This is a genomic window from Sphingobium sp. PNB (assembly GCF_019873065.1).
GTDB classification, from domain to species: Bacteria; Pseudomonadota; Alphaproteobacteria; order Sphingomonadales; family Sphingomonadaceae; genus Sphingobium; species Sphingobium fuliginis.
Map to the genome: position 1 here is coordinate 57,672 of NZ_JAINEZ010000005.1, position 54,969 is coordinate 112,640.

57 protein-coding genes and 1 tRNA gene (2 of these 58 running past the window's edge) are annotated in these 54,969 nt (G+C 65.8%); 33 read left to right on the forward strand and 25 right to left on the reverse strand.

Going from position 1 to position 54,969, the window contains the following annotated elements:
• Positions 1 to 45, forward strand: the 3' portion of a protein-coding gene (locus K7W03_RS03240) for an acyl-CoA dehydrogenase C-terminal domain-containing protein (RefSeq protein ID WP_222885552.1). 1,758 nt of this gene lie to the left of the window's left edge; only the last 45 of its 1,803 coding nucleotides appear in the window; its start codon lies beyond the left edge, outside the window; the stop codon is at positions 43 to 45.
• A 58-nt stretch (positions 46 to 103) separates the two neighbouring features.
• On the opposite strand, the gene K7W03_RS03245 is transcribed toward K7W03_RS03240, so the two are convergent.
• Positions 104 to 250: a hypothetical protein gene (locus tag K7W03_RS03245; protein ID WP_165363328.1), complete on the reverse strand. Its 147-nt coding sequence runs from the start codon at positions 248 to 250 to the stop codon at positions 104 to 106.
• A 367-nt stretch (positions 251 to 617) separates the two neighbouring features.
• Between K7W03_RS03245 and K7W03_RS03250 the strand changes: the two genes are divergently transcribed.
• Positions 618 to 1,913 (forward strand): amino acid permease, encoded by a 1,296-nt coding sequence (locus tag K7W03_RS03250; protein ID WP_103000220.1) that lies wholly within the window; start codon positions 618 to 620, stop codon positions 1,911 to 1,913.
• A 101-nt stretch (positions 1,914 to 2,014) separates the two neighbouring features.
• On the opposite strand, the gene dnaJ is transcribed toward K7W03_RS03250, so the two are convergent.
• On the reverse strand, positions 2,015 to 3,142 hold the full coding sequence (dnaJ, locus tag K7W03_RS03255) for a molecular chaperone DnaJ (protein WP_061936458.1): 1,128 nt from the start codon (positions 3,140 to 3,142) through the stop codon (positions 2,015 to 2,017).
• 63 nt (positions 3,143 to 3,205) lie between these two features.
• Positions 3,206 to 5,104: a molecular chaperone DnaK gene (gene dnaK / locus K7W03_RS03260; protein WP_048577023.1), complete on the reverse strand. Its 1,899-nt coding sequence runs from the start codon at positions 5,102 to 5,104 to the stop codon at positions 3,206 to 3,208.
• Positions 5,105 to 5,281: 177 nt separating this feature from the next.
• On the opposite strand from dnaK, the gene K7W03_RS03265 reads away from it, so the two are divergent.
• Positions 5,282 to 5,752, forward strand: a complete 471-nt coding sequence (locus K7W03_RS03265) for a copper chaperone PCu(A)C (RefSeq protein ID WP_025551915.1) — start codon at positions 5,282 to 5,284, stop codon at positions 5,750 to 5,752.
• Positions 5,749 to 6,234 carry a hypothetical protein gene (locus K7W03_RS03270; RefSeq protein WP_061936462.1) on the forward strand — a complete coding sequence of 162 codons (486 nt, stop codon included), beginning with the start codon at positions 5,749 to 5,751 and terminating at the stop codon, positions 6,232 to 6,234. The genes K7W03_RS03265 and K7W03_RS03270 overlap by 4 nt, the downstream gene beginning before the upstream one ends.
• A gap of 153 nt (positions 6,235 to 6,387) precedes the next feature.
• Here K7W03_RS03270 and K7W03_RS03275 read toward each other — a convergent pair whose 3' ends face one another.
• The 4 genes from K7W03_RS03275 to secB all read right to left on the reverse strand — a co-directional run bounded on the left by K7W03_RS03275 (position 6,388) and on the right by secB (position 10,486).
• Positions 6,388 to 7,038: a DUF4136 domain-containing protein gene (locus K7W03_RS03275; protein WP_025551911.1), complete on the reverse strand. Its 651-nt coding sequence runs from the start codon at positions 7,036 to 7,038 to the stop codon at positions 6,388 to 6,390.
• Between the two features lie 198 nt (positions 7,039 to 7,236).
• Positions 7,237 to 8,241 (reverse strand): tryptophan--tRNA ligase, encoded by a 1,005-nt coding sequence (trpS, locus tag K7W03_RS03280; RefSeq protein ID WP_222885553.1) that lies wholly within the window; start codon positions 8,239 to 8,241, stop codon positions 7,237 to 7,239.
• 4 nt (positions 8,242 to 8,245) lie between these two features.
• Positions 8,246 to 9,835, reverse strand: a complete 1,590-nt coding sequence (murJ, locus tag K7W03_RS03285; protein ID WP_222885554.1) for a murein biosynthesis integral membrane protein MurJ — start codon at positions 9,833 to 9,835, stop codon at positions 8,246 to 8,248.
• 153 nt (positions 9,836 to 9,988) lie between these two features.
• Positions 9,989 to 10,486 (reverse strand): protein-export chaperone SecB, encoded by a 498-nt coding sequence (gene secB, locus K7W03_RS03290; RefSeq protein ID WP_025551907.1) that lies wholly within the window; start codon positions 10,484 to 10,486, stop codon positions 9,989 to 9,991.
• Positions 10,487 to 10,674: 188 nt separating this feature from the next.
• Between secB and K7W03_RS03295 the strand changes: the two genes are divergently transcribed.
• The 4 genes from K7W03_RS03295 to K7W03_RS03310 all read left to right on the forward strand — a co-directional run bounded on the left by K7W03_RS03295 (position 10,675) and on the right by K7W03_RS03310 (position 14,905).
• Positions 10,675 to 11,331, forward strand: a complete 657-nt coding sequence (locus K7W03_RS03295) for a Tim44/TimA family putative adaptor protein (RefSeq protein WP_044661622.1) — start codon at positions 10,675 to 10,677, stop codon at positions 11,329 to 11,331.
• Positions 11,328 to 12,584 (forward strand): murein transglycosylase A, encoded by a 1,257-nt coding sequence (locus K7W03_RS03300; protein ID WP_222885555.1) that lies wholly within the window; start codon positions 11,328 to 11,330, stop codon positions 12,582 to 12,584. Before K7W03_RS03295 ends, K7W03_RS03300 begins: the two co-directional genes overlap by 4 nt.
• Positions 12,585 to 12,596: 12 nt before the next feature.
• Complete coding sequence (locus K7W03_RS03305; RefSeq protein ID WP_222885556.1) at positions 12,597 to 13,130, forward strand: Smr/MutS family protein; 534 nt, start codon at positions 12,597 to 12,599, stop codon at positions 13,128 to 13,130.
• Between the two features lie 95 nt (positions 13,131 to 13,225).
• Positions 13,226 to 14,905 carry a putative bifunctional diguanylate cyclase/phosphodiesterase gene (locus K7W03_RS03310; RefSeq protein WP_044661619.1) on the forward strand — a complete coding sequence of 560 codons (1,680 nt, stop codon included), beginning with the start codon at positions 13,226 to 13,228 and terminating at the stop codon, positions 14,903 to 14,905.
• A 175-nt stretch (positions 14,906 to 15,080) separates the two neighbouring features.
• Here K7W03_RS03310 and dapE read toward each other — a convergent pair whose 3' ends face one another.
• A complete protein-coding gene (dapE, locus tag K7W03_RS03315; RefSeq protein WP_025552008.1) occupies positions 15,081 to 16,223 on the reverse strand; it encodes a succinyl-diaminopimelate desuccinylase in 1,143 nt (380 codons plus the stop codon).
• Positions 16,224 to 16,404: 181 nt separating this feature from the next.
• Between dapE and K7W03_RS03320 the strand changes: the two genes are divergently transcribed.
• Positions 16,405 to 16,848 (forward strand): cupin domain-containing protein, encoded by a 444-nt coding sequence (locus K7W03_RS03320; protein ID WP_061936472.1) that lies wholly within the window; start codon positions 16,405 to 16,407, stop codon positions 16,846 to 16,848.
• A gap of 20 nt (positions 16,849 to 16,868) precedes the next feature.
• Complete coding sequence (locus tag K7W03_RS03325; RefSeq protein WP_167706730.1) at positions 16,869 to 17,876, forward strand: S66 peptidase family protein; 1,008 nt, start codon at positions 16,869 to 16,871, stop codon at positions 17,874 to 17,876.
• Positions 17,877 to 18,026: 150 nt separating this feature from the next.
• Here K7W03_RS03325 and K7W03_RS03330 read toward each other — a convergent pair whose 3' ends face one another.
• From K7W03_RS03330 to mutM, 6 genes are all read right to left on the reverse strand, one after another.
• Positions 18,027 to 18,380, reverse strand: a complete 354-nt coding sequence (locus K7W03_RS03330) for a hypothetical protein (RefSeq protein WP_222885557.1) — start codon at positions 18,378 to 18,380, stop codon at positions 18,027 to 18,029.
• Positions 18,381 to 18,418: 38 nt separating this feature from the next.
• Positions 18,419 to 18,595: a hypothetical protein gene (locus K7W03_RS03335; protein WP_165363329.1), complete on the reverse strand. Its 177-nt coding sequence runs from the start codon at positions 18,593 to 18,595 to the stop codon at positions 18,419 to 18,421.
• A 181-nt stretch (positions 18,596 to 18,776) separates the two neighbouring features.
• Entirely contained in the window at positions 18,777 to 19,385 is a 609-nt protein-coding gene (locus tag K7W03_RS03340; protein ID WP_222885558.1) for a peptidylprolyl isomerase, read from the reverse strand.
• Positions 19,386 to 19,561: 176 nt separating this feature from the next.
• On the reverse strand, positions 19,562 to 20,977 hold the full coding sequence (gene dnaA / locus K7W03_RS03345; protein ID WP_222885559.1) for a chromosomal replication initiator protein DnaA: 1,416 nt from the start codon (positions 20,975 to 20,977) through the stop codon (positions 19,562 to 19,564).
• A 442-nt stretch (positions 20,978 to 21,419) separates the two neighbouring features.
• Positions 21,420 to 21,683, reverse strand: a complete 264-nt coding sequence (rpsT, locus tag K7W03_RS03350; protein ID WP_007687699.1) for a 30S ribosomal protein S20 — start codon at positions 21,681 to 21,683, stop codon at positions 21,420 to 21,422.
• A gap of 119 nt (positions 21,684 to 21,802) precedes the next feature.
• Positions 21,803 to 22,615: a bifunctional DNA-formamidopyrimidine glycosylase/DNA-(apurinic or apyrimidinic site) lyase gene (gene mutM, locus K7W03_RS03355; protein WP_025551635.1), complete on the reverse strand. Its 813-nt coding sequence runs from the start codon at positions 22,613 to 22,615 to the stop codon at positions 21,803 to 21,805.
• Between the two features lie 125 nt (positions 22,616 to 22,740).
• Between mutM and K7W03_RS03360 the strand changes: the two genes are divergently transcribed.
• On the forward strand, positions 22,741 to 23,472 hold the full coding sequence (locus K7W03_RS03360) for a class I SAM-dependent methyltransferase (RefSeq protein ID WP_025551633.1): 732 nt from the start codon (positions 22,741 to 22,743) through the stop codon (positions 23,470 to 23,472).
• Between the two features lie 49 nt (positions 23,473 to 23,521).
• Positions 23,522 to 25,063, forward strand: coding sequence for a 2-polyprenylphenol 6-hydroxylase (gene ubiB / locus K7W03_RS03365; RefSeq protein ID WP_044661614.1), 1,542 nt, complete (start codon positions 23,522 to 23,524; stop codon positions 25,061 to 25,063).
• A gap of 73 nt (positions 25,064 to 25,136) precedes the next feature.
• Here the strand turns inward: ubiB and K7W03_RS03370 are convergent, their stop codons facing one another.
• Complete coding sequence (locus K7W03_RS03370) at positions 25,137 to 25,886, reverse strand: hypothetical protein (protein ID WP_103000229.1); 750 nt, start codon at positions 25,884 to 25,886, stop codon at positions 25,137 to 25,139.
• Positions 25,887 to 25,919: 33 nt separating this feature from the next.
• On the reverse strand, positions 25,920 to 26,660 hold the full coding sequence (rlmB, locus tag K7W03_RS03375) for a 23S rRNA (guanosine(2251)-2'-O)-methyltransferase RlmB (RefSeq protein WP_061936478.1): 741 nt from the start codon (positions 26,658 to 26,660) through the stop codon (positions 25,920 to 25,922).
• A 104-nt stretch (positions 26,661 to 26,764) separates the two neighbouring features.
• On the opposite strand from rlmB, the gene K7W03_RS03380 reads away from it, so the two are divergent.
• The 3 genes from K7W03_RS03380 (at position 26,765) to K7W03_RS03390 (ending at position 31,640) form a co-directional block, all read left to right on the forward strand.
• Positions 26,765 to 26,851, forward strand: a tRNA-Tyr gene (locus tag K7W03_RS03380).
• 133 nt (positions 26,852 to 26,984) lie between these two features.
• Positions 26,985 to 29,276 carry a glycoside hydrolase family 3 N-terminal domain-containing protein gene (locus tag K7W03_RS03385; RefSeq protein WP_222885560.1) on the forward strand — a complete coding sequence of 764 codons (2,292 nt, stop codon included), beginning with the start codon at positions 26,985 to 26,987 and terminating at the stop codon, positions 29,274 to 29,276.
• Positions 29,277 to 29,759: 483 nt separating this feature from the next.
• Entirely contained in the window at positions 29,760 to 31,640 is a 1,881-nt protein-coding gene (locus tag K7W03_RS03390) for an ABC-F family ATP-binding cassette domain-containing protein (RefSeq protein ID WP_222885561.1), read from the forward strand.
• A 95-nt stretch (positions 31,641 to 31,735) separates the two neighbouring features.
• Here K7W03_RS03390 and K7W03_RS03395 read toward each other — a convergent pair whose 3' ends face one another.
• On the reverse strand, positions 31,736 to 32,833 hold the full coding sequence (locus K7W03_RS03395) for an AI-2E family transporter (protein WP_222885562.1): 1,098 nt from the start codon (positions 32,831 to 32,833) through the stop codon (positions 31,736 to 31,738).
• A 42-nt stretch (positions 32,834 to 32,875) separates the two neighbouring features.
• Positions 32,876 to 34,114 (reverse strand): YceI family protein, encoded by a 1,239-nt coding sequence (locus tag K7W03_RS03400; RefSeq protein WP_222885563.1) that lies wholly within the window; start codon positions 34,112 to 34,114, stop codon positions 32,876 to 32,878.
• 215 nt (positions 34,115 to 34,329) lie between these two features.
• Between K7W03_RS03400 and K7W03_RS03405 the strand changes: the two genes are divergently transcribed.
• Entirely contained in the window at positions 34,330 to 34,767 is a 438-nt protein-coding gene (locus tag K7W03_RS03405) for an acyl-CoA thioesterase (protein WP_025552022.1), read from the forward strand.
• Positions 34,768 to 34,804: 37 nt separating this feature from the next.
• On the opposite strand, the gene K7W03_RS03410 is transcribed toward K7W03_RS03405, so the two are convergent.
• Entirely contained in the window at positions 34,805 to 35,188 is a 384-nt protein-coding gene (locus K7W03_RS03410; protein ID WP_044663034.1) for a DUF983 domain-containing protein, read from the reverse strand.
• A gap of 94 nt (positions 35,189 to 35,282) precedes the next feature.
• Here K7W03_RS03410 and pabB point away from each other — a divergent pair, with 94 nt between their 5' ends.
• From pabB to K7W03_RS03440, 6 genes are all read left to right on the forward strand, one after another.
• Complete coding sequence (gene pabB, locus K7W03_RS03415) at positions 35,283 to 36,458, forward strand: aminodeoxychorismate synthase component I (protein ID WP_048577251.1); 1,176 nt, start codon at positions 35,283 to 35,285, stop codon at positions 36,456 to 36,458.
• Positions 36,459 to 36,503: 45 nt separating this feature from the next.
• Positions 36,504 to 37,127 carry an aminotransferase class IV gene (locus K7W03_RS03420; RefSeq protein ID WP_044661549.1) on the forward strand — a complete coding sequence of 208 codons (624 nt, stop codon included), beginning with the start codon at positions 36,504 to 36,506 and terminating at the stop codon, positions 37,125 to 37,127.
• A 282-nt stretch (positions 37,128 to 37,409) separates the two neighbouring features.
• The gene (locus tag K7W03_RS03425; protein WP_044661548.1) at positions 37,410 to 38,612 is read left to right on the forward strand and encodes a pyridoxal phosphate-dependent aminotransferase; all 1,203 of its coding nucleotides are present in this window, start codon (positions 37,410 to 37,412) and stop codon (positions 38,610 to 38,612) included.
• A 318-nt stretch (positions 38,613 to 38,930) separates the two neighbouring features.
• On the forward strand, positions 38,931 to 39,092 hold the full coding sequence (locus K7W03_RS03430; protein WP_222885564.1) for a hypothetical protein: 162 nt from the start codon (positions 38,931 to 38,933) through the stop codon (positions 39,090 to 39,092).
• Positions 39,079 to 39,750 (forward strand): peptide-methionine (S)-S-oxide reductase MsrA, encoded by a 672-nt coding sequence (gene msrA / locus K7W03_RS03435; protein WP_061936493.1) that lies wholly within the window; start codon positions 39,079 to 39,081, stop codon positions 39,748 to 39,750. Before K7W03_RS03430 ends, msrA begins: the two co-directional genes overlap by 14 nt.
• A 13-nt stretch (positions 39,751 to 39,763) precedes the next feature.
• On the forward strand, positions 39,764 to 40,879 hold the full coding sequence (locus K7W03_RS03440; protein ID WP_222885565.1) for a zinc-binding dehydrogenase: 1,116 nt from the start codon (positions 39,764 to 39,766) through the stop codon (positions 40,877 to 40,879).
• 292 nt (positions 40,880 to 41,171) lie between these two features.
• On the opposite strand, the gene K7W03_RS03445 is transcribed toward K7W03_RS03440, so the two are convergent.
• Positions 41,172 to 41,489 carry a 2Fe-2S iron-sulfur cluster-binding protein gene (locus K7W03_RS03445; RefSeq protein WP_222885566.1) on the reverse strand — a complete coding sequence of 106 codons (318 nt, stop codon included), beginning with the start codon at positions 41,487 to 41,489 and terminating at the stop codon, positions 41,172 to 41,174.
• Between the two features lie 76 nt (positions 41,490 to 41,565).
• On the opposite strand from K7W03_RS03445, the gene K7W03_RS03450 reads away from it, so the two are divergent.
• The 3 genes from K7W03_RS03450 (at position 41,566) to K7W03_RS03460 (ending at position 42,922) form a co-directional block, all read left to right on the forward strand.
• Positions 41,566 to 42,183 carry a DNA-3-methyladenine glycosylase family protein gene (locus K7W03_RS03450; RefSeq protein WP_222885567.1) on the forward strand — a complete coding sequence of 206 codons (618 nt, stop codon included), beginning with the start codon at positions 41,566 to 41,568 and terminating at the stop codon, positions 42,181 to 42,183.
• Entirely contained in the window at positions 42,184 to 42,411 is a 228-nt protein-coding gene (locus tag K7W03_RS03455; RefSeq protein ID WP_061936502.1) for a hypothetical protein, read from the forward strand.
• A gap of 73 nt (positions 42,412 to 42,484) precedes the next feature.
• On the forward strand, positions 42,485 to 42,922 hold the full coding sequence (locus tag K7W03_RS03460; protein WP_044661542.1) for a response regulator: 438 nt from the start codon (positions 42,485 to 42,487) through the stop codon (positions 42,920 to 42,922).
• Here the strand turns inward: K7W03_RS03460 and K7W03_RS03465 are convergent.
• Both K7W03_RS03465 and murA read right to left on the reverse strand, forming a co-directional pair.
• Positions 42,867 to 44,390, reverse strand: a complete 1,524-nt coding sequence (locus K7W03_RS03465) for a sensor histidine kinase (protein WP_137709380.1) — start codon at positions 44,388 to 44,390, stop codon at positions 42,867 to 42,869. The genes K7W03_RS03460 and K7W03_RS03465 overlap by 56 nt on opposite strands.
• On the reverse strand, positions 44,383 to 45,666 hold the full coding sequence (murA, locus tag K7W03_RS03470; protein WP_048577258.1) for a UDP-N-acetylglucosamine 1-carboxyvinyltransferase: 1,284 nt from the start codon (positions 45,664 to 45,666) through the stop codon (positions 44,383 to 44,385). The genes K7W03_RS03465 and murA overlap by 8 nt, the downstream gene beginning before the upstream one ends.
• A 205-nt stretch (positions 45,667 to 45,871) precedes the next feature.
• Here murA and K7W03_RS03475 point away from each other — a divergent pair, with 205 nt between their 5' ends.
• Complete coding sequence (locus K7W03_RS03475) at positions 45,872 to 46,609, forward strand: Crp/Fnr family transcriptional regulator (protein ID WP_044661539.1); 738 nt, start codon at positions 45,872 to 45,874, stop codon at positions 46,607 to 46,609.
• A gap of 103 nt (positions 46,610 to 46,712) precedes the next feature.
• On the opposite strand, the gene K7W03_RS03480 is transcribed toward K7W03_RS03475, so the two are convergent.
• Positions 46,713 to 47,279, reverse strand: a complete 567-nt coding sequence (locus K7W03_RS03480; RefSeq protein WP_025549923.1) for an HNH endonuclease — start codon at positions 47,277 to 47,279, stop codon at positions 46,713 to 46,715.
• A gap of 124 nt (positions 47,280 to 47,403) precedes the next feature.
• Here K7W03_RS03480 and gluQRS point away from each other — a divergent pair, with 124 nt between their 5' ends.
• The 4 genes from gluQRS (at position 47,404) to K7W03_RS03500 (ending at position 50,099) form a co-directional block, all read left to right on the forward strand.
• Positions 47,404 to 48,279: a tRNA glutamyl-Q(34) synthetase GluQRS gene (gene gluQRS, locus K7W03_RS03485; protein WP_222885568.1), complete on the forward strand. Its 876-nt coding sequence runs from the start codon at positions 47,404 to 47,406 to the stop codon at positions 48,277 to 48,279.
• A 9-nt stretch (positions 48,280 to 48,288) separates the two neighbouring features.
• On the forward strand, positions 48,289 to 48,522 hold the full coding sequence (locus K7W03_RS03490; RefSeq protein ID WP_222885569.1) for a twin transmembrane helix small protein: 234 nt from the start codon (positions 48,289 to 48,291) through the stop codon (positions 48,520 to 48,522).
• Between the two features lie 14 nt (positions 48,523 to 48,536).
• Positions 48,537 to 49,106, forward strand: a complete 570-nt coding sequence (locus K7W03_RS03495; RefSeq protein WP_222885570.1) for a cob(I)yrinic acid a,c-diamide adenosyltransferase — start codon at positions 48,537 to 48,539, stop codon at positions 49,104 to 49,106.
• Between the two features lie 117 nt (positions 49,107 to 49,223).
• Positions 49,224 to 50,099, forward strand: coding sequence for a GGDEF domain-containing protein (locus K7W03_RS03500; RefSeq protein ID WP_222885571.1), 876 nt, complete (start codon positions 49,224 to 49,226; stop codon positions 50,097 to 50,099).
• Between the two features lie 214 nt (positions 50,100 to 50,313).
• Here K7W03_RS03500 and infC read toward each other — a convergent pair whose 3' ends face one another.
• The gene (gene infC / locus K7W03_RS03505; RefSeq protein WP_013039295.1) at positions 50,314 to 50,847 is read right to left on the reverse strand and encodes a translation initiation factor IF-3; all 534 of its coding nucleotides are present in this window, start codon (positions 50,845 to 50,847) and stop codon (positions 50,314 to 50,316) included.
• A 127-nt stretch (positions 50,848 to 50,974) separates the two neighbouring features.
• The gene (gene thrS, locus K7W03_RS03510; RefSeq protein ID WP_061936515.1) at positions 50,975 to 52,972 is read right to left on the reverse strand and encodes a threonine--tRNA ligase; all 1,998 of its coding nucleotides are present in this window, start codon (positions 52,970 to 52,972) and stop codon (positions 50,975 to 50,977) included.
• A 173-nt stretch (positions 52,973 to 53,145) separates the two neighbouring features.
• On the opposite strand from thrS, the gene K7W03_RS03515 reads away from it, so the two are divergent.
• The 3 genes from K7W03_RS03515 to K7W03_RS03525 all read left to right on the forward strand — a co-directional run.
• The gene (locus K7W03_RS03515; protein ID WP_222885572.1) at positions 53,146 to 53,583 is read left to right on the forward strand and encodes an ExbD/TolR family protein; all 438 of its coding nucleotides are present in this window, start codon (positions 53,146 to 53,148) and stop codon (positions 53,581 to 53,583) included.
• A gap of 121 nt (positions 53,584 to 53,704) precedes the next feature.
• Complete coding sequence (locus K7W03_RS03520; protein ID WP_025549930.1) at positions 53,705 to 54,781, forward strand: YjgN family protein; 1,077 nt, start codon at positions 53,705 to 53,707, stop codon at positions 54,779 to 54,781.
• A gap of 5 nt (positions 54,782 to 54,786) precedes the next feature.
• Positions 54,787 to 54,969 carry the 5' portion of a M48 family metallopeptidase gene (locus tag K7W03_RS03525; RefSeq protein WP_222885573.1) on the forward strand. The gene runs 891 nt beyond the window's last position, so the window shows 183 of its 1,074 coding nt (coding positions 1-183); it begins with the start codon at positions 54,787 to 54,789; its stop codon lies off the right edge, out of view.

Genomic DNA, 54,969 nt, shown 5'->3' on the forward strand with positions numbered 1-54,969 from the left:
GACAGCCTGATGGCGCTCGACCCGGATATGTTCCTGGCGGCCTGACCGCCGGGGCAGGCAAGGCGCTCCACCCGGCCCAAGCCGGGCGGAGCGCCCCTGCGTTTCAGGCGGCGAGGGGCAGTCGTTCGGCCGGACGCCGCGCCGCCGGGGCGGCAGGGCGGGCTTCGGCCCTGGCCAGTCCGGCGACATAGCGCTCGGCAACGACGACATCGCGGCGATAGGCAAAATATAGCGACAACAGGGAGAACATGGCGACCTCTTGATAAAAGGATTGCTGCGTTGCAGCATCGACGCCCATCTGAGGTCGGCTGGAAAAATCCGCAAATGCAATGGCTTCGAACGCGATTGCAGAAAGCTCATCCTCATGACCGCGCGCATCATGGCTGGATTTTGAGCGGCGCGATCCCGCTTGCAGCCCGAAGCTCCCGCGTTCGGCAAACCGCCTCAGTCAATCCAGCGAAGGCGGAAAAGCCGCGCCCTGCCTTCGCAGGCGCCCGTCGCGCATGGCGCCCGCAACGGACCGTCCACCGCTGCCCGTCATCGCCACCGACCATTGACCCATTGCGCGCGGCGCGGCATGGGCCCATCAAACGGGACATGATGCAGCGAGCCGCTTCGTGAACGGGCCAGTGCCGGCAAGCCGCACGCTCGGCCTGCCCGCCTGCATTGCGCTGGTGATGGGCAACATGATCGGGTCCGGCGTGTTCCTGCTGCCCGCCTCGCTCGCGCCGTTCGGCTGGGATGCGGTGGCGGGCTGGATATTCACCATCGCCGGCTCCCTCCTCCTTGCCTATGTCATCGCCCGGCTGACGGTGCGGATGCCCGACGCCGGCGGCACGGCGCAGTTCATCACCCGCGCCTATGGCCCGTCCGCCGGCTTCGCGATCGGGTGGATATACTGGATTTCGGTGATCTTCACCAATGTCACCATCGCCGTCGCCGCCACCGCCAATCTCAGCAGCATCCTGCCCGCGCTGCACCGGCCCGGAATGGGGGCGCTCCTTTCCATCGGTTTCCTCTGGGCGACGACCGGCATCAACCTGGTCGGCGCACGCGCCGCGGGCGCGACCCAGCTCGCCACCACCGCGATCAAGCTGATCCCGATCGCTGTCGTCTTCGTCCTGCTCGCCCTGACCTTGGGCCATGGCCGGGCGCAGGTCGCGCCATTCCCCGCGCAAGGCTTCACCAGCGCCGGCATCACCGCCTCGGCCGCGCTGACGCTCTGGGCGCTGCTCGGCTTCGAATCGGCCAGCGTCGCCGCCGACAAGGTGCGCGATCCCGCCCGGACAATCCCGCGCGCCACGCTGATCGGCACGGCAGTCACCGGCCTCATCTACCTGCTGGTCTGCTCCGGCATCGCTCTCACCCTGCCGGCGGAGGAAAGCCGGTCCGGCTCCCCCTTCGCCGCCTTCGTCGCGCATTACTGGTCGCCCGGCCCGGCGGGACTCATCGCGGTCTTCGCCACGATCAGTTGCCTCGGGGCGCTCAATGGCTGGACATTGTTGCAGGGTGAAGTGCCGCTTGCCATGGCGCGGGGCGGCGAATTGCCGCGCTGGCTGGCCGGGACCAACGGTCGCGGCACGCCGGTCCGCGCGCTGCTGCTGTCCTGCCTGCTCGGAACGCTGATGCTGATCGCCAACAGCCTGCAGGGGCTGGTGGCGCTGTTCACGGCGATGGCGCTGCTGTCGACCTCGGCCACGCTCTGGCTCTATGTCGGCTGCGCGCTGGCGGCGCTCAGGTTCCGGCTGGCGATGCCCGCAGCTCTGCTGGGGCTGTGCTATGCGCTCTGGACATTATGGGGCGCGGGGCTGGTGCCCAGCGGAGCAAGCTTCCTGCTGATGGCGGGGGGATTTCCCTTTTACGCCTGGGCGCGGCGGGACCGAAAGTCCCTGCCCTGTCGCCATTCAGGCTGAGCCCGTCGAAGCCCTTCCCTTCTCCTCGAAGAAAGAAAAGCCCCTCCACCAGCTCGGGGCGAACGGAGGCAGGGAAGACCATCCGAAGGGTGGAGGGAAAATCAGTCCCCCCACAATTCCTTGAGCTTGCTGAAAAAGCCGGTCGATTGCGGGCACTCCTCGCCGGTTTCCGTCTCGCGAAAGGCTTCCAGCAGTTCGCGCTGCTTGGCGCTCAGCTTGGTCGGCGTCTCGACGTCGACCTGGATCACCAGATCGCCCTGCCCACGCCCGTTCAGCACAGGCATGCCCGCGCCGCGCTGGCGGATCTGCTTGCCCGACTGGATGCCGCTCGGAATCTTGATCTCATGCCGCCGGCCATCCAGCCCCGGCACCTCGATGACCCCACCCAGCGCGGCGGTCGTGAAGCTGACCGGCGCGCGCGCGAACAGGGTCGTCCCGTCCCGCTCGAAGATCGAGTGCCGCTTCACATGCAGGAAGATATAGAGGTCGCCCGCAGGAGCCCCCCGCGCCCCCGCCTCGCCCTCACCCGACAGGCGGATGCGCGTGCCTTCGTCGACGCCGGCGGGGATGTTGACGGAAAGCGTCTTGGGCTTGTCCACCCGCCCCTCGCCCCGGCAGCTACGGCAGGGGCTTTCGATCACCTGACCCGCGCCATGGCAGGACGGACAGGTCCGCTCGACCACGAAAAAGCCCTGCTGCGCCCGCACCTGGCCATGGCCATGGCAGGTGCCGCAACTCTTGACCCCGGTGCCCGGCTGCGCGCCCGAGCCGTCGCAGCTTTCGCAAGGGGCCGAAACCTCGATCTCGATCTCGGTCTTCTTGCCATGATAGGCGTCGTCCAGCGTGATTTCCATATCGTAGCGCAGGTCCGCCCCGCGCCGCTGCGCCTGCCGCCCGCCGCCGAAGCCGCCCGCCGCCTGACCGAAGATCGTCTCGAAAATATCGCCCAGATCGGAAAAGCCGCCCGCGCCGCCGCGCCCGCCGCCGAAACCGCCGCCATTCTGGAACGCCGCATGGCCGAACCGGTCATAGGCCGCGCGCTTCTGCGGGTCCTTCAAACATTCATAGGCTTCCGAAACGGCCTTGAACTTGGCCTCGCTGTCGGTGCAGCCCCCGGTCTTGTCCGGGTGATATTTCATCGCCAGCTTGCGATAGGCGCTTTTGATCGTGGCGGCGTCCGCCGTGCGCTCGACTTCGAGCAGTTCGTAATAGTCGATTTCGGTGCTCATCTCGCCCCCGGCGTCCCTGCCCCGTCAAGGCCATAACAGTCCTGACGGGGCAAGCACATCAGCTTACGCCTTGTTATCGTCCACTTCGGAGAATTCGGCATCGACGACATCGTCATCCGCCTTCGGCGCGTCCGCGCCCGGAGCAGCCGCAGCCGCCTGCTCCTTCTCGTAAATGGCCTGCCCCAGCTTCATCGCGACCGTGGCGAGTTCCTGCGCCTTCGCCTTCATGGCTTCCGCATCGCCGCCCTCGACCGCAGACCTTGTGGCCGCGATCGCGGTCTCGATCTCCGACTTCAGGCCAGCGTCGACCTTGTCGCCATGCTCGGAAAGCTGCTGTTCGGTGGTGTGGATCAGGCTTTCGGCATTGTTCTTCGCCTCGGCCGCCTCGCGCTTCTTCTTGTCTTCCTCGGCAAAGCGCTCGGCATCCTTGACCATCTGGTCGATATCGGCGTCCGACAGACCGCCCGAAGCCTGGATGCGGATCTGCTGTTCCTTGCCCGTGCCCTTGTCCTTGGCATGGACGTTGACCAGACCGTTGGCGTCGATGTCGAACGTCACCTCGATCTGCGGCACGCCGCGCGGCGCGGGCGGGATGCCGACCAGGTCGAACTGGCCGAGCAGCTTGTTGTCCGCCGCCATCTCACGCTCGCCCTGGAACACGCGGATCGTCACCGCCTGCTGATTGTCGTCGGCGGTCGAATAGACCTGGCTCTTCTTGGCAGGGATGGTGGTGTTGCGGTCGATCATGCGGGTGAACACGCCGCCCAGCGTCTCGATGCCCAGCGACAGCGGAGTGACATCCAGCAGCAGCACGTCCTTGACGTCGCCCTGCAACACGCCCGCCTGAATGGCGGCGCCCATGGCGACCACTTCGTCGGGGTTCACGCCGGTATGCGGTTCCTTGCCGAAGAACTCCTTCACGGCCTCGCGCACCTTGGGCATGCGGGTCATGCCGCCGACCAGCACCACTTCGCTGATCTCGCTCGCGGAAACGCCGGCGTCGGCCAGCGCCTTCTTGCAAGGCTCCATCGTCCGCTTGATGAGGTCGGCCACCAGCCGCTCCAGATCGGCGCGAGTGATGGTCTTGACCAGATGCTTCGGCCCATTCTGGTCAGCGGTGATGAAGGGCAGGTTGACTTCGGTCGACTGGGCCGAGGACAGTTCGATCTTCGCCTTTTCCGCCGCTTCCTTCAGGCGCTGCAAAGCCAGCTTGTCCTTGGTGAGGTCGATGCCTTCATCCTTCTGGAAGCCCGAAGCCAGGAACTCCACCAGCTTGGCGTCGAAATCCTCGCCGCCCAGGAAGGTGTCGCCATTGGTCGACTTCACCTCGAACACGCCGTCGCCGATCTCCAGGATCGAGATGTCGAACGTGCCGCCGCCAAGATCATAGACCGCGATGGTCTTGCCGTCCTGCTTCTCCAGCCCGTAGGCGAGCGCGGCCGCGGTCGGCTCGTTGATGATGCGCAGCACTTCCAGACCGGCGATCTGGCCGGCGTCCTTGGTCGCCTGACGCTGGGCGTCGTTGAAATAGGCGGGCACGGTGATGACCGCCTGCGTCACCGTCTCGCCCAGATAGCTCTCGGCGGTTTCCTTCATCTTCTGCAGGATGAAGGCGGAAATCTGCGAAGGCGAATAATCCTTGCCGCCGGCATTGACCCAGGCGTCGCCATTGGGACCCTTGGCGATGCTGTAGGGCACCAGCTCCATGTCCTTCTTGGTCATCGGATCGTCGAAGCGGCGGCCGATCAGGCGCTTCACGGCGAAGATGGTGTTGTCCGGATTGGTCACGGCCTGACGCTTGGCAGGCTGGCCGATCAGGCGCTCGCCGTCCTTGGTGAAGGCGACGATGGAGGGCGTCGTCCGCGCGCCTTCCGCATTTTCGATCACCTTGGGCTTGCCGCCGTCCATCACAGCGACACAGCTGTTGGTGGTGCCCAGGTCGATACCGATTACTTTTGCCATTGTGTCCTCTTTGAACCCCAAATCATATTCAGCGGTTGACGGCCCCATACCTCACGAAAGCGCCAAGGCAAGGGCGTTTGCGCAAGGGATATAGGCGTGCTTTCGCTTGGCACAAGAAGCTGTGACGATTACCTCCAGGAAACGATCGGAAACGGGACATTGAGGAAGCCTTTGCCCATGCGCGCATTTTACCCCCTAATCGCCCTTGCCGCCCCGCTTGCGCTCACGGCGTGCGGCGATCCCGCGCCCACCTATGTCGATCAGGCCTGGGTGCGGCTCAGCCCCAACAAGGACATGCCGTCCTCCGGCTATTTCATCGCCCATGGCGGCGATGCGGACACGGCGCTGCGCGGCGTGCTCACCGACTATGCGCTGAAGGTGGAGATGCACGAGAGCATGAGCGAGGGCGGCAGGATGACGATGAAGCCGCTCGACAGCGTCCCCATCCCCGCCAGGTCCACGGTCGCCTTCGCGCCGGGCGGCAAGCATCTGATGCTCTGGGGCGTCAACGACACGGCGATCGGCCGCGGCAGGATGACGCTCACTTTCCTGCTCGCCAATGGCGACCGCCTGCTGGTCGACGCCATCATCCAGAAGCCCGGCGCCGCCGCTCCCGTTCCCCCGCAAAAGGAGCATGAGGCGCATTGACCGGACGTCCGCTGACCGAGGCTGAAACCGCCCTGGCCCGGTCGGTGTTCGCCGCCGCCATCGATTATCGGCGGGTGCGGGTGCATGATCGCAAATGGTGGCCGTTCCAGCCGCGGCAAGTCACCATGGCGCCCGACGGCGACCTCTGGTTTCATCCGGAAAGCGGCCTGTTCTGCCCTGATTTCTGCGACAGCCCCCTGCACGTCCAGGGACATTTCATCCATGAAATGACCCATGTCTGGCAGGCGCAGCGGGGCGGCAGATGGTATCTGCCGCTGATGCGCCATCCCTTCTGCCGCTACGGCTATGAGATCGTGCCGGGAAAGCCGTTCCGCCGCTATGGCCTGGAGCAGCAGGCGGAGATCGTGCGGCATGCGTTCCTGTTGCGCCGCGGGGTTCCCGTGCACGGCAAGCCGCCGCTTCCGGTCTATGAGGCGCTGCTGCCCTTCGCCGGCCGGCAAGGGGTCGACGACGGACCGTGATTCGCGCCATGTGCCGGCGAAGGGCAGCAGCGAGACGGGCGGCCCGGTGCGATGGACCGCCCGGCGACCCTCGCGCTTTCCATAAGAAAAGCCCGGCGATCCTCGACCGCCGGGCAAAGGGGCATGGCTGGGAGCCGCCCTGAGGAAAGCCGCTCAGCCCTTCTTCTCGGGCGGCAGCGTGATCTTCACATTCTCGCCATTCTGGCCCGGAAAGCCGGTGAACATCGCATCGATCAGGTTCGGCACCAGATAGGTCAGCTTGTTGGAAAGCGACTGGGCCTGCGCCTTGCCCTCGAACAGGCGGCGATTGTCGGCGGCGCGGTCGATCTTCATGCTGAGGTCGCCGGTATAGACGGTATAGCTGGTCACGTCATTATAACCGCCGGGCCCGAACAGCCACGGGTCATAGAAGCCATAGCCCCAGGGGCGGCCCCAGCGGCCCCGCCAGCCCCAACCGCCGTAGAAGAACGGGTCGGGATTGCCGAATCCGGTCGATCGCACCTTTTCGCGCCCATTGTCGACGCCATAGGCCACGCGCACGATCAGGTCGGCCCGCGCGGGATCGCCGGCGGCGACATAGCCGGTCTGGGTCAGACGCTGGCTGACGAGGTCCGCATAATGCGAAAATTCAAGGCCGCCCGCCAGGCGCGGATCGTCCGCGACAACGGTGAAGCTCTGGCCGGCGGGAGCCGGAAGCTGCTGAAAGCGCGCCACATCCGCCTTGAAGGAACTCGCGCAGCCTGACAGCGCCACAAGCGCCAAAGCGGGCGCCGCGAGGAAGCCGATCTTTTTGAAACGGGTCATATTTCTTGCGTCCTGTACCAGGCACTTCGCCTGCCAAACATCTTGCGTCCTGCCATGGCAAAACGCAACTGAACATCGTTTGAACGCACGTAACGGGCGAACGGGCGCAAACCATGTCCTGCCATCCGTACGACGCCGCGGCATGGATTATTCCGTCACGAACCGGAAAGGGCCGCCGCTTTGGCGACCCCTGCGGCATCAGCGCATCAGTCCCATCGCGTCATAGGCCGCCCGCAAAGTGGGCGCGGCAGCCGCCGACGCCTTGGCCGCCCCCTTTTCGAGGATGGCGTCCAGCGCGGCGTCGTCGGTGCGCAATTCCATGAACCGCGCACGGATGGGGCGGAGCGTTTCCACCAGCAGTTCGCCCAGGGCCGGCTTGAACGCGCCGAAGCCCTTGCCGGCGAATTCGGCACAGACCGCGTCCACGCTCATGCCCGACAGCGTCGCATGGATGCCGAGAAGATTGTTCGCCTCCGGACGCCCGGCCAGCCCCCCGGCATTGTCCGGCAGCGGTTCGGGATCAGTCTTGGCCTTCTTCACCTTCTGCATGATCGCATCGTCATCGTCGGTCAGGTTGATGCGGCTCATGTCGGACGGGTCGGACTTGGACATCTTCGCCGTGCCGTCGCGCAGCGACATGATGCGCGCCGATTCCCTGGGGATGATCGGATCGGGCAGGGTGAACAGCTCCACGCCGAAATCGGTGTTGAACTTCGTGGCGATGTCGCGCGCCAGTTCCAGATGCTGCTTCTGGTCCTCCCCCACCGGCACATGGGTGGCGTTGTAGACCAGGATGTCGGCGGCCTGGAGCACCGGATAGACGAACAGGCCGATGGAGGCGCCCTCGCGGTCCTTGCCCACCTTGTCCTTGAACTGGGTCATGCGGTTGAGCCAGCCGATCCGCGCCGTGCCGTTCAGCAGCCAGCACAGTTCCGCATGGGCGGGCACCCGCGCCTGGTTGAAGAGGACGGAGCGGTCCGGGTCGATCCCGGCGGCGACCAGCGCGGCGGCCATGTCGCGGACATTGCGGATACGCTGTTCGCGCCCTTCATGCACGGTGATCGAATGCATGTCGGCCAGGAAGAAGAAGCACTGGCTCTCGCTGTCCATCTCGTCCTGCATCCGCACCCAGTTGCGGATCGCGCCCAGATAATTGCCCAGGTGCAGATTGCCGGTCGGCTGGATGCCGGAAAGGACGCGCATTCTTCTATCCGTTCTCTGTCTTGGTTGCACTTTTGCGCCGCATCAGCGCCTTCAGGTCCGAGAGCCGATAGGCGCCCGTAAGGAAGCAGGCCACCCCGTACAGCGCGATTCCCGCGCCGACAAGCACCGCCAGCGCCACATAGCGCTGGACCATCGCCCCGCCGAGCCATGGATCGAGCAGCCCTTCGCCGGCATAGAGCGCCCCGCCCATCACGACCGCCGCCACGGCGAGGCGGGGCAGGCGCCGCCGCAACTGCCCGTCGGCGGCGAAATGGCCGCGCTTCACCAGCGTCGAATAGAGCATCGCCACATTGACGGTGGAGGACAGCGCCGTCGCCAGCGGCGGCCCGACATGGCCCATCAGCGGGATCAGGACAATGTTCCCGACGATGTTGATGAGGATCGACAGCATCGCATAGCGGACCGGCGTCCTGGTGTCCCCGCGCGCATAATAGCCGGGCGTCAGCACCTTCACGAGGACATAGGATGGCAGGCCGATGGAAAAGGCGGACAGCGCCCAGCCGCAGCGCTCCGCATCCAGCGCGGTGAAGCGGCCATATTGGAACAGGCCCCGCACGATCGGTTCCGCCACGGTGATGAAGGCGACGGTCGCGGGCAGGGTCAGGAACAGCGCCAGTTCGATGCCGCGGTTCTGCGTGTCCATGGCCACTTGCTCCTGGCCCGTCGACAGCAGGCGGGAAATGGTCGGCAGCAATATGGTGCCAAGGCCGATCCCGATCAGCCCCAGCGGCAACTGGTTCAGCCGGTCGGCATAATAGATATAGGTGATGGAGCCTGAGGCGAGCAGCCAGCCGGACAGGGCGGTGGAGATCAGCAGGTTGATCTGCGAAGCCCCAGCCCCCGCCGCCGCCGGCACGATCAGGCGGAGCAGTTCCTTCACATCCGCATCCAGTCGCGGGCGCTTGAGCTTCATCGACACGCCCGCCCGGCGGCAGGCCCAGATCAGCCACAGCAATTGCAGCGCCCCGCCCACGGTGACGGAAATCGCCTGCACCCGCGCGGTTTCATATTCGTCGGCGCCGTGGAACAGCCACAGCCCCGCGATCATGGCGATGTTGAGCAGGATCGGCGCGGCGGCATTCACCCAGAATTTCTCGAGCGAATTCAATATGCCGCCCAGCAGGGAGGCAAGGCTGATCAGCGCCAGATAGGGCAAGGTGATCCGCGAGAGCGTCACCGCGAAGGCGAATTGCTCCGGCGTCGGGTTCTGGCGGGAAAAGCCGCCGGAGAGCGCCCATGTGATCGGCCAGGCCGCCGCGATCAGCAGCGCGGTGAAGACGACCAGCACCGGCAGCAGCACGGCCAGCGCCCGCTCAGCGAAGCGATAGCCGTCCGCGACCCCACCCGGCCCCGCCGCCTTGCGGTTGAACATGGGGATGAAGGCGGCGGAAAAGGCGCCCTCGGCAAAGAGGGCGCGGAACATGTTGGGCAGGCGGAAGGCGACGCCGTTGAAGGCGTCCGACGCGAATCCCGCGCCGACATAGCGCGCCGCCAGCGAATCGCGGACAAGGGCCAGCACCCGGCTGGCGAGCGTCAGCCCGCCCACGGAACCGAGGGCTTTAGCGAGTTTCATGCGCACGCCTCTGCCACATGCTCTCCGTTCGTCCTGAGTAGCCGCTGAGCTTGCCGAAGTGGCGTATCGAAGGATCTGATATGCACAATGCTTCGATACGGGCCTTCGACAAGCTCAGTCCCTACTCAGCACGAACGGGTGAGTGCGCTCCATTCAGGCGTGGCCGGCCGGCTCGCCTGCGGTCTGCGCCATGGCCTGCGCCTGCTGGACATAGAGGCCGCCGAAATCGATGGGATCGAGCAACAGCGGCGGGAAGCCCCCGTCGCGGATCGCGTCGGCCAGCACGCGGCGGGCGAAGGGGAAGAGAAGGCGCGGCGCTTCGGCCAGCATGAAGGGCTGCATCTGGTCCTCGGGCACGTTCCGCATGCCGAAGATCGCGGCATAGACCAGTTCCACGGCAAAGGCGGTGCCCTGCGGCGCGGTGGCCTTGACCTCGATCTTCAGGGATACTTCGACGACTTCCTCGCCCACCTTGTCGGCGCCGATGTTGAACTGCACGTCGATCTGCGGCTGGTCCTGCCACTGATAGACGGCGGGCGCATTGGGGTTTTCGAAGGACATGTCCTTCACATATTGGCTGATCAGCGCGATCTGGGGGCCATTGTCGGCGCCATTGCCGGTGGTCTGAATGGTATCGGCTTCCTCGGCCATCTCATTTCCCTGGTTTTTAAGGTTTGCCTGGCGGGCGGAATGTCCGCGCATGTCGATCCGCGCGCTTAGCAGGGGCGGCAGGAGGGGGCAATGCGGCACATGAAAAGCGGCCATTTGAATATGCGGGGAAACATGCCTATGTTGGTTGCGTTACAGTTTCAGATTCAATCCAAAGGGTGCCTGACCCCGTGTATGTGATCGTCATCCTCGCCATGATTGCCGGCTTTCTGGCGTTGCGGCTTTATTCGGTGCTCGGCAAGCGGACCGGGCATGAGCAGGAGCCTGCGCTTCGCCCGGCGGAGGAACGCGCCAAGGTGACGATCGTGCAGCCGCGCCCGGTTCCGGAAATGGCGGGCGATTCGGTGCGGCTGTCGGACGGGCTGATCGCTCCCGGGGGCGAAGCGGGCGTCCGCGCGCTGATCGCGGCCGACCGCAGCTTCGACGTGCCCCAGTTCGTGGAGGGCGCCAAGGCCGCCTACAAGATGGTGCTGGAGGCGTTCTGGCGCGGCGACCGGCAGGAACTGGAATGGCTTTGCGATGCCGATGTTCTCGCCTCCTTCGAGGAAGCGATCGCGGCGCGGGAGGCGGAGGGCCATGTCCTCGACAACCGCCTGGTCCGCATGGAAAAGGTGCAGATCGTCGACGCGGGCGTCACCGGCCGCATGGCGGAGATTTCCCTGCGTTTCGAGGCGGACATCGCCGCCGTCACCCGCGACCGCGACGGCAATGTCGTCGCCGGTTCGCTGACCGACGCTGTCGGCACCAACGACATCTGGACCTTCACGCGCGACCTGCGCAGCACCGATCCCAACTGGAAGCTCAGCGAGACCGACGAGGCGGCATGAGCCTTCGTCAGTCGTGGGGCGCGCTGGCCGCGGCTTTGCTGCTGTCCGCTTGCGCCGGCGGCGTGATTCCGCCCGGCGCGGGTGGGCCTGCCCCCTCAAGGCCGCCTCGCGGCGCTGAGACCGCAACCCGCCCCGTTCCCGCCACTCCCCGTCCGCCCGTGCCGGTCACGCCTCCCGCGACCGCGCCGGCCGATACAGCCAATGCCGTCAGCGCCGGAATCGCCCCCGGCCCGGCCATCACCGACCTCATTCCGTCGGGCGAGCGTTCGCGCAAGGCGTTGCAGGCGTTCCGCCTCTCCTGCCCTTCGCTGATGCGGCGCGGCGACCAGAGCGGACTGACGCGCGGCACGGACTGGAACAGCGCCTGCGCCGCCGCGTCGAGCTGGCCGGAGGCGTCGGCCGGCGAATTTTTCGCCCGCTATTTCGAAGCGGTGCAGGTGGGCGACGGAAAGGCCTTCGTCACCGGCTATTATGAGCCGGAGATCGCGGGGTCGCGCACGCGGCAGCCGGGTTACGAGGTGCCGATCTACCGCCGCCCGCCCACGCTCATCGACGTCAATCTGGGCCAGTTCAGCGACAGCCTGAAGGGCAGGACCATTCGCGGCAAGGTGGACGGCAGCAATCTGGTGCCGTTCGACGAACGGTCGCAGATCGTTTCGGGGTCGCTCGCCGGCAAGGGGCTGGAACTGGCATGGGCCGCCGATCCGGTGGAATTCTTCTTCCTCCAGGTGCAGGGCAGCGGCCGCCTGCTGCTGCCCGACGGCGGCGTGATGCGGATCGGCTATGACGGGCAGAATGGCCGCGACTATACCGGCATCGGCAAGCTGATGAAGGATCGCGGCCTCATCCAGGCCGGGTCGATGCAGGACATCATGCAATATCTGCGCGCCCATCCGGCCGAGGGCGCGGCGATCGTGAACGAGAACAAGAGCTTCGTCTTCTTCCGGGAACTGACCGGCGCCGGCCCGCTGGGCGCGATGGGCGTCGCCGTGACGCCCGAAGCGACGGTGGCGGCCGATCCCCGCTATGTGCCGCTGGGCGCGCCGGTGCTGCTCTCGCTGGACCGGGCGGAACCCAATGGCATCTGGATCGCGCAGGATACCGGCGGCGCAATCAAGGGCGCAAACCGCTTCGACAGCTTCTGGGGCGCCGGCAGCAATGCGCGCAGCATCGCGGGCGGCATGTCGGCGCGGGGCAGCGCGCTGATCCTGCTGCCGCTCGGGTCGGCGGCGCGCCTGGGTCAGCAGCCCTGACATCATGCTGCGATGCCCCGACGCGGTCTCACCTCCGATGAACAGGCGCTCTGGACGGCGCTGACCCGCTCCGTAAGGCCGCTGAGGCCGGGTGCGCGCATCTCTTCCCTTCCGACGCCGCCAACCCCCGCAAAGGACGGGACAGGGTTAACGGCTCCCTCCGCTCAGGCATTCGCGACGGCCCCGGCGCGCACTCCCGCAGCCACTCTGGATTCGGGCTGGGAGCGCCGAATCCGTAGCGGAAATCTGACCCCGGACATGACCATAGACCTGCACGGCCACAGCCTGTCGGCGGCCTATTCGCGGCTTAACCAGGCGCTGGCCTCGGCCTGGGCAAGGGACGTGCGAATATTGCTGGTGGTCACGGGGAAACCGCCGAAAAGCCCCTCCGCCAGCGGCGGTTCGCGGCGGGGCGCCATCCGCGGCGAGATCGGCCACTGGCTGGAAACCAGCAGCTATGCCGACCGCATCGCCAGCGTGCGGATCGCGCATCGGCGCCATGGCGGCGACGGCGCCCTCTACGTCATCCTGCGGCGCAAAAAATAAGCCTTTCGGACTGATTCACTGACCTTTTCTTAACCACTGTCCTTCATATCCCACTGATCCAGTCCAACGCCGGGCTGGCGGGGGTAGGGAGACTCATGCAGGGCGTGACATTGACGAGCCGCGCCACTGCCTTCGCCTGCGCCGCGGGGGCGCTGGTGTTCATCCTGTCCCTGGTCCTTGGGCAGGGGCAGGCGACCGACATGGACGGCATCGGCCGCTCCCTCATCATCGCGATCCTGTGCGGCACGCTCAGCTGGGCCTCCGCCCGCCGTACCGTGGCCACCACTGCCAGCGCCATCGACGGTGCGACCGAACGCCTGCTGGCGGCGGCCCATGGCGACCTGCAATCCGCCGTGCCGCGGGACATAGGCCGGGAATTGCCCGACCTTTCCGTGGCGATGGAAAGCCTGTTCAGCCAGGTCCGCACGAACCTGGACCATGTTCAGGCGCTCGCGCTGTTCGATCAGGTGACCGGCCTTCCCAACCGCGCCAGCTTCTGCCGGCAGGTCGAACGGCTGCTGGCGGAACGCAGCGAAGAAGGGCTTGCGGCCCTGTTCTTCATCGACCTGGACGGGTTCAAGGGCGTGAACGACACGCTGGGCCATGCGGCGGGCGACCAATTGCTGGCGCGCGTTGCCGGCCGCCTGCGCGAAGTCGCCATGGCGCAGGCCAGCGCGGGCGCGGGCGATTGCCTGATCGGCCGCCTGGCGGGCGATGAATTCACCCTGTTCGTCCCCAGCATGCCCGATCTCGACACGGCGGGCCGCATTGCCCGCGCCATCCAGTTCGCGCTGCGCGAACGCTTCGACCTCGGCAGCCAGCATATCGACCTGGGCGCGTCCATCGGCGTCGCCTGCTATCCCGAACATGGCGACACGCTGCCCGCGCTGCTGCGATCGGCGGACATCGCCATGTATCATGCCAAGCATCAGGGCCGTAACCGGGCCGAGATGTTCACCACCGAACTGGCGCTGGAAGCCGCCGACCGCGCGGAGCTGGAGCGCGACCTGCTGCTGGGCCTGCAACGGGACGAGTTCCTCCTCGAATTCCAGCCGCAGATCGAAATTTCCAGCGGCCGGGCGATCGGCGCCGAAGCGCTGATCCGCTGGGTGCATCCGGAACGCGATCTGGTGATGCCCGGCTCCTTCGTGCCGATTGCGGAAGAAAGCGGCGCCATCGTGGCGCTGGGCGACTGGGTCATGAGCCGCGTGTGCGAAACGGCGGCGCGCTGGGCGCAGGCCGGGGTGAGGCAGCGGATCGCGATCAACATCTCCTCCCGCGAACTGGGGCAGGCCGACTTCTTCATGCGCCTGCGCCATGCGATAGACGCGCATCGGGCGCCGGCGATCATGCTGGAACTGGAGATCACGGAATCGCTCGCGATGGAGATGAAATCGCGGACGCTGGACCAGATCCGTGCCCTGCGGCGCGACGGCGTGCGCATCGCCATCGACGATTTCGGGACCGGCTATTCCAACCTCTCGCGGCTGCGCGAACTGCCGGTCGACCGGGTGAAGATCGACCGGTCGCTCGTCCGCGACATCGCCGTTTCCGCCGAAGCGCGCACGATCTGCAGCGCCGTCGTCGGGCTGATCCAGGGACTGGGCATGGAAGTGGTGGTCGAGGGGGTGGAGACAGAGGCGCAGATGGAAATGCTGCGCGTGATCGGCTGCACGCTGTTCCAGGGCTATCATCTGGCCCGGCCCATGGGGGAGGAGGATTATCTCGCCCGCTTCGCCGCGCCAGCGCCGCTGGTCCGGCATCGCTCCGTCTGAAGCGGATGGCCATGCGCATCCCGCTCCTCATGGGGCGGGATTTCATTCCCTTCCGTCCTGACCGGATTCCTAACGTTCGACAGGACCGGGACAGGCCGTTCCGCGCAACGCTCCAAGCTTTTATTGCCGCATCCTTTTAGGCGCAAAACCGGTTCCCACTTTTGCGCACGATGCCCTAGCTCGCCAGCGCCTTCGCCGTAACCAGCCGGTAGATTTCGGTGAGGTCGCGCAGGTCGGCCAGCGCCACCGCCTCGTCCAGCTTGTGCATGGTCGCATTGTTGAGGCCGAATTCCACCACCGGGCACAGGCGCGAGAGGAAGCGCGCGTCGGACGTGCCGCCCGTGGTCGACAGGTCCGCCTCCACCCCCGTCACGTCCCGGATCGCGCCCGCGACCATGTCCGACAGCATGCCCGGCTCCGTCAGAAAGGGTTCGCCGCTGATCTTCGCTTCCACCCTGCCCCCTTCGGCCGCGGCGATGGCGGTGATGCGGTCGACCAGTTCCGCGCCGCCATGTTCATTGTTGAAACGGATCGAGATGCGCGCCTGCGCCGCGGCGGGGATGACGTTGGTCGTCGGATTGCCGACATCCAGATTGGTGATCTCGATATTGCTCGCCTGGAACCAGTCATTGCCCTCGTCCAGCACCAGCGCATCGATGGCGGACAGGATGCGGATCAGGCGCGGGATCGGATTGTCGGCCAGATGCGGATAGGCGACATGGCCCTGCACGCCGTCGACATGGATCCACATGTTGACCGATCCGCGCCGGCCGATCTTGATGACGTCGCCCAGCCGCTGCGAGGAGGTCGGCTCGCCCACCAGGCAAAGGTCGGGACGCAGCCCATGGGCGGCCATCCGCTCCATCAGGGCCAGCGTGCCATGCACGGCCGCGCCTTCCTCATCGCCGGTGATGATCAGGCTGATCGTGCCGGGCAGGTCTTCGGGCAGGTGGTGCAGGGCGGCGACATAGGCGGCGATGGCGCCCTTCATGTCGACGGCGCCGCGCCCATAGAGCAACTCGCCGCGCACCTCCGGCCGGAAGGGATCGCTCGCCCAGCCATTGCCCGGCGGGACCACATCCAGATGCCCGGCAAAGGCGAAATGCCTGCCCGGCCCCGTCGTCCGCCATGCCAGCAGATTTTCCACCGGGCCGTCCGGCGCCTCCCCCGCCAGGAAGCGGTCGACGGTAAAGCCCAGCGGTTTCAGCATCGCCTCCAGCACGGCGAAGACATCCCCCGTGGCCGGCGTGACGGAGGGACAGGCGATCAGCTTCTCGGCTATGTCGATCGGGTTTGCATCGGCGCTGGTCTTGTTCATGGGGTTGCGTTAGAGCATTTTGAAGCTGGCTGAAACAGTCAGCGGCTCGCAAAATGCGTGCAGGCCGACGTGCATTTTGAAGCTGGCTGGAACAGGCGCGGCTCGCAAAATGCGGTGGTGCACAGCGCGCATTTTGAAGCTGGCGGGACCGCCGGCGCCAACGCCGGCAGGAGGATATGTCATGCCCAGGATCGACCTTGCCGCCATCGAACAGACCGATCGGACGGGCTATCCGCCCGAATATGCGGATGCGGTAGCGGGGCGATGGGTGCGCAGGCTGGGACCGGCGACCGGCCTTTCCGATTTCGGCATCAGCCATGTGGTTCTGAAGCCCGGCGCCGCATCCTCCCAACGGCACTGGCATGAGGATGAGGACGAATTCCTCGTCATGCTGAGCGGCGAAGCGATGCTGATCGAGGAAGGAAGCCGAACGGCGCTGCACGGCGGCGACATGGCCTCCTTCCCGAAGGGCGATCCCAATGGCCATCATCTGGTGAATGAAAGCGGCGAGGATTGCGCCTTCCTGGTCGTCGGGCGCGTTCCGCTGGGCGATGCGCATTATCCCGACATCGACATGCAGTGGGTCGAGGGCAGCTACCGCCGCAAGAATGGAAGCAGTTTTTGAGGCTGGACCGGCGGGCATTGATGGCCGCGCTGGGCGCTGCGATGGCGGCTCCCGGGCTTTCGGCCGCGCCCCTTGCGGGCGTGGTGAAGCCGCCCCGGCTGCGCCCCGGCGACAGCGTGGGCCTGATCGAGCCGGCGGGCTTTACCGACGACAGCTTCGACCTCGATCTGGTCAAGGAAACGATCGTCGCCATGGGGCTGGTGCCCAGGCCCGCCCGGCATCTGGTCGAACGCTACGGCTATCTGGCCGGGACGGATGCCGACCGCGCAGCCGACGTCAACGCCATGTTCGCCGATCAGCAGGTGCGCGCCGTCTTCGCCACCCGGGGCGGATGGGGCTGCGCGCGCATCCTGCCCTATCTGGACTTCGCGAAGATCAGGGCCAATCCCAAGCTGCTGATCGGCTTTTCCGACATCACCGCGCTGCATCTCGCCTTCGCGGCGCGGGCTGGCTTCGTCACCATCCACGGGCCCAATGCGGCCAGCAGTTGGCCGCGCTTTTCCTGGGATGCCTTCCGCGCCGTCGCCTTCGATGGAGCAACGCCGCTGATGACCAATCCGGACGGGCATGAGGACCGGCTGGTGCAGCGCAGCGGGCGCATCCTGACCTTCCGGGGCGGAAAGGCCAGCGGGCGGCTGCTGGGCGGAAACCTGACCGTGCTTTCGACGCTGATGGGAACCCCGTGGCTGCCGGATTTCGACGGCGCGATCCTGTTCATCGAGGATGTGAGCGAGCAGCCCTATCGGATCGACCGGATGCTGACCCAATTGGCGCTGGCCGGCCTTCTGGGCAGGGTGGCGGGCGTGGTGTTCGGGCAGTGCACCGATTGCGGTCCCGGCGGCGCCTCCTATGGCGGGTTCACCCTGGCGGAGGTGTTGCGGCAGCATCTGGCGCCCCTTGGCGTCCCCGCTTTCCAGGGCGCGCTGTTCGGGCATGTCGCCAGCCAGTTCAGCCTGCCGGTGGGCTGCCGGGCGGAAATCGACGCCGACGCGGGAACGATCCGCCTGCTGGAACCGGCGGTCCGCTAGGGAGCATCGTGCATAAAGGCCTGTCCCGACCCCGGCGAAGGGCGGGAACCGGCTTCCGCCTGAAAGCATGCGACGACAGGACCCGGAGCGCGCGACCGGCGCCCGCTTCAACGCAGCGCCCCCTGAAGAACGGCCGACATGCAGTCGGGGTCAGTCCCTGTCGTCGGCGGGCCTGACATCGGCGCCGCGGCCATCGGGCGGGACGAGCGACCTGTCCTCGACTTTCAGGACAAGCGTTCGGAAGCCGGGTTCGGGCACGTCCTTCGTCCTTTCGGCAGTGAGGATGACGGCCCCGTCCCTCTCGGCCCACCGCCCCTCCGCGAACAGGTCCAGCGCGCCATAGACCAGATACCATTGGAAGCGGCCGTCTGGATGGAGCATCAGTTCGGACCCCGTCTCCATCACGCCGCGCAGATAATAATGCCCCGCCCGCTCGGAGGCTTGCGCCCAGGCCGGCCCGGCCAGGAAGGCCGCAAGGGGGAGGAGTGCCGTGAGGACGCGCATCCCACGATGCTATCGCAAGCGGCCTCGGCAGAACAGGCCTACCAGGCGCGGGGGCTGTGCCCGACGCGATGGGAGACCTGCTGCTCGATCTCGTTGAGCTGGGCCTGGCTGAGCACGCCGGAATGAAGCAGCTTGCGCATCAGTTCATCGACCAGCGCCGCGAGAAAGTGAAGCTCCGCCCGTTCGGACAGGGTGTCGTTGCTGTCGACCTGCATGGCTTGCTCTCCGCAAAAAGCTGAACCTTAAAGGGGAAAGCGGCAAGGCATAGAGCCGACCGCGCAGGGCATCCCTCATTGGAGGCGGCCCGGCGAATATGGTTAACGATGCAGCGGCATCAGGCCAGCCGCGCTGCCGCAAGAGCAGGAGCCCGGCTCAGGGCCAAGGTCAGGGCCAAGGTCAGGGAAGGCGGCGCGCCGTCAGGATCGTCACCGGCTGCTCCAGCATCTGCCCCTTCATCACGCCCTCGCCGGCGGTGGGGGATTTGGGGGCGGCGAGGATCGTCTTCACGACATCCATTCCCTCGATCACATGGGCGAAGACGGCGAAGCCCTGATTGTCGCCCGCCGCTTCGGGATGCGCGTCCATGCCGGGCATCTTGCCCAGCACGATGAAGAAATCCCCGGTCGCGCTGCCGGGCGCATAGCGGGCCATGGAAAGCGCGCCATCATCATGGGTAAGGCCGGTCTGGCTGGTCGGCTCATGCTTGACCGGCGGCAGGATGCGCTTGGGATCGTTCTGCGCCCCGCCCTGCACGAAGCCATAGTCGGCCGAACCGACGCCGCGGTAGAAGCTGGCGCCGTCCAGCCGCTTCTGATCGACATAGCGCAGGAAATTCGCCGCCGTCGCCGGCGCCTGCGCAACATGCACCGCGATCAGGATGCCGCCGGCGCCGGTGTCGAGCGCAACCCGCACATCGGCAGGCGGCGGCGCAGCAGCAGGGCTCTGGGCTAGGGCGGGAGCAAGGGAGAAGAGGGCGGCCAGGAACAGGGCGAGTTGTCGGATCATGGCGCGAAGCCTAGAGCCAATCGACATTCAGCCCTGACGGCCTGCAAATGACGCTTTTCCGTGCTTCCGGTGCTCACGTACCTTGAGTACGCTGCGCTCCGGGTCACGGAAAACCACCATTTTCGGCTCGTCATCATCTGAATGTCGATTGGCTCTAATCCAAAGCCGCCCGCCTGTCAGCCTTCCAACTGGCGCTGCAGGGCGCGGATGTCCGCGTCTATGTCCGGATTGCTCTGCCGCAATTCCTCGATCGTGCGCACCGCGTGGATCACGGTGCTATGGTCGCGCCCGCCGAAGATACGGCCGATCTCGGGCAAAGAACGCGGCGTCATCTTCTTGGCCAGATACATCGCCACCTGGCGCGGACGGGCGACCGCCCTCGCCCGGCGCTTGGAACGCATTTCCGCCGCGTCGATCTTGTAATGCGCGGCACAGGCCTTCTGGATCTCGTCGACGGTGATGCGGCGGGCATTGGCCCGCACCGCGTCCGCCAGCATCGCCTGCGCGAACTCCAGGTCGATCGATCGGCCGGTAAGCTGGCCATAGGCGATCAGCTTGTTGAAGGCGCCTTCCAACTCGCGCACATTGGAACGGATCGACCGCGCCAGGAAATCGACCACCGCGTCCGGAACCGGCGGGTCGCCCGCAATGGCGCGCTTGGCCTCCAGGATCGCGAGGCGCAGGTCGAGCCCGGCGGGACGGATGTCGGCCACCAGCCCGCCGGCGAGGCGCGAGAGGATGCGCGCATCGATCGCGTCCAGCATCTGCGGCGCACGGTCGGCGGTCACGACGATGCGGGCGCCCGAATCGATCAGGTCGTTGATCGTGTGAAGAAACTCCTCCTGCGTCGAACCCTTGCCGGCGATGAACTGGATGTCGTCGATCAGCAGCAGCCGCGCCGCGCGCAGCCGCGCCTTGAACATCATCGTTTCGTTCGCCCGCATCGCGTTCACGAATTCCATCATGAACCGCTCGGCCGACATGTAGAGCACGGGGGCCGAGGGCGAATGCGCGGAGAAGCCCTGGGCGATGGCATGGAGCAGATGGGTCTTGCCCTGCCCGGTGCCGCCATGGATGAAAAGCGGGCTGAAACGCGGCTGGCTCCTGCCCGCCATGGCCTGCGCGGCGGAGAAGGCGAGATGATTGGTCTCGCCGGTCACGAACTGGTCGAAGCTGTGGCGCGGCTGGAAATTGGATGCGGGGGCCTGATCGTCCGCCACCCCGCCGTCGTCCACGGCAAGGGCCTCGGCCGGCGGCAGTTCCAGAACCCGGGGCCCCACCGCATTGGGGGCGCGGCGCAGGCGCACCTCGCGCACGCCGGCGCCGGCGCAGCGCCATGCCATGCGCAGCCGATCCCCGAACTGGCCCGACACGAAATTGGCGGTGAAGTCGGAAGCGAACAACAGGTCCAGCGTCTGCGATTCGGGGCAATAATCGCCCAGTTGCGCGGCCTTCAGCCACTGGTCGAACATGCGCGCGCCGATGTCGCGGCGCAGCCCGGCGCGAATGGTCGCCCAGGCAGTCTCCAGGCGCGCATTCTGCTGCGTGTCGAGACCGCTCAAACTTCCAATCACTGCCGTAATATCCTTCATAAACAGTCGACCCCCATCAACTGCACCCCATAGGCAGGGGCGATGCGACGCAGAGACCCGTTCCGGAAAAGCCCCGCCTTCCCGAATCTCGTGCATCAACCAACCATCTGATGACCGCCGGAAATTCGATTCGAGTGGCGGCCGGAGGATCAAAATAGACAGGCCTGCTTCGCCGGATCAAGGGCGCTGCCAGTCAAAAATGTGAAATAAAGCCGTTGACTCGGCAAACCCCGCAGAAAAGGCCGGTTTGAAAAATTATCCAGCAATTTCAATATATTATTACCTTCTCCGAACCGTCACCCCTCTCGAATCGAAGGAGAATCGCCGGAAATCGGGGCTTCCTCCAAAATGACCTTTTGGTGAATGAAACATGAAAAAGCCCGCCCCGCATCGACTGCGGGGCGGGCCTGTTCTGACCGACGAGCTGGAAAGTGGCTGGGTCTTAGCCGAGCGCGCTGACGCGCTTCGTCAGGCGGCCGAACTTGCGGGCCGCGGTGTTCTTGTGCAGCACGCCGCGGGCGACGCCGCGGGCGAGTTCCGGCTGGACCGACTGAAGCGCCGTGGTCGCGGCAGCCTTGTCGCCGGCGGCGAGGGCGGTTTCGACCTTCTTCACCAGGGTGCGAATCCGGCTGATGCGGGCGCCGTTGATCTCGGCGCGGCGGGCGTTGCGGCGGATGCGCTTCTTGGCTTGCGGCGTATTGGCCATTTACTGTCCTCGGTTCTCGTCAAATCTCGTGAAGGAGCCCGTCGGAATCCCCAACCGGCTCTCGTGAAGGTGCGCCCCTTACAGGGGAACAGGGGTTGCGTCAACCGCTGAGCGCCCCGCTATTTCTGGCATTTCGGGCAGAAAAAGGTCGATCTGCCCCCATCCACGCGGCGCCTGACGGGCGTGCCGCAATGGCAGGCTTCCCCCTCGCGGCCATAGACCCGCCATTGCTTGGAGAAATAACCCAGTTCGCCGTCGGGCCGGGCATAGTCGCGCAGCGTCGATCCGCCCGCGGCGATGGCGGCGGTCAGCACCTCCCGAATCGCGTCGACCAGCAGGGCGAGGCGGGCGCGGCCGATCCGGCCCGCTTCGCGCGTCGGGGCGATGCCGGCCATGTGGAGCGCCTCGCAGACATAGATATTGCCCAGCCCGGCAACGATGCGCTGGTCGAGCAGCGCGGCCTTGATCGACGCCGCCTTGCCCTTCAGCGCGGCGGCCAGCGCATCGGCCGTGAAATCCGGCCCCAGCGGCTCGGGTCCCATGCGGGTGAAGGGGTTATGGGCCTCCCACGCCTCGCTGCGGACCAGGTCGAGCGAGCCGAAGCGGCGCGGGTCGTTGAGCGACAGAAGCCGCCCTCCCCCGGTCCCGATCAACAGATGGTCATGCGGCCCGATCTCCGCCGGATCGATTCGCCAGCGGCCCGACATGCCGAGGTGGAAGATCAGCGTGTCGCCGCGGTCGGTGTCGATCAGGCCGTATTTGGCGCGGCGCGACAGGCCGGTGACGGTGGCGCCGGTCAGCCGCTGGCGCAGGTCGACGGGTATCGGAAAGCGCAGGTCGGCGCGGCGCGGCTCGACCCGCGTCAGGAGCGAGCCCTGCAGGACCGATCGCAGGCCCGCGACGGTGGTTTCGACTTCGGGAAGTTCGGGCATGGCCCTCTATGGAGCGCCCCGGACCGCCCGGCAACAGGCCTCTTGCCGCATGCGGCGCGCCATGGACATTTTACCCGATCTCGGAGGTTTCCTCTCCCCGGAAAAATGCTCTAGAGCGTGCGCCCATGAGTGAAACCGCTTCCTTTGGCTATCGCGATGTCGAAGCCGCCGAAAAACAGGGGATGGTCCGCGCCGTCTTCTCCAATGTGGCGTCCAAATATGATCTGATGAACGACGCCATGTCGGGCGGCGCGCATCGGCTCTGGAAGGACCAGTTCGTCAGCCGGGTGAAGCCGCGCCGGGACGAGCTTATCCTGGACATGGCGGGCGGCACCGGGGACATCGCCTTCCGCATGCATCGCCATGGCGCGCGGGTGACGGTTTCCGACATCAATCCCGAAATGCTGGCCGTGGGCGTCGATCGGGCGAGGAAGAAGGGGCTGGAAGGCCTCATCTGGTCGGAGCAGAATGCCGAGGAGCTGAGCTTCGCGGACCGGGCGTTCGACGCCTATACGATCGCCTTCGGCATCCGCAACGTGACCCATGTCGACAGGGCGCTGCGCGAGGCGCATCGGGTGCTGAAGTTCGGCGGGCGCTTCTTCTGCCTGGAATTTTCCACCACGACATGGCCGGGCTTTTCCGACGTCTATGACGTCTATTCGCACCGGCTGGTGCCCAGGCTCGGCAAGCTGCTGGCCGACGATGAGGACAGCTATCGCTATCTGATCGAATCGATCCGCCGCTTCCCCCCCATGCCGGCGTTCGAGCGGATGATCCGCGACGCCGGCTTCGTGCAGACGAAGGTGGAACCGATCCTGGGCGGGCTGGTGGCGATCCATAGCGGGTGGAAAATCTGATGGGGCGCCCGTCACGTCCTTCTCCCGCAGGGGAAGGGCATAAATAGCGATGCCTTCCCACCTCACGCATATCTGGCGGCTGCTGAAATGGGGCCGCACCCTGGCGCGGCATGGCGCGCTGACCGGGATCGAGCGCGATCCGCTGACGCCGACGCCGGTGCGGCGGCTGGTGCGGGTGGCGCGGCTGGGCGCGCGGGTGCCCCGGCAGCCACGCTATGCCGACGCCTTCCAGTCCATCGGCCCGGCGGCGATCAAGCTGGGCCAGACGCTGGCGACGCGCCCCGACCTGGTGGGGGAGGATGCGGCGAACGACCTGCTGCGCCTGCAGGACGCCCTGCCCCCCGTGCCGTTCGCCACCATCCGCGCGCAGATGGAGCAGAGCTTCGGGCGGCCGCTGGAAACGCTCTACAGCCGCTTCGACGAGGTGCCGGTGGGCGCCGCCTCCATCGCGCAGGTGCACCGCGCGGTGACGACGGACGGGCGCGATGTCGCGGTGAAGGTGATCCGCCCCGGCGTCATCGACCAGTTCAATCGCGACATCCAGACCTATGAATGGGCCGCCGCCCATGTCGAGATGCTGGGCGGCGAAGTGGCCCGCCTCCGCCCCCGCCTCGTCATCGCCAACATGAAGCGCTGGACCGCGCGCGAACTCGACCTGCGGCGGGAAGCGGCCTCGGCTTCGGAACTGGGCGAGGCGATGGAGGCCATGCCCGGCTATCGCGTGCCCGCCATCGACTGGGACCGCACGACCGGCAAGGTCATGACGATGGAGTGGATCGACGGGGTCAAGATCTCCGACCGGGACGCGCTGATCGCCGCCGGCCATGATGTGAAGGAAATCGCGGCAAGGCTGGTCAACGCCTTCCTGCGCCAGGCGATCGCCGAAGGCTTCTTCCATGCCGACATGCATCAGGGGAACCTGTTCGTCACCGCCAATGGCGACATCGTCGCGATCGACTTCGGCATCATGGGCCGCATCGACCGGCGCGCGCGGATGTGGCTGGCGGAAATCCTCTACGGCCTCATCACCGGCAATTACCGCCGCGTGGCGGAAATTCACTTCGAGGCGCAATATGTGCCGGGCCATCACAATGTAGAGGAATTCGCCACCGCGCTCAGAGCCGTGGGCGAACCGATGCGGGGCAAGCCGGTGCGCGAACTGTCGGTCGGCGGCATGCTGGACGGCCTGTTCGCCATCACCCGCGATTTCGACATGCAGACCCAGCCGCACCTGCTGCTGCTCCAGAAGACGATGGTGATGGTGGAGGGCGTCGCGACCGCGCTCGACCCCGACATCAACCTGTGGGAGACGAGCGGCCCCTATGTGAAGGAATGGCTGCGCGCCGAACTGGGGCCGGAGGCGAAGGCCGCCGACGCGCTGATCGAGAATGTCCGGATCTTGCAGCGCCTGCCGGGCCTTGTGAAGCGGATCGAGGAAGCCTTTCCGGAAAAGGGCGGCGCCCCCCCTCCGCCGCCCCTGACGGAGGTCAGGCTGATCCGGGTGGGCAGCGGCTGGCGCTATATGCTCGTGGCCTTGCTGGCGGGGATGGCCGGCGCGGGCGCGATGGCGGCGGCTACGACCTTTTGGTGACGGCCGGCTCCTGGTTGCGAGCCCGCCGTCGGGCACGGCCTCGACGCGAACCCGCCCGAAATGGGTGCTGAGCCTAGGGCCTGAACTTCAGCGTGGCCGCCGGCGCCTCGCCGGTCAGCGGCGTGATCTTCCAGACGATCCGTTTCCCCTGCGCCATGTCCTGCGCGCCGTCTTCCTGGTTCTGGCTGACGATCTCCGCATCGGTGGTGAGGGTGAAGGTGCCGTCCAGCGCCTTGGCGGCATCGTCGCCGCCATTGCCGCCCATCGGGTTCTGGCTCTTGTCATAGCCGTTGGAATAGCCCGGCGCCTTCACCCGCGCCCGGTCTTCCCCACGCAGTTCCACCGCCACGAAGGGCAGCACGATCTGCGCGTCGCTGTTGAAGGGAAAAAGGAAGGCGTGGGTCAGCCGGCCGCTGATCGCATAGTCGATCTCGAACCGGCGATTGCCCATGTAGCGGGCCGACCGAAAGCCCTTCTCCTTCGACAGCGCCGCCGCGATCGCCTGCATCTGCTGCTCGTCGCCCTTGTCGTCCTTGACGTCGAAACGCTCCTCGGCCTTGCCCTGCGTCCCGGACCGGAGCGCCGTGCGCAGGCTGCTCTGCTGGTCCCTGGGCGTCGCGCCGTCGATCGGATCGTCATTGCCCGGCATCGAACCCAGGCCCTTGCCCATGTCCGATGCCAGTATCTCGCCCTTATAGGTAAAGCTGAAGCTCCGGTCGGCGCGGATGTCGAGCGTGGAATCGAACCTGCCCGGCGTCACCAGGCAGGCGGAGAGCAGCAGACTGGCCGCCAGCACGGCGGCCGAGCGCAGAAAGACCGTCACGATCGAACCCCCTGTCGTCCGTGGCCCCGGCCGCTACCGGCTGGCAGCCGCGTAGAGGGCGATCGCCGCCGCATTGGAGACGTTCAGGCTCTCCATGCGCGGGCTGATCGGCAGTTTAGCCAAAATGTCGCAATGCGCCATGCTGTTGTGACGCAGCCCTTCGCCCTCGGCCCCCAGCACCAGCGCGACGCGGGACGTGCCGATGGCCTCGCCCAGCGTCTGCTCCGCCTCGCCGTCCAGCCCGATGCGCCAGTAACCGGCTTCCGCGATCTCATCCAGCGCCCGGGCAAGGTTCACGACCCGCACCCAGGGCACGATCTCCAGCGCGCCCGACGCGGCGCGCGCCAGCACCCCCGATTCGGGCGGCGCATGGCGGTCCTGCGTCACGATGCACAGCGCGTCGAACGCCGCGGCGGACCGCAGGATCGCGCCGACATTATGCGGGTCCGTCACCTGGTCCAGCACCAGCACGGGCCTGTTATCGTCCCGCCCCGCCTCCAGCACGTCGCCCAGCCAGACATCGTCCAGCGGCTCCACCTCCGCCACGATCCCCTGATGCGGCGCGTCCGACGGCACCATGCGGCCCAGATCGGCGCCGTCGGCATAGACGATGGGCAAGACGGGCGGCAGGTCGAGCGCGTTCAGCGCCTCCCTCGTCCCCCATATCTTGCGCACCACCCGGTCCGGATTGGCGAGCGCGGCGATGACGGCATGCCGTCCATAGAAGCGGGGAAAGGTCCCTTTGGCCTTTCCGGTGCGATTTCCTCTTTTCATGGGAAGCGCTCTTTTCACATTGGGCCATTGACAGGCAAGTCTCCTTTCGCCATTGGAGCGCCCTCCAGCCGGTCGGGGCACCCTCCGACGCCGGTTAGGCGACTGGACAGGTGGCCGAGTGGTTAAAGGCAGCAGACTGTAAATCTGCCCGGGTTTCCCGTACGCTGGTTCGAATCCAGCCCTGTCCACCATCGCTGGCCGCGGACGCCGCCGCCGGGCCGAATTGATCCGCTTCAGGGCTCATCCCATCTCTCCACAGCTTGCTTTCCTGCGCGCATTGACGGGATAAGTGCGGTTCATCCGGAATCTGTTACGCTCCCCTTGATGACCCCAGTTCCTCCCGCGACCCGCCGCGCCGTCCTGACCGCCGCCCTTGCCGGCTTCCTGACCCTTCCCCTGCCCCGCCGCGCCCTTGCCGCGACGGAGGTGGAGCGCGTGGACGATCTGATCGCGCGCATGACCATAGAGGAGAAGGCGGGGCAGATGACCTGCCTGGCCGACAGTTTCCGCCCCTATAATCCCCCCAATCCGCAGGTCGGCATCCAGAATGAAAGGCAGCTTGCCGACGAAATCCGCAAGGGCCGGGTCGGCTGCCTGTTCAACGGCATCGGCGTAGCGGGCGCGCGCCGCGCGCAGGAGATCGCGCTCAAACAAAGCCGCCTCGGCATTCCGCTGCTGTTCGCGGGCGACGTCATCCACGGCCTGAAGACGATCTTCCCCGTGACCCTGGCCGAATCCGCCAGTTTCGATCCGTCGCTGGCGGAACGCACGGCGCGCGCCATGGCGGTGGAGGCGACGGCGGCCGGCCTGCACCTGACCTTTGCCCCCATGGTCGACGTCGCCCGCGACCAGCGCTGGGGCCGGGTGGTCGAGGGAGCCGGGGAGGATGTCGCTCTGGGCGGCCTCTTCGCCGCCGCCCGCGTCCGCGGCTTTCAGGGGCGCGACCTGCGCCGCGACGATTCCCTGCTCGCCTGCCCCAAGCATTTCGCCGCCTATGGCGCCGTCGCCGGGGGCCTCGAATATGGCAGCGTCGACATCAGCGACGAAACGCTGCGCGAAACCCATCTGCCGCCCTTCGGCGCCGCCTTCGCGGCGGGGGCGCTCACCACCATGGCGGCGTTCAGCGAGATCAACGGCGTGCCCGCCACCGCCGACCGCGACCTGCTCACCGACACGCTGCGCGGCGAGATGAAGTTCCGCGGTTTCGTCTTTTCCGACTATACGGCGGACGAGGAACTGATCGCCCACGGCTATGCCGAGGATGAGCGCGACGCCACCCGCCTCGCCATATTGGCCGGGGTCGACATGTCGATGCAGAGCGGCCTTTACATCCGCCACATCCCCGATCTGGTGAAAAGCGGCGCGGTGCCGATGGAAACGGTCGACGTCGCCGTCCGGCGCATCCTTTACGTCAAGACCGCCATCGGCCTGTTCGACAATCCCTGGCGCTCGCTGGACGAGGAAGCGGAAAAGACCCGCATCTCCACCCCCGCCCATCGCGCCTTGGCGCGGGAGGCGGCGGCGCGTTCCATCGTGCTGCTCCAGAATGATGGCGTCCTGCCGCTCAATCCCGCCCGGGCGCAGACCATCGCGCTCATCGGCCCGTTCGGCGAGGACAGGGAGAATGTCTACGGCCCCTGGGCCTTTTACGGCGACAAGGGCAAGGGCATCGACATCGCCACCGGCCTGCGCGCCGCCATGCCGGACCCGGCCAGATTGCTGGTCGCGCCGGGCAGCGGCATATTGACGCCCATCGACGGGGGCGTCGCCAAAGCGGTGGAAACGGCGAAGGCGGCGGACATCGTCATACTGGCGCTGGGCGAATCGCAGGACATGTCGGGCGAGGCGCAGTCCCGCACCGCCATCGAAATCCCCGTCGTGCAGCAGGCGCTGGCCGATGCCGTCGCCGCGACCGGAAAGCCCGTCATCGTCCTTCTCCGCCACGGTCGCGCCCTGGCGCTGCATGACGGGGTGGCGAATGCGCAGGCGATCCTCGCGACCTGGTTCCTCGGCTCCGAATCCGGCCATGCCATTGCCGACATCCTGTTCGGCAAGGAGAACCCGTCCGCCAAGCTGCCGGTCAGCTTCCCCTGGGAATCGGGGCAGGAACCCTTCTTCTACGACCGCAAGTCGACCGGCCGCCCGGTGATCGACAACCGCACCGAATATCGCTCGCGCTACGCCACCACCGACAACAGCGCGCGCTATCCCTTCGGTCACGGTCTCAGCTACAGCGATTTCACGCTGGAAGGGTTGAAACTGTCCGACACGGCGCTGCGCTGGGACCGCGCCATCGAAATCACCGCCCGCCTCACCAACAAGGGCACCCGCAAGGGCAGCGAAGTCGTCCAACTTTATATCCGCGACCGCGTCGCCAGCCGTACCCGCCCGATCCGCGAGTTGAAACGCATCCAGCGCGTCACCCTCGACCCCGGCGAGAGCAGGACGGTGCGCTTCTCCCTGTCCCGCACCGACCTGCAATTTGTCGGCGCGGGCAGCAGGATCATCGCCGAACCGGGCCTGTTCGACCTCTGGCTGGGGCAATCATCCAATGGCGGCCTCCACAGCCAGTTTACGCTTTATGCGGCGGAAACCACGCCTGCTTTCCCCCAATAAACCATCATCCCCACCCCGGATCGCGTCCATCCCGATCCCGTCACCTCTTTCCCCATTTCGTCATCCCCATCTCTCTCCCGTCATCCCCATCTCACTCCCGTCATCCCCATCTCACTCCCGTCATCCCCACCTCACTCCCGTCATCCCCGCGAAGGCGGGGACCCATCTCCTGCCCGTTCCCCTTGACGCCTCCCAAAGGACATGGACTCCCCCACCGCCCAAACCCCTGTCCTACACGGCCCCGACCATGGCATAGCGCCCTCACGCTCTTTCCCACCCTCAACCCATTCCACCCGCCCTAAGCGGGCATCTTCCGCACACCCATTCCGCAAAAATTCTCCTATTGCGAAATCAACGCCACCACTCCGCACCCACGCAAATGCGTCGGCCACAACGCCGTGAACTTCGCAGGCATGAGGCAGTCTGCAAAACTCCGCCTCAACGCCTTCACCACCCCACGCACCTCTGCTAGAGGCCCCCTCCATGCTCAACCTGAACGGCATCACCGTGCGCCTCGGCGGCCGCACTATTCTCGACCGCGCCAGCGCTTCCCTGCCGCCGCGCAGCCGCGTGGGCCTGATCGGCCGCAACGGCGCGGGCAAGTCGACCCTGATGAAGGTGATGATCGGCCAGATCGACCCGGACGAGGGCAGTTGCGACATGCCCCGCGACACGCGCCTCGGCTATATCGCGCAGGAAGCGCCGTCGGGCACGGCCACCCCCTTCGACACCGTCCTCGCCGCCGACAGGGAACGCGCCGAACTGATGGCGGAGGCGGAGCATACGCAAGACCCCGACCGCCCCGGCCATATCTACGAACGGCTGAACGCCATCGACGCCTATACCGCGCCGGCCCGCGCCGCCCGCATCCTCGTCGGCCTCGGCTTCGACGAGGAAATGCAGGGCCGCCCCCTCGACAGCTATTCGGGCGGCTGGAAGATGCGCGTCGCCCTCGCCTCGCTGCTTTTCTCCAACCCCGACCTGCTGCTGCTGGACGAGCCGTCGAACCATCTCGACCTCGAAGCGACGCTCTGGCTGGAAAATTTCCTCAAGGCCTATCGCGGCACCGTAGTCGTCATCAGCCATGAACGCGATCTGCTCAACAATGTGGTCGACTATATCCTGCATCTGGAGGGCGGGAAGATCACCCTCTATCCCGGCGGCTACGACGCCTTCGAACGCCAGCGCGCCGAACGCCTCGCGCAGCAGGAGGCCGCCCGCGCGAAACAACAGGCCGAACGCGAGAAGTTGCAGGACTATGTCGCCCGCAATTCCGCCCGCGCCTCCACCGCGAAACAGGCCCAGTCCCGCGCCAAGGCGCTGGCGAAGATGCAGCCCATCGCCGCGGCCATCGAAGACCCGACGCTGCATTTCGGCTTCCCCAGCCCGCCCGAACTGCGCCCGCCGCTCATCACCATGGACATGGCGGCGGTCGGTTACAACGACACGCCCGTCCTGCGCCGGGTGAACCTGCGCATCGACCCCGACGACCGGCTGGCGCTGCTGGGCCGCAACGGCAATGGCAAGACCACGCTCGCCCGCCTGATCGCCGCGCAACTGAAGCCGATGGAAGGCGCGATGAACGCCTCGGCCAGGATGAATGTCGGCTATTTCACCCAATATCAGGTGGAGGAACTGGACGTCGGCGACACGCCGCTCGAACATATGAGCCGGGTGATGAAGGGCGCCACCCCCGCCGCCGTCCGCGCCCAGCTGGGCCGCTTCGGCTTCTCCGGCGAGCGCGCGACGCAGAAGGTCGGCTCCATGTCAGGCGGGGAAAGGGCGCGGCTGGCCCTCGCCCTCATCACCCGCGACGCGCCGCATCTGCTGATCCTCGACGAACCGACCAACCATCTCGACGTCGACAGCCGCGAAGCGCTGGTGCAGGCGCTGAACGACTATTCGGGCGCGGTGGTCATCGTCAGCCACGACCGCCACATGATCGAACTGGTCGCCGACCGCCTCGTGCTGGTCGACAATGGCACGGCCCAGCCCTTCGACGGCAGCCTGGAGGATTATACCGACATCATCCTGCGCAAGGCTGACGGCAATGGCGGCAATGGGGGTTCGGGGGGCGATGCCCCGAAGACCGACCGCAAGGCGGAAAAGCGCAACGCCGCGCAATGGCGCGAACGGCAGAAGGCGGCGAAGAACGCCGTCAGCAAGGCGGAAAAGGAGATGGCCATGCTGACCGCCGAACGCAGCCGCATCGACCAGGCGCTGTTCGACCCCAAAAGCGCGACCGGCGCGGAGGCGAAGATGACCATGACCGAACTGATGGTGAAACGCGCCGACCTGGAAAGGAAACTGGAAGCGGCGGAAGAAAGCTGGATGGAAGCCAGCGCCGCGCTGGAGGAGTTATAGATCGCGGAAGCCAGGCTCCGTTCGGGCCGTTTTCACGAGCCACCTGTTCCGTTCAAATGTCGAAGCCCTTCACTTTCTTGAAGGGAAGCGCCTGATCATTCCGTCAAAGGCCCCTCCAGCCCATCCGCCCCCGTCCGCATCTTCGTCACGATGTTCCAGGTCGCGATGAACAGCGCCGCGATCACCGGCCCGATGACGATGCCGTTGAACCCGAACAGGTCGATCCCGCCCAGCGTGGTGATCAGCACCACATAGTCGGGAATCCGCGTGTCCCGCCCGACCAGTATCGGTCGCAGGATATTGTCCACCATCCCGATCACGAACATGCCGCAAAAGGCGAGTATCAGCCCCTTCGCCACCGCCCCGGTGACGAACAGGTAAATGGCGACCGGCACCCAGATCAGCCCGGTTCCGACCGCCGGAATCAGCGAGAACGCCCCCATCAGCACGCCCCAGAGCAGCGCACCCGGCAAGCCCAGCGCCCAGAACACCACGCCGCCGATCAGCCCCTGGACGATGGCGACGACGATGCTGCCCTTGATCGTCGCACGCGTGACGACGACGAACTGATTGATCAGGGCCCGGCGATGCGCGGTCCGCATCGGCGCGGCCCTGTCCACCATCGCCGCCAGCTTCGGTCCGTCGCGCAACAGGAAGAAGGTAAGGTACAGCATCACGCCCAGCGCCATCAGGAAGCTGAACGCGCTCTGCCCGATCTGCAGCGCCTGCGTCGCGACCGTGCGGAAGCTCGACGCGACGCCGGCGCTCAGCATTTCGCGCACGGCGGCGAAGTTGGTTATGCCCAGCCGGTCGAGAAAGGCCGCGGCCCAGCCAGGCAGGCTCGCCTGGAACTGCGCGAACATCCGCGCGAAGTTGATCTCGCCGCTTTGCACCTTGGCGTAGAAGAGGGTCGCTTCCTGCACCAGCGCCATGGCCAGGATGATCGCCGGCACGATCACCAGCGCGACGATCAGCAACAGCGTCAGCGCCGCCGCGCTGTTCCGGTGCCGGGGCATCATGCCGATCAGCCCCTGGTTGACCGGCGCGAACAGGATGGCGGCGATCACGCCCCACAATATGGCGGCGAAGAAGGGCTCGATCACCAGCGCGAAGGCGACCGAGACGATGAGGACGAAGCCCAGGAAGACCCCGTCCTCTATGCGCGCGCTTGGCTTTTCCGTGCTCCTGTCCATGACGCCGCTTTGGCAGAAGTGCGGCGCCAAATCCATGCCTGCTTATTCCGCTTGCGCACTGAACCCGAAGCTGACCGACACCTTGGGATCCAGTCCCGCGCTGCTCTCGCCATTGCCGACGCCGAAGGACGCGCGCGCGATGGTGGCCGATCCTGAGACCTTCCGCGCCTTGCCGGTGCCGGAAAGGGTGAAGCGGATGCTCTGCGGCTTGCTCACCCCCTTGAGGTTCAGTGTGCCCGAAGCGCGATAGCCGTTCGTCCCCGTCTTCTCCGCGCCCCTTGCGGTGAAGACGGCCTTGGGATGCGCCGCCACGCCGAAGAATTCGTCCCCGGCCAGCATGCCGTCCTTATAGCTGTCCCCGACGCTGGCGCTCGCCAGGTCGATCTCCACGCGGATGTCCGCGCTGTCCGGATGATCCGGGTCCATGACGATCTTCGCCCTCCATTTGGAGAAGCGGCCGCTGATCGTCTCGCCGCTGTTCCCGACGGAAAAGCCGATGGTCCCGCCGGGCTGCACCGTCCAGGCGGGCGGCGGTCCCACCGGTTCTTCCGCGACCGCCGCATTGCCGGCTTCGGCCGGGGCCGCGGCATTGACGGCATTGGCGGCCGGCTCAGCGGCATTGGCGGGCATTTCCTCTTCCTCCTCGGCCGCCGCCGGCAGGACCGGCGCAGCCACCGCCTTCGCTGCGGGCGCTGGCAGGACGGCGCGCCCAAGGACGAACCCCGCCGCGATCAGCGCGGGCAAGGCTGCCAGCAACAGCGGCGAACGCGCCGGCATCATCCGCCACAGCAACCCATCGCCCATCAGCACATGATGCCGCAGCGCACCCGCGACGTGCAGGACGAACAGCGCGATGCCGATCCAGGCGATCAGGGCGTGTCCGCCCTCGGCCAGATCATGCGCGCTCATGGGCAGGGGCAGATGAGGCAGGGGGACGATGCCGAAGATCAAGGTCGGCACCTTCACCTTCGCGGTCGACACCAAGGCCCATCCGGTGAGCGGCGCGCCCAGCATGAACAGATAGAGGCCCGCATGCACCGCCTTGGCCAGCGCGCCCTGCCAGCCGCGCTCGACCGGCGCGGGACGCGGCTTCCAATAACGTATGGCGATGCGGGCGAAGGTCAGCAGCAGGATCGAGATGCCGATCGACTTATGCCACTGGAACAGCGCGAAGCCGCGCGCGCCAAGATCCTCGAGCGCCCATCCCACGGCAATCTGGAAGGCAAGCAGGGCAGCGATCGCCCAGTGCAGGAAAATGGCCAGCCGACTATAGCGTTGCATCGAAACCCCCATGCGCGACAATCCGGCCCGGAAGCTATGCTGCACCTGCGCGGAAGTCCACCGCCGCGCCCGGAAACGATCCGTTACCTCAGCAGAACGATAAGCTTCGCGCCTGTGTCATAAAGGTCGCAGTCCGATCAATTTCGACCCGATGATTGCATCCCCGCCGCCAAGGGCTAAGAGCATAGGAAAACAGGACATAGGACAAGCAGGACATGGCCAAACCCGAATCCTGGCGCCTCCGCCCGGAAGCTTATCGTTTCGTCACCAGCATCGACACCCGCTTCCAGGACATCGACACGATGGGCCACATCAACAATGTGGCGATCTCCGGCATATTCGAAACGGCCCGCATCCGCTTCCACCATCATCTGGGCCGCCATCCGCAGGAACAGGGGGTGCGCTGGCTGGTCGCGAACGTGAACCTCAATTTCGTCGAGGAATCCCACTTTCCCTATCCGTTCGAGGTGCACTGCGCGATCGGCCATATCGGACGCACGAGCTGGACGATCAGTTCGGCGGGCTTTCAGAAGGGCATATGCGTCGCCACCGCCGACACCACCGTCGTGACCCATGGTTCGGAAGGGCGCCGCACCATCGACGAAAGCCTGCGGGAGGCGATGGAACGCAACTTCATCATCCGTCCGGACTGATGGGATCGCATCGATTTTCAACCGATCGTAACCCGCTCTAGCGGAAGCCGTCCATGCGGCGGCTCCACTGGAAGGCGATGACCGCCGCCTTGGCGGGCTGGATCATCGCCAGCGCAAGCAGGATCGCAAGGCCCGGCCATAGCGCCGCCTGCACCCCCAGCGGAATATCCAGCGCCGCGTTCACCTCTATCATCAGCGGCACGAGCAGGTGCCCCAGCAGCAATATGACGATATAGGCCGGGAAATCGTCCGCCCGCGATGCGTCCCAGGCCTGTCCGCAATGGCGGCAGGCGGGACTGGGCTTCAGGAAGCGGGCGAACATCCGGCCTTCGCCGCAGGCGGGACAACGGCCCCTGAGCGCCAGCGCCAGCGCCGGCCGCAGCGGCCGCGCCGCATCATCCTGGGGCAATCCCTTGTTCATGGCCTTTCCCCCTATGGCCAATGCGCGCCCCGTGCAACATGCCCGCGCCCTGTTAGAGCTTCCGCGCCGCGCAAAGCCTGTTAAGAGGGCGGCCATGCGCCTTCCGGGACCGACCGAAGCCTTCGTCCTGTTCGACGACGCCCGTGCCCGGGCTCCCGCCCCCGCGCGCCTCTATCGCGATCCGGTATCGGTCATTGCCGCCCATCGGCTGGCGGAGGTGCAGCCAGCGCTCGACCGGCTGTCCGAAGCGGCAGAAGCCGGGCTGCACGCCGCAGGCTTCATCGCCTATGAAGCCGGGCTGGCGCTGGAGGACCGCCTTCACCCGCTGGCGGAACGGCATCGGCAGGACAGGCCGAAGACGCCGCTGCTCTGGTTCGGCCTGTTCGAAGGGGTGCGCCTGATCGATCCCGCCGCCATGACCGGCCTGTTGCCGGACCCGGCGGGCGCCAGGGTCGATCGGCTCCAGCCGCTGATCGACGAGGCCGCCTATCGCGCCGCCTTCGCCCAGGTTCAGGACTATATCCGCGCCGGCGACATCTATCAGGTCAATCTGACCTTCCCCTGCGCCGCGCATTTCATGGGCGATCTCATGGCGCTCTATGCCGCCATCCGTCCGCGCCAGCAGGCGGGCTATGGCGGCGTGCTGCGCACCGGGGAACATTCGATCCTCTCCTTTTCGCCGGAGCTGTTCTTCACCCATGTCCGCGGCCAGTTGACCGCGCGCCCGATGAAGGGCACCGCCCCCCGCGATCCCGATCTCGCCAGCGACGCGGAACTGGCGCAATGGCTGGAGCGGGATGCCAAGCAGCGGGCGGAAAATCTGATGATCGTCGACCTGCTGCGCAACGATCTGTCGCGCGTCTCCCGCGCCGGCACCGTCACCGTGCCCGACCTGTTCAAGGTCGAAACCTATCCGACCGTCCACCAGATGGTGTCGACCGTCCGGGCCCGGCTGTTGCCCGGCCTGTCGCCCGTCGACGTGCTGCGCGTCCTTTTCCCCTGCGGGTCGATCACCGGCGCGCCCAAGGTCCGCGCCATGGAGATCATCGACGCGGTCGAGCCCTTTCCGCGCGGCGTCTATACCGGCTCCATGGGCTGGATCGATCCCTCGGGCGATGCCGCGTTCAATGTTGCCATCCGCACCATTTGCGTCGAAGAAGGCAGCAGGGAAGGACGCCTGGGTCTGGGATCGGGCATCGTCGCGGATTCGGATGTCGCTTCCGAATGGGCGGAATGTCTGGCCAAGGGGCGCTTCCTCGCACCGGCCTGATTCATCGCGCCATCATCGATCGGCATAAGGGGTTTGCAATTTTCCATGGCATTGGCTGACGGACGGTTCGATCTGCTCGAAACCATGGCCTTCGATCCGGTCGAGGGCATCAGATTGCTCGAACTGCATCTGGAGCGGTTGAAGACCAGCGCGGAGGCGCTCGATTTCGCCTTCGACCGCCATAATGTGCGCAATGAGCTTCAGGCCGCGACCTTCCGCCTGCGGGAGCGCAGCCGCCTTCGCCTGCTGGTGTCGCGCCGGGGCTCCATCGCCATCGAAGTGCGCGAGCACCGCACCTGGCCGCAGGCGATCATGCAGGTCGCGCTCGTCCCCCGCAACGCCCCCGCCGCCGATGCGCGGCTGGCGCACAAGACGACCGACCGTTCGCTCTACCGTGACGCCCTGCGGCGCGGCGGCACCTATGAAGTGGTGATGACGGACGAACAGGGCTTCCTGACGGAGGGCAGCTTCTCCTCCATCTTCGTCGAACGCGGCGACAAGCTGCTGACCCCGCCTTTGTCGCGCGGCCTGCTGCCCGGCGTGCTGCGCCGCAGCCTGCTCGACATGGGGGAGGCAGTGGAGGCCGACCTGCGCCCCCGCGACCTGGAAACCGGCTTCTTCATCGGCAATGCGGCGCGCGGCATGGTGGCGGCGTCGCTGGTGCGCTAGAGCATCGTGCGCAAAAGTGGGAACCGGCTTTGCGCTTGAAAGGATGCGACAACAAAAGCTTGGAGCGCGCCCCCTGCGTACGATTGAACGCAGCGCGCTATAGGGGCACGGGCAACCCATTTCCGCACGCAAGAATTGCAGATCTTCCTCCCTCCCGGCCCTATAATCTGCCGTTACGGCCAGCCGAAGCCAACTGGCGGTTGCCCCTTCTTTCGTTGCACACTAAGGAGCCTCGCGTCCGCTTCACGCGGACCTAGGGGATTCTAGAGAAAGATTGTCATGATGAGCCAGACTTCCGCAGCCCTCGGTCGCATCCAGCCCTCCGCCACCCTGGCGATGAGCGCGCGCGTGAATGCCCTGAAAGCCGAAGGCGTGGACGTCATTGGCCTCTCCGCCGGCGAACCGGACTTCGACACGCCCGATTTCGTGAAGGAGGCGGGGATCGCGGCGATCCGCAAGAACCTTACCCGCTATACCGACGTGGACGGCACCGCCGACGTCAAGGAAGCCGTCGCCTTCAAGTTCAAGCGCGACAATGGCCTTATCTACAAGCGCAGCCAGATCAGCGTCAATTCGGGCGGCAAGCACACGCTGTTCAACGCGCTGGTCGCGACCGTCGACGTGGGCGACGAGGTCATCATTCCGGCGCCCTATTGGGTCAGCTATCCCGACATCGTGAACTTCGCGGGCGGCACGCCGGTCTTCATCGAGGCGCCGGCAAGCCAGGGCTACAAGATCACCGCCGCCCAGCTGGAAGCCGCGATCACGCCCAAGACCAAGTGGGTCATGCTGAACTCGCCTTCCAACCCGTCAGGCGCAGCCTATTCGGCCGAAGAGCTGAAGGCGCTGGGCGAAGTGCTGCTGCGCCATCCCCATGTGCTGGTGATGACGGACGATATGTATGAGCATGTCTGGTACGCGCCGACCCCCTTCGCCACCATCGCGCAGGTTTGCCCGGACCTCTACGACCGCACGCTGACGGTCAACGGCTGCTCCAAGGCTTTTTCCATGACGGGCTGGCGCATCGGCTTTGCCGGCGGCCCGGAATGGATCATCAAGGCGATGGGCAAGCTCCAGTCGCAATCGACCAGCAATCCCTGCTCGATCAGCCAGGCCGCCGCCGTCGCGGCGCTGACCGGCGACCAGGATTTCCTGGAAGAGCGCAACGCCGCCTTCAAGAAGCGCCGCGACATGGTCGTCGCCATGCTGAACGACGCACCGGGCCTGGACTGCCCGACGCCGGAGGGCGCCTTCTACGTCTATCCCGATGCCAGCGGCGTGATCGGCAAGACGACGCCCAAGGGACAGGTGATCGACAGCGACGAAGCGCTGATCGGCTATTTCCTGGACGAAGCGAAGGTCGCCGCCGTCCACGGCGCCGCCTTTGGCCTCTCCCCGGCCTTCCGCATCAGCTACGCGACTTCGGAAGAGGTGCTGCGCAAGGCCTGCACCCGTATCCAGGAAGCCTGCGCCGCTTTGAAGTGAGCCCTCTTCAATCCCTCCGGGCTTAGCCTGGAGCGGGACCAGCGAAGCTGGAAGGGAAGGACCGGACGCCAAGTCCGTCCTTCCCCTCCCCTCATCACCTCCATTTCGGAAACGGAAAATTTCTCCGGCGCCGTCTTGCAGATGGAGAGCGGGGGTCTATATCCCGTTTCGAACCGAAACTGGCCTTGCCCGACATCCATCGTCCCACATCGGACGTTGGTCGAAACTGCCCTGGCGCAGCGTTCATCCGGGACTAAGCCGCGCGACATTCATTTCCGCCCGCTTGCGGCGACCAAGACGACCGAAAGGAAGAACGCCATGTTGGCCTTCTTGAAATCCGACCTGTTCCTGCGCTTCATGGGCGGGTTCGCGATCGGCGCTATCGGGGTCTTCGTGCTTCAGCCGAACAGCGACGCGCCGCCGCTCACCAGTCCCGCCATGGCTGCATCCGCCCCGGCCGCCAGCGATGCGGCGCGCTGACGGCATCGCGCTTGCTTTTCTGGCGGCCCTGGCCGTCGCTTCCCCTTTGCGTGCCGAACGGCCGGTCCTCGCGCCCGCCCCGGCGGTCGACGCAGCCCCTGCCCGCAAGCTTGAAACCGCCATCTTCGCGGGCGGTTGCTACTGGGGCGTGGAAGGCGTCTTCTCCCATGTAAGGGGTGTCCGCCTCGCCGTCTCCGGATTCGCAGGCGGTCCGCGAGGCCGCAGGGTCGATTACGAACAGGTCAGCCAGGGCGATACCGGCTTTGCCGAGGCCGTTCGCGTCACCTACGATCCCCGGCAGGTCAGCTACGGCACGTTGCTGCGCATCTTCTTCTCGGTGATCGCGGACCCGACCACGCTCGACTATCAGGGCCCGGACCACGGCACCCAATATCGCAGCGCGCTGTTTCCCCTGAATGCAGGGCAGGACAGGGCGGCCCGGGCCTATCTCGCCCAACTCGGCCAATCGGGCCTCTGGCGCGATCCCATCGTCACCCGAATAGAAGGCTTCACCGGCTTCCAGGATGCGGACCGCCATCATCAGGACTTCCTGACGAAGAACCCGCGGCATCCCTATATCCAGCGTTGGGACATGCCGAAGCTGGCCGCCCTCAAGGCGATGTTTCCGGCATTCTACAGCGACCGCCCCTCAGCCTGAAAAGGGAGTTTTCATGAGCGACACCCACGGCCTCAAGCTGCTTTCGACCCTGGATGACGACGGCCGCCTGATCGTCGAACTGGCCGAAGAAACGCTCCCCGCTCCCACAGGCGATCAGGTGCTCGTCCGGGTGGAAGCCGCGCCGATCAACCCCTCCGACCTTGGGCTGCTGTTCGCTTCCGCCGATGTGGCAAATGCGGATTATGCCGAAGGCCGGATCGTCGCCCGCATGCCCGATCCCGCGCGCCGCGCGCTTGCGGGGCGGGTCGGCCACTCCATAGCCATCGGCAATGAAGGCGCGGGCACCGTCATCGCCGCGGGCGAGGCACCGGAAGCCCAGGCCCTGCTCGGCAAGCGGGTCGCGATGATCGGCGGCGGCATGTACGCGGAACATCGCCTGCTCGCCGCCAGCGGCTGCATGGTTCTGCCCGACGATGTCACCGCGGAGGAGGGCGCATCGGCCTTCGTCAATCCGCTGACGGCGCTTGGCTTCGTCGAAACCATGAAGCGCGAAGGGCATAAGGCGATCGTCCACACCGCCGCCGCGTCCAATCTGGGCCAGATGCTGGTGCGCATCTGCCAGGAGGACGGCATTCCGCTGGTCAATATCGTCCGCAATGAAGCGCAGGTGGCGATCCTCAGGGATCTGGGCGCGGAATATGTGCTGGACAGTTCCAGGGACGACTTTCTCGTCCAGCTTCAGGACGCGGTCGCCGCCACGGGCGCGACCATCGCCTTCGACGCGATCGGCGGCGGCCATCTGGTCAGCCAGATCCTCCATGCCATGGAGCAGGCCGCGAGCAAGGACGCGCCCTATAGCCGCTATGGCTCGAACGTTCTGAAGCAGGCCTATGTCTACGGTGCGCTGGACCTGTCGCCGACCATCCTGACGCGCAGCTTCGGCTTTGGCTGGAACGTCGGCGGCTGGCTGCTTTTTCCCTTCCTGCAAAGGACGGACGCGGAAACGGCCGAACGCCTGCGCCAGCGGGTGCGCGACGGTCTGACGACGACTTTCGCCAGCCATTACAAGGCGCGCATCTCCCTCAAAGAAGCGCTGACCCGCGACGCCGTGCTGACCTACAATGCCCGCCGCACGGGGGAGAAATATCTGATCGTCCCGAACGGCTGATGGCGGGCAGAGGGCAGCCGTCGCGCCCCACGCGACCCGGGGCGCCGCTTTTCTTCCGAAACGCAGACGTCTGAATGGCAGCGCCCCCCGGATCAAGTCCGGGGGTGACGCGGAGGGCGATGTCAGGAACCAGCCCTCAGAGCGCGCTGCGTCAATCAGGCGCAGGTCGCTCCAGATTTCTGTCGTCGCATCCTTTCAAGCAGAAAACCGGTCCCCATCCTTCGACAGGCTCGGGACAGGCTTTTCTGCGCGATGCTCTACAGACCGGTTCGTTCCCTTCTGCCGGCCGACCTCAATCTTCCGGCGCGATGGTGACGCGCAGGCCATCCAGCGAATCGCTGAACGTCAGCTGGCAGGACAGGCGGCTGGTCTCATTGCGATGGTTGGAGCTGTCGAGCAGGTCGTTCTCATCATCGCTGATCGGCGGCAGGTTGTCGGCAAAGGCCGGATCGACGAAGACATGGCACGTCGCGCAGGAACAGCAGCCGCCGCAGAGCGCCAGCAGTTCGTCAAAGCCGTTGTCGCGGATGATTTCCATCACGGAAAGGCCGTTCTCCGCCTCGACCGCCTGCTCTTCGCCCGAACGGTTGACCACAATCAGTTTCGCCATGTACCCAGGTCCCTCAAATTTTTCCCGCCGCTCATGTCGGACGGGCAGCGGGAAATCAAGGGCCGGACGACAATTCATGGTAAATACAGCAGAAGAATTGCGGGCCAGCCTGGACGCCATCGCCGCGATGGAGCCCGGTTTCGCCGCAGCGATAGGCCGGGTCGGCTATCCGCCGCCCCGCGTCCGCGAGCCCGGCTACGAAACCCTGCTGCGCACCATCGTCGGCCAGCAGGTGAGCGTCGCCGCGGCCGCGGCGGTCTGGCGCAAGCTGGAGGCGGAGCTGGGCGCGGGCTGCGCGCCGGACGCCCTGCTCGTCCGCGATTTCGATACGCTGCGCGCCTGCGGCCTGTCGCGGCAGAAGCAGGGCTATGCCAGAAGCCTGGCCGAGTTGGTTGTCGGCGGCGGCATCGACCTGCACGACCTGCCGGACGATGATGAGGACGCCATTGCGCAACTGGTGCGGATCAAGGGGATCGGGCGCTGGTCGGCGGAAATCTACCTGCTGTTCGCGGAAGGACGGCCGGATGTCTGGCCGGCGGGCGATCTGGCCGTGCAGATCGAGATCGGACGGATATTGGGCCTGGCCGAACGCCCCAGCGAAAAGCTGACGCGGGAACTGGCCGAACGCTGGCGTCCCCATCGCGGCGCCGCGGCGATCATGGCCTGGCACCATTATAATACGGAGGTTTTGTAAGTGCCCCTGCCCCATGCCCGCTACATCGTCCTGGAACATGAGGGCGTCTGGAAGATCAATCTCGACAACCGCTATTACGGGCCGTTCGCGACGCGGGAGGAAGCGGTGGAAAACGCCACCGGGACAGCGCAGAAGGCCAGCGGCGCGGGCTATCCCGCCTCGGTCCTGCTGATGCAGGGCACGGCCTTCGAAACGCTCTGGACCAGCGTGCAGCCCGACAGCGCCTGAAAAAATTTTTCGCATCTGCGGGAACCGCCCCGCGATCCGCGCATTTAACGCCTCCGGTTGCGTGGACGTTGGGATGAGCAAAAAGGTTCTGATCGTAGAAGACGAGATTTTCGTCGCGCTGGAGATCGAGCATATCGTGGAGGATGCAGGCTTTACGGTCGGCGCCATCGCGGCCGATCGTCAGGCGGCGCTGGATGCGGCCGACGATTGCGACATTGCCCTTGTCGATCTCAATCTGCGCGACGGACCGACAGGCCCCGGCATCGGCGTCGAACTGGCCAGCCAATATGGCATACGGGTCATCTATGTGACGGCCAATCCCGCGCAGATCGGGGCGGCTTCCACCGCCGCGCTCGGCGTCATCACCAAGCCGTTCCGGGCGCACAGCATAGCCGAAACGCTGCATCTCGCCGCCACCGACCGACCGGAACTGGAGGCCGCCGAGATCGCGGGCTTCACCCCTTTCCTGCCGGCATCCGACTCATGGAGCGCGCTGGAATCCAGAGGCTGAGGCCAAGGCCTTCGGGTCGCCAGTCGCGCGTCATCCGCCCGCCCAGTTGCCGTTCGATGCTGAGCTGCATCAGCCGGCTGCCGAAGCCCTCATGCGTCGCCGGAAGCGCCGGCGGTCCACCCTCTTCCCGCCAGTCGATGCGGATGTCCTCGCCTTCCCTCCCCACGAGGATCGCAACCCCGCCCGAAGGAACGGAAAGCGCGCCATATTTGGCGGCATTGGTCGCCAGTTCATGGAACAGCAGCGCCAATGGCGTGGCGGAGCGGTCGTCTATCGCCGGATTATCGCCTGAGAAGCGTATGCGCGGCCCCAGCGCGTCGCGATAGGGCGCGAAAATCTGTTCCAATATGCCCCAAAGCCGGCCCTCGTCCTGGTCCGGCTGCGAATTGGGGCCGTGGGGCCGCACGAAATCATGGGCTCGTCCCAGCGCCATGATGCGGTCGCGCAGGTCGTCGGCCGCCGCGCGAATTTCGGGATGCTGGCGCGCCGACAGGCCGATCAGGCCGGAAATCACCGAAAAGATGTTCTTGATACGGTGGGAAAGTTCATGGGCGATGACCTCCCGCTCCTCCACCATCGCGATCTGGTCGTTGATGTCGGTGCAGGTGCCGATCCAGCGGGCGATCGCACCCTCCTCGTCCCGGATCGGCAGCGCGCGACCCAATGTCCAGCGATAATCGCCGCTATGATGGCGCAGCCGATATTCGATCTCATAGGGTTCGCCGGTCTTCAGCGAATGGCGCCAGCGTTCCCAGGCCCGCTCCTGATCCTCCGGATGGAACATGCCGTTCCATCCCTCGCCATCGGTCGAGCCCAGGGGAACGCCGGTGAATTCGTACCAGCGGGCGTTATAATAGTCATGATAGCCGTCCGGCAGCGTCGACCAGACCATTTGCGGCATGGTGTCGGCCAGGGTCCGGAACATGCGGTCGCTTTCCGCCACCGCCTGCGCATCCCTTTGCTGCCGGGCGATCACGTCGCGGTCGCGGCGACGGCCCTCCAGCTCGACCATGACCTGACGGGCCAGCAGGGAAATCCCCTGGCGCTGCACATCCGTCAGACCTTCACGCGGTCTGTCGTCGATGACGCATAGCGCGCCGAGCGAAGCCCCCTCGCCATCGATCAGCGGCGCACCGGCATAGAAACGGATGAAGGGCGCCCCGGTGACGAGCGGATTGTCGCGGAAATCGGGGTTCTGCGCAGTATCGGGCACCACGAAGATGCCGCTTCCCTGCATCGCATGGGCGCAGAAGGACATATCGCGCGGCGTTTCCTCCGCATCCAGCCCGGTGCGGGCCAGGAAGCGTTGGCGGTCATCCTCCACAATGCTGACCAGAGCGATGGGCGTCCCGCACAGCGCGGCGGCGAAGGCGGTGATCTGGTCGAGCGTGGCAAAGCCACCGGTATCGAGATCGTATCGCGCCAGCAACGCCGCGCGGTCCGTCTCGAGCCCGCGTCCTTCAGCCATCGCTGACGCGCTCTATGTCGGCGCCGACGGCGGAGAGCTTCTCCTCCAGCCGCTCATAGCCGCGGTCGAGATGATAGACGCGGTTGACCTGGGTCTCGCCTTCCGCGGCGAGGCCAGCGAGGATGAGGCTCATCGAGGCGCGCAGATCGGTCGCCATGACAGGCGCGCCGACCAGCCGATCAACGCCGCGCACCACTGCGGTGCGGCCGTTGACGCCGATGTCCGCCCCCATGCGTGCCAGCTCTGGCACGTGCATGTAGCGATTCTCGAAGATCGTCTCGGTCAGCACCGACGCGCCGTCGGCCAGCGTCAGCATCGCCATGAACTGCGCCTGCATGTCGGTCGGGAACGCCGGGAAGGGCGCGGTCGAGATGGTAAGCGGGCGAAGCCGGCCGTCCGCCGACACCCTGATGCCGTCCTTCAGTTCCTCGACATGAACCCCGGCGTCGCGCAGCGCGGCGAGGATGGCGTGCATGTCTTCGGCGCTGGCTCCCGCCAGTTCCAGCGAGCCACCGGTGATCGCCGCGGCGCAGGCATAGCTGCCCGCCTCGATCCGGTCGGGCATGACGCTGTAGGTGGCGCCGTGCAGGCGGGGCTTGCCGTGAATGGTCAGCTTGTCGGTGCCCACGCCTTCAATGTCGGCGCCCATGGCGATCAGCAGGTTGCAGAGGTCGACGATCTCTGGCTCCCGCGCCGCATTTTCCAGGATACAGACGCCCTTGGCCAGCACCGCCGCCATCAGCGCGTTCTCGGTCGCGCCGACCGACACCACCGGGAAGGTGTAGATGCCGCCCGGCAGGCCGCCGTCGGGCAAGCTGGCGCGGACATAGCCGGCGTTGATCTCTATGATCGCGCCGAAGGCCTCCAGCGCCTTCAGGTGCAGGTCGATCGGCCGGTTGCCGATGGCGCAACCGCCGGGCAGCGACACCCGCGCCTCGCCCGCGCGGGCGAGCAGCGGGCCGAGCACCAGGATCGATGCCCGCATCTTGCGCACGATGTCATAGGGCGCCTCGGTCGAGGTGACGCGGCCAGCACGCAGGGTCATGACGCGGCCGAAATCCTCCGGCCGGGCGCCCTCGATCATGGTCGACACGCCGAGCTGGTTCAGCAGATGGCCGAAGCTGTCGACATCCGCCAGCCGCGGCAGGTTGCGCAGCGTCACCGGCTCGTCGGTCAGCAGCGCGCAGGGCAACAGCGTGAGCGCGGCGTTCTTCGCGCCGGAAATGGGAAGGCGGCCGTTCAGCGCTTTGCCGCCGCGGATATGAATGCGGTCCATCGGCTGGGTTCTTAACGTTAATTACGGTTTCCGCAAGGCAGTCGGCACGACGGTTCCATCGCGGGCTTCTTTCTGCGCCGCCATGAAACATTTGTGCGTTCGCCCGCTCATTATTGATCGAGTTTAGTGCAGTTTGCGGAAATGCAGCCAAAAGACGCGTGGGGCGTTTTGCCATCGTAACGACAATGTAAGCAAAAAGGTGTTTTTGGTGGCAACAAGTTGTTTCGCGGACAGGTTGGCGAAGCATGTGCCCCTGTCCGATGCGGAGAAGAAGGCGCTTACAAGGCTGGAGGAAAATCCCCGCAAGGTGAAGCGCGGCGCGATGATCCAGCGCGTCAACGAAACGGTGACGGAACTGTTTGTCCTGCGCGAAGGACGGGTGATGAGCTTCGTGATCCTGCCCGATGGAAGCCGGCAGATCCTGCGGGTCTATTTCCCGGGCGATTTCATCGGATCGGCCAGCACAATCTATAACCGCGCGCCGGAATCGCTGGTGGCGCTGTCGGATTCGATCATCTGTCCGTTCGACAAGCATGCTCTGCGCAGGCTGCTGGAGGAATATCCCCGCGTCGCCGCGTTGCTGTTCCTGCTTTCCAATGCGGAGCGGGTCGCGCTGACCGACCGGCTCGCTTCATTGGGACGCACCTCGGCCAAGGCGCGCGTGGCTTCCTTCCTGTTGGATATTTTCGATCGCCTGCGGGTGACGGACGATGGCATCACCGACAGCTTCGACCTGAAACTGACGCAGGAGGAGATCGGGGATGCCATCGGCCTCACTTCCGTCCATGTGAACCGGATGATCCGGCAGATGGAGCAGGAAGGGCTGATCAGCCGGGCCAATGGGCGGATCACCCTGCGCGACATGGCGCGGCTGGAAGAGATCGGCCATTATACCAACCGGCACAAGGATATGGACCTGGACTGGCTTCCGGGCATGGAATGAGAATGAACGCGACATGTTCCTGCGCAGGCAGGAACCCGGTTCGAACCGTCGGGCCGGGCCCTGCCTTCGCAGGGGCGCGCCGCTCAGCCTTGCCGGTTTGTCGTCAAGCCAGCAATTCCACATCCCAATAAAGCCAGTCGTGCCAGCTTTCGTGCAGATAGTTGGGCGGAAAGGCCCTGCCATGTTCCTGCAACTGCCAGCTCGTCGGGCGGATCGGCGTCACATGCAATTGCATATGCGCCTCCTTCGGCGTGCGGCCGCCCTTCTTGAGATTGCAGGGCGAGCAGGCCGTTGCGACATTTTCCCAGGTCGTCCGCCCGCCCGCCCGGCGCGGAATGACGTGGTCGAAGGTCAGGTCGTTCGGGGAACCGCAATATTGGCAGGCGAACTTGTCGCGGAGGAACAGGTTGAACCGGGTGAAGGCGGGATGTTCCGAAGGCTTCACATATTGCTTCAGCGCGATCACCGAAGGTATCTGCATCTGAACGCTGGGGCTGTGCACCTGCCGCTCATAGCTGGCGACGATGTCCACCCGATCCAAAAAAACCGCCTTGATGGCGGTTTGCCAGGGCCAGAGGCTCAGCGGATAATAGCTTAAAGGCGTGTAATCCGCGTTCAGGACCAAAGCCGGACAGTTTTCCGGATGTCGTATCAGGTCGGGATGGTACATATATTACCCTTCAACCCCCTTTCGCCACCGTCCTGATCGATCAGAAACGTGACGCCAGCATGACAGCATTAACACCCCTATCCCGTCAAGGGCCTGTATGACTCAATCGGCGCAGCCACAGCATATGGTGACTCGCTTCGCCCCGAGCCCCACGGGTAGGTTGCATGTCGGACACGCCTGGTCGGCGCTGCTGGCCATGGACCTGGCCCGGGCGCGCGGCGGATACTTCCTCCTGCGGATCGAGGATATAGACGGCACCCGCAGCCGGCCGGAGCATGTCGCCGGCATAATCGAGGACCTGCGCTGGCTGGGCGTCGCCTGGGAGGGGGACATCGTCTTCCAGTCGGCGCGGCTGGACCCGTATCAGGCGGCGCTGGAACGTCTGGAGGCCATGGGGCTGCTCTATCCCTGCTTCTGCACCCGCGCCGACATCGCCGCCAGCGCGACTGCGCCGCACGGGCCGGAGGGGCCCGTCTATCCCGGCACATGCCGCGCGCTGGACGAAGCGGAACGGGCAAGGCGGATCGCATTGGGCGAGCCGCATGCCTGGCGGATCGACATGGCGCGGGCTGCCGCACGGGCAGGCCCGCTGCATTGGCGCGCCCTGCCCTTTCCGCCCGGGGAGGAAGCGGCGTCCTGCATCAGCGCCGAGCCGCTTGCCGCCGGGGATGTGGTGCTGGCGCGCAAGGATGCTCCCGCCAGCTATCATCTGTCCTGCACGCTGGACGATGCGGCGATGGGCGTGACCCATGTGCTGCGCGGCGACGATCTGCGCAGCGCGACCGACATCCACCGGCTGATCCAGGCGCTGCTCGACCTTCCGTCCCCCATCTATGTCCACCATCCCCTGCTGGTCGGGCCGGACGGCCGGCGGCTCGCCAAGCGCGACGGGTCGATCGCCCTCGCCGATCTGCGCGCGGGGGGCATGGACCCACGGCGACTGGCCGACGATCTGCGCCATGCACGCTTTCCGATTGGCATTTCCCTGGCCAGCGCCTAGATTCACGGCATGAACACGCTGCTCGTCATCGCCCTGATCCTGGCCATGGGCGCCACCCTGTTCGCATTGATCCGGGGGATCGTCGCCTTTCTTCAGGCGACCAAGGAACAGTTGAACTCGCCCGAAGGTAGGCCGAGCCCATCCAGCCTCAAGCAGAACAGGATGATGATGAACCGCATCCTGTTCCAGGCAGTGGCGGTGATCATCGTGGCGCTGTTGCTGCTGATGAAGGGCAACGGCTGAGGGTCCCGCCCGGCATGGTGAAGCTGAACAAGATCTACACCCGTACCGGGGACGCGGGGACGACTGGCCTGGTCGACGGGTCGCGCCTGCCCAAACATGCCCCGCGCATGCAGGCGGTGGGCGATGTCGATGAAGCGAACAGCGCCATCGGGCTTGCCATCGTCGCCATGAACGACAGGCCGGAGGCGGGCTGGCTGATGACGATCCAGAACGACCTGTTCGATCTGGGCGCAGACCTCGCCACGCCCTTGCCGGAGGGAGAGGACGCACCCTGGGCGCTGCGGATCGTCGCCTCCCAGGTCGAGCGGCTGGAGCGCCAGATCGACGCGATGAACGCCGATCTGGCGCCACTGGACAGCTTCGTCCTGCCAGGCGGGTCGCCTGCTGCCGCCGCCGTCCATCTGGCCCGCGCCGTCACACGCCGCGCCGAACGCTCCGCCACGGCCGCGGCGGCCGACGTTGCGCTCAATGCGCAGGCACTGGCCTATCTCAACCGCCTGTCCGACCTGCTTTTCGTGCTGGCCCGGCGCCTCAACGGCAATGGAGCGGACGATGTGAAATGGGTGCCGGGCGCCTCCCGTTAACCGTTCGACTCATGCACGGCACGGTTCGTCCACGGGCCAGGCGTTAACCCTCTTCCTTCATCCCGCCTTTACACGCCGTCCCAATTTTGGCCCCCATTTCAATGACAGGGCCCCGGGATGCAATTCTACCTCGCGACCTCCTTCATCTTTCCCCGCTCCCTGCGGTTTCGCCTCTTCACCCTCTGCTTCGTGACCACCCACCTGCCGCTGCTCGGCTATATCGTCTGGGGCGTGACAACAGGACGTATCGCCTGGGCGGAGTTCATAGTCCTGACTTTGGCGACCATGGCGGGCGCGGCCGGGGCGCTGATGGGCATCGGCGCCCTGCTGGACCCGATCCATGCGCTGGCGGATGCGCTGAACCCGGTGGGGCAGCCCGGCCGGAAAAGCGGTGGGGCGACCTTGCCGGAAGTGGGGGACATTATTTCCAGGCTCTTCCACGGCGTGCGCGGAGCCGCCGCCGCGACGCGGGAACAGATCGACGAACTGAACATCGCCGCCAATGAGGACGCGCTGACCGGCATCGCCAACCGGCGCGGATTCCTGGCGCAACTCGACGCGCTCCCGCTCGCCAAGCGCAGGGGCTGCATCGCGATCATCGATCTCGACCATTTCAAGCAGGTCAACGATATGCTCGGCCATGACGCGGGCGATCGCGTCCTGGCCGATTTCGCCACGCGCCTGTCGTCCCAGACCCGCCGCATCGACATCATCGCCCGTTGGGGTGGCGAGGAGTTCGCGATCTTCTATCAGGACGCGATGGAGGACGAGGCGAGCTGGTCGCTGGCCCGCATTGCGGAACGGATGCGGCGGGAGCCCGTGGGCACGGCGAACGAGCAGCCGATCACCTTCTCCGCCGGGCTATGCGCATGGCGCGGCGGTCCGGTGATGGCCGCCATCGGCAAGGCCGACGAGGCGCTCTACCGTGCAAAGAAGTCAGGCCGTGACCAGATCCAGCGGGCGGAGAGGCCATCCGCACCCGCTTATGGTTAGGTGGATGCAAGTGCCGTTCTGGACGCAGCCCTTCCCACCGGCGAGAGGGGGCGCCTGTCGCGCTCCCCTGCGCCAGACTTAGGCAGGGCCCCCTCCCCCATCTTCAGATGACGAGGATTAACATTCGCGACTGACCAGAACCTGTTCCACAGACAGTTCGGGCGGAGCCTGCTTCCAGACCCCGCCCGACTAATGTCACCGAAGAACGGCGACCTTATTTCGGCGCCAGCACCATCAGCATCTGGCGGCCTTCCATACGCGGATAGGCTTCGACCTTCGCGATCTCGCCCACATTCTCCGCCACGCGCTGGAGCAGTTGCATGCCAAGCTGCTGGTGCGACAATTCACGGCCACGGAACCGCAGGGTGATCTTCACCTTGTCGCCTTCACCGATAAAGTCGTGGACCTTCTTCATCTTCGTATCATAATCATGATCGTCGATGTTCGGACGCATCTTGATCTCCTTGATCTCCTGCGTCCTCTGGGTCTTGCGGGCGAGGTTCGCCTTCTTCTGCGCCTCGTACTTGTACTTGCCGATGTCCAGGAACTTGCACACCGGCGGATCGGCGTTGGGCGACACCTCGACCAGGTCCAGCCCGATCTCATAGGCGCGCTCGATCGCTTCCTGCGTATACATCACGCCCAGATTTTCGCCTTCGTCATCGATCACGCGCACCTTGGGCACGTTGATGAACTCGTTGTAACGGGGACCGGACTTCGGCGGCGGCGCCATGGGACGGCGCATCATCGGGGGACGTATAGTGGCTTCTCCTATGGTAGTTGATAGATCGACTCTGGCGGCCCTTTAGCGCAAAGCCGAAAGGGGCGGCAAGCCCGCAATCGCGGATTTGCCGGCCCCATGTGGCATTGCTGCCTCACTGCATATCGGGTGCCTTCGCCTCCTTTACAAGACGGGCGATGATGTCGTCGACAGAAAGGACGCTCTGCCCCTCCTTGCCCAGCTCGCGCAGCGCCACCGTGCCCTCGTCCGCCTCCCGGCGGCCGACGACCAGCAGATTCGGCACTTTTGCAAGGCTGTGCTCGCGCACCTTATAGTTGATCTTCTCGTTGCGGACGTCGGTTTCGGCCCTGATGCCAGCCGCCCGGAGCTTCTCCACCACCTGGCCTGCATAGCCGTCCGCATCGGACACGATGGTCGCCACCACCGCCTGCACCGGCGCCAGCCAGAGCGGGAAACGGCCCGCATAATGTTCGATGAGGATGCCTATGAACCGTTCATAGGAACCGAAGATCGCCCGGTGGAGCATCACCGGCCGGTGCCGCTCGCCATCTTCGCCAATATAGGAGGCGTCGAGTCGCTCCGGCAATACCCGGTCCGATTGGATCGTCCCCACCTGCCAGGTCCGCCCGATCGCATCGGTCAGATGCCATTCCAGCTTGGGCGCATAGAAGGCGCCTTCGCCCGGCAGTTCCTCCCAGCCATATTCGGGCGTGTTGAGCCCCGCCGCCGCCACCGCGTCGCGCAGTTCATTTTCCGCCTGATCCCACATCTCGTCGCTGCCGAAGCGCTTTTCGGGGCGCAGGGCGAGCTTGATCGAATAGGTGAAGCCGAAATCCCTGTAGATCCGATCCGCCAGCGCACAGAAGGCGCGCACTTCCTCCACGATCTGGTCCTCGCGGCAGAAGATATGCGCGTCGTCCTGCGTGAACTGGCGCACACGCATCAGCCCGTGCAGCGCCCCATGCGGTTCGTTGCGATGGCAGCAGCCATTCTCGTAGAAGCGCAGCGGCAGGTCGCGATAGCTCTTGATCCCCTGACGGAAGATCAGGACATGCGCCGGGCAGTTCATCGGCTTCAAAGCCATCCAGTCGGCATCGTCCGACACCAGCGGCCCTTCATCCTCGACATTCGGCACTTCGTCGGGGATGACGAACATATTCTCGCGATATTTGCCCCAATGGCCGGACGCTTCCCACTGGCGCGCGTCCATCACCTGCGGCGTCTTGACCTCACGATAGCCCGCATCGTCGATGGCGCGGCGCATATAGGCTTCCAGAGCCCGCCAGATGATATAGCCCTTGGGGTGCCAGAAGACCGATCCATGCGCCTCCTGCTGGAGGTGGAACAGGTCCATCTCCGCGCCCAGCTTGCGATGGTCGCGCTTGGCCGCTTCTTCCAGCCGCGTCAGATGCGCGTCGAGCTGCTTCCTGTTGAGCCAGCCGGTGCCATAGACGCGGCTCAGCATCGCATTCTTCTGATCGCCGCGCCAATAGGCGCCCGACACGCGGGTCAGCTTGAACGCCGCCGGATCGAGTTTGCCTGTCGAGGCCAGATGCGGCCCCCGGCACATGTCGAGCCAGTCGCCCCCCGACCAATAGACGGTCAGTTCCTCGCCCTCGGGAAGCTCAGCGGCCCATTCGGCCTTGAACGTCTCGCCCCCGGCCCGCCAGCGCGCGATCAGGTCCTCGCGCTTCCACACCTCGCGGCGCAGCGGCTTGTCGGCTGCGATGATCTCCCGCATCTTCGCCTCGATGGCGGGCAGGTCCTCCTCCGTAAAGGGCCGCTGCTTTCCTTCGATGACGGGGGGCGCGAAGTCATAATAGAAGCCATCGTCCGTCGCCGGGCCGAAGGTGATCTGCGTCCCCGGAAACAGCGCCTGCACCGCTTCGGCCAGCACATGGGCGAAGTCGTGCCGCGCCAGTTCCAGCGCATCGGCCTCATCCTTCGACGTCACCAGCGCCAGTTGCGCATCGGCCTCCAGCGGCCGCATGATGTCGCGCAGTTCGCCATCGACCCGCGCGGCGATGGCCGCCTTGGCCAGCCCCGGCCCGATCGCCGCCGCAATGTCCGCCGGGGTAGTGCCGGGCGCGACTTCACGCACGGAACCATCGGGCAGGGTTATCTTGAGCATGGCGGACACGGAGGGTCTTTCTGTTGAAATGGCGGATCGCGCAGCCGAAAAAAGCCGCGCCTTCCCCATAAATGGGCCGCCCGCCCTGTCAATAGAAGCCCTCTTGCCAGCGCATCGCGATCAGCGCATGATACATGTGTTGTTATATCATTATTTCAACAGGAGGGATGCATATGGCCTTGAGCTTCGCAAGACCCCGGCCGGGCGACGGGGAAACGCCGATGTCGGACATGAACACAACGCCGCTGATCGACGTGATGCTGGTGCTGCTGATCATGTTCATCATCACGATCCCGATCCAGACGCACAGCGTCGGCGTCGACCTGCCGCAAACCCCCAAGGAACTGACGCCGCCGCCGGTCGACACGGTCAAGAACAGGGTCGCCATCGACGCCGACGGCACTATCCGCTGGAACGGCGGGGCCGTCGACCGGCTGACGCTCCGCCAATATCTCGCCGCCTCGCTGCGCCTGCCTGCCGAACCGGAACTCCAGTTCCAGCCCGATGCCGGTGCGCGTTACGTGACGGTGGATGAGGTGCTGGCCGACATCCGCCGCTCAGGCGTGACGAAGCTCGGCTTCATCGGCAATGAGCGCTACGCCAGCTTTTGATCGGCCGTAAAAAATGACGATCCGCGTGATTTCAGGGGGATAGCATTCCATATGGCCATGAAACCCCTTGACCAACGGTCCCCGGCATAGTCTTCTCCCACCGGGGACCAAGGGGGGCATCATGGATCAGGAACGCATTGGCGGCGACGGCTTCGCTTTTGAAGGCAATTGGCGCGACTATGCGCCCATTGCCTTCACCAACCTGCTGCTGACGATCGTCACGCTGGGCATATACCGCTTCTGGGCGACAACGCGCACGCGGCGCTATCTCTGGGCGAACACGCGCTTCATCGACGACCGGCTGGAATGGACGGGAACGGGCAAGGAACTATTCCTCGGCTTCCTGATGGTGCTGGCGCTGATCGGCCTGCCGTTCCTCTTCCTTCAGTTCGGCGCGCAGGCCCTCGTCCTCCAGGGGCATGGGGGCATGGCCGCGATATTGACGCTCGCGGCGTTCGTGACGATCTTCTACATGGTCGGCCTCGCCCGCTTCCGCGCGCTGCGCTACCGGCTCAGCCGGACATGGTGGCACGGCATCCGGGGCGGCAGCGACGATCAGGGCTTCGGCTACGGCATTTCCTATATGTGGAAGTCGGCGGTGGGCAGCCTGGCGCTGGGCCTGCTCGTCCCCTGGTCGATGATGTCGCTGTGGAACGAACGCTGGAACAAGATGAGCTTCGGCCCGCACAGTTTCGAATCGGCAGGCGATCACGGCCCGACCTTCCGGCGCTTCCTGCTCTTCTACCTCCTGCCGATCCTGCTGTTCGTGGGCGGAGGCGCAATGGTCGCGATGGCGGGCTTTCCGGGACAGGACGGTGCCGGCTCCCGCATGGCCGGGGCCATCTTCGGCATCATCGCGTTCGTGCTGACCTTCTATCTGGGTCTCGGCCTCATCGCGCTCGCCTTCTACGCGAGTTTCTTCCGTGAAGCGGTGGAGGGGCTGTCGCTCACGGGCCTCGACTTCCATTTCTACGCGCGGACCAAAGACTGGATATGGCTGTTCCTGGGTGACATTGCGCTGGTCCTCTGCACGATCGGCATCGGGTCGATCTTCCTGCAATACCGGCACTGGAAGTTCTTCGTCACCCATATGGGCGTGACCGGCACGATCTATACCGACGAACTCACACAGTCGCAGACGAAGACCAGCCGCCATGGCGAGGGCCTGCTCGACGCGCTGGACGTCGGCGCTTTCTGAACCGCATGTCGGACTTCCGGCTCTGGCATTATGACGGCGCGTCGGCGGTCCGACGCAATGTCCTGCTTCGTACCGCCGGCACAGGCTTCGTGCTGGAGGAGCCGGAGAGCGGCTGGACGGGCCTGCCCATCGACTGGAGCGACCTTACCGTCATCGGCCTGCAGGACGCCCGTTCGGCCTATGGCCAT

Coding starts and splice junctions, on each gene's coding strand:
- K7W03_RS03245 (WP_165363328.1), bottom strand. CDS start 250: ATGTTCTCCCTGTTGTCGCTATATTTTGCCTATCGCCGCGATGTCGTC.
- dnaJ (WP_061936458.1), bottom strand. CDS start 3,142: ATGAGCACCGAAATCGACTATTACGAACTGCTCGAAGTCGAGCGCACG.
- dnaK (WP_048577023.1), bottom strand. CDS start 5,104: ATGGCAAAAGTAATCGGTATCGACCTGGGCACCACCAACAGCTGTGTC.
- K7W03_RS03265 (WP_025551915.1), top strand. CDS start 5,282: ATGCGCGCATTTTACCCCCTAATCGCCCTTGCCGCCCCGCTTGCGCTC.
- K7W03_RS03275 (WP_025551911.1), bottom strand. CDS start 7,038: ATGACCCGTTTCAAAAAGATCGGCTTCCTCGCGGCGCCCGCTTTGGCG.
- trpS (WP_222885553.1), bottom strand. CDS start 8,241: ATGCGCGTCCTTTCCGGCATCCAGCCGACCGGCAATCTGCACCTGGGC.
- murJ (WP_222885554.1), bottom strand. CDS start 9,835: ATGAAACTCGCTAAAGCCCTCGGTTCCGTGGGCGGGCTGACGCTCGCC.
- secB (WP_025551907.1), bottom strand. CDS start 10,486: ATGGCCGAGGAAGCCGATACCATTCAGACCACCGGCAATGGCGCCGAC.
- K7W03_RS03300 (WP_222885555.1), top strand. CDS start 11,328: ATGAGCCTTCGTCAGTCGTGGGGCGCGCTGGCCGCGGCTTTGCTGCTG.
- K7W03_RS03305 (WP_222885556.1), top strand. CDS start 12,597: ATGCCCCGACGCGGTCTCACCTCCGATGAACAGGCGCTCTGGACGGCG.
- K7W03_RS03310 (WP_044661619.1), top strand. CDS start 13,226: ATGCAGGGCGTGACATTGACGAGCCGCGCCACTGCCTTCGCCTGCGCC.
- dapE (WP_025552008.1), bottom strand. CDS start 16,223: ATGAACAAGACCAGCGCCGATGCAAACCCGATCGACATAGCCGAGAAG.
- K7W03_RS03320 (WP_061936472.1), top strand. CDS start 16,405: ATGCCCAGGATCGACCTTGCCGCCATCGAACAGACCGATCGGACGGGC.
- K7W03_RS03325 (WP_167706730.1), top strand. CDS start 16,869: ATGGCCGCGCTGGGCGCTGCGATGGCGGCTCCCGGGCTTTCGGCCGCG.
- K7W03_RS03330 (WP_222885557.1), bottom strand. CDS start 18,380: ATGCGCGTCCTCACGGCACTCCTCCCCCTTGCGGCCTTCCTGGCCGGG.
- K7W03_RS03335 (WP_165363329.1), bottom strand. CDS start 18,595: ATGCAGGTCGACAGCAACGACACCCTGTCCGAACGGGCGGAGCTTCAC.
- K7W03_RS03340 (WP_222885558.1), bottom strand. CDS start 19,385: ATGATCCGACAACTCGCCCTGTTCCTGGCCGCCCTCTTCTCCCTTGCT.
- dnaA (WP_222885559.1), bottom strand. CDS start 20,977: ATGAAGGATATTACGGCAGTGATTGGAAGTTTGAGCGGTCTCGACACG.
- rpsT (WP_007687699.1), bottom strand. CDS start 21,683: ATGGCCAATACGCCGCAAGCCAAGAAGCGCATCCGCCGCAACGCCCGC.
- mutM (WP_025551635.1), bottom strand. CDS start 22,615: ATGCCCGAACTTCCCGAAGTCGAAACCACCGTCGCGGGCCTGCGATCG.
- K7W03_RS03360 (WP_025551633.1), top strand. CDS start 22,741: ATGAGTGAAACCGCTTCCTTTGGCTATCGCGATGTCGAAGCCGCCGAA.
- ubiB (WP_044661614.1), top strand. CDS start 23,522: ATGCCTTCCCACCTCACGCATATCTGGCGGCTGCTGAAATGGGGCCGC.
- rlmB (WP_061936478.1), bottom strand. CDS start 26,660: ATGAAAAGAGGAAATCGCACCGGAAAGGCCAAAGGGACCTTTCCCCGC.
- K7W03_RS03385 (WP_222885560.1), top strand. CDS start 26,985: ATGACCCCAGTTCCTCCCGCGACCCGCCGCGCCGTCCTGACCGCCGCC.
- K7W03_RS03390 (WP_222885561.1), top strand. CDS start 29,760: ATGCTCAACCTGAACGGCATCACCGTGCGCCTCGGCGGCCGCACTATT.
- K7W03_RS03395 (WP_222885562.1), bottom strand. CDS start 32,833: ATGGACAGGAGCACGGAAAAGCCAAGCGCGCGCATAGAGGACGGGGTC.
- K7W03_RS03400 (WP_222885563.1), bottom strand. CDS start 34,114: ATGCAACGCTATAGTCGGCTGGCCATTTTCCTGCACTGGGCGATCGCT.
- K7W03_RS03405 (WP_025552022.1), top strand. CDS start 34,330: ATGGCCAAACCCGAATCCTGGCGCCTCCGCCCGGAAGCTTATCGTTTC.
- K7W03_RS03410 (WP_044663034.1), bottom strand. CDS start 35,188: ATGAACAAGGGATTGCCCCAGGATGATGCGGCGCGGCCGCTGCGGCCG.
- pabB (WP_048577251.1), top strand. CDS start 35,283: ATGCGCCTTCCGGGACCGACCGAAGCCTTCGTCCTGTTCGACGACGCC.
- K7W03_RS03420 (WP_044661549.1), top strand. CDS start 36,504: ATGGCATTGGCTGACGGACGGTTCGATCTGCTCGAAACCATGGCCTTC.
- K7W03_RS03425 (WP_044661548.1), top strand. CDS start 37,410: ATGAGCCAGACTTCCGCAGCCCTCGGTCGCATCCAGCCCTCCGCCACC.
- K7W03_RS03430 (WP_222885564.1), top strand. CDS start 38,931: ATGTTGGCCTTCTTGAAATCCGACCTGTTCCTGCGCTTCATGGGCGGG.
- msrA (WP_061936493.1), top strand. CDS start 39,079: ATGCGGCGCGCTGACGGCATCGCGCTTGCTTTTCTGGCGGCCCTGGCC.
- K7W03_RS03440 (WP_222885565.1), top strand. CDS start 39,764: ATGAGCGACACCCACGGCCTCAAGCTGCTTTCGACCCTGGATGACGAC.
- K7W03_RS03445 (WP_222885566.1), bottom strand. CDS start 41,489: ATGGCGAAACTGATTGTGGTCAACCGTTCGGGCGAAGAGCAGGCGGTC.
- K7W03_RS03450 (WP_222885567.1), top strand. CDS start 41,566: ATGGTAAATACAGCAGAAGAATTGCGGGCCAGCCTGGACGCCATCGCC.
- K7W03_RS03460 (WP_044661542.1), top strand. CDS start 42,485: ATGAGCAAAAAGGTTCTGATCGTAGAAGACGAGATTTTCGTCGCGCTG.
- K7W03_RS03465 (WP_137709380.1), bottom strand. CDS start 44,390: ATGGCTGAAGGACGCGGGCTCGAGACGGACCGCGCGGCGTTGCTGGCG.
- murA (WP_048577258.1), bottom strand. CDS start 45,666: ATGGACCGCATTCATATCCGCGGCGGCAAAGCGCTGAACGGCCGCCTT.
- K7W03_RS03480 (WP_025549923.1), bottom strand. CDS start 47,279: ATGTACCATCCCGACCTGATACGACATCCGGAAAACTGTCCGGCTTTG.
- gluQRS (WP_222885568.1), top strand. CDS start 47,404: ATGGTGACTCGCTTCGCCCCGAGCCCCACGGGTAGGTTGCATGTCGGA.
- K7W03_RS03490 (WP_222885569.1), top strand. CDS start 48,289: ATGAACACGCTGCTCGTCATCGCCCTGATCCTGGCCATGGGCGCCACC.
- K7W03_RS03495 (WP_222885570.1), top strand. CDS start 48,537: ATGGTGAAGCTGAACAAGATCTACACCCGTACCGGGGACGCGGGGACG.
- K7W03_RS03500 (WP_222885571.1), top strand. CDS start 49,224: ATGCAATTCTACCTCGCGACCTCCTTCATCTTTCCCCGCTCCCTGCGG.
- infC (WP_013039295.1), bottom strand. CDS start 50,847: ATGATGCGCCGTCCCATGGCGCCGCCGCCGAAGTCCGGTCCCCGTTAC.
- thrS (WP_061936515.1), bottom strand. CDS start 52,972: ATGCTCAAGATAACCCTGCCCGATGGTTCCGTGCGTGAAGTCGCGCCC.
- K7W03_RS03515 (WP_222885572.1), top strand. CDS start 53,146: ATGGCCTTGAGCTTCGCAAGACCCCGGCCGGGCGACGGGGAAACGCCG.
- K7W03_RS03520 (WP_025549930.1), top strand. CDS start 53,705: ATGGATCAGGAACGCATTGGCGGCGACGGCTTCGCTTTTGAAGGCAAT.